Annotated in this window: 38 protein-coding genes (1 of these 38 only partly in view); 16 read left to right on the top strand and 22 right to left on the bottom strand. The window is 69.5% G+C overall.

What is annotated here, in order from left to right:
• Nucleotides 1-377: 377 nt before the first annotated feature.
• The gene (locus KOI35_RS08685; protein ID WP_215785489.1) at nucleotides 378-1,445 is read left to right on the top strand and encodes a phosphotransferase; all 1,068 of its coding nucleotides are present in this window, start codon (nucleotides 378-380) and stop codon (nucleotides 1,443-1,445) included.
• A gap of 639 nt (nucleotides 1,446-2,084) precedes the next feature.
• Here KOI35_RS08685 and KOI35_RS08680 read toward each other — a convergent pair.
• A complete protein-coding gene (locus KOI35_RS08680) occupies nucleotides 2,085-3,047 on the bottom strand; it encodes a D-alanine--D-alanine ligase family protein (protein WP_246612654.1) in 963 nt (320 codons plus the stop codon).
• Nucleotides 3,048-3,055: 8 nt separating this feature from the next.
• Complete coding sequence (locus tag KOI35_RS08675) at nucleotides 3,056-4,360, bottom strand: aminotransferase-like domain-containing protein (RefSeq protein ID WP_215785487.1); 1,305 nt, start codon at nucleotides 4,358-4,360, stop codon at nucleotides 3,056-3,058.
• 164 nt (nucleotides 4,361-4,524) lie between these two features.
• Here KOI35_RS08675 and KOI35_RS08670 point away from each other — a divergent pair, with 164 nt between their 5' ends.
• Nucleotides 4,525-5,193 carry a GNAT family N-acetyltransferase gene (locus tag KOI35_RS08670; RefSeq protein ID WP_215785486.1) on the top strand — a complete coding sequence of 223 codons (669 nt, stop codon included), beginning with the start codon at nucleotides 4,525-4,527 and terminating at the stop codon, nucleotides 5,191-5,193.
• Here the strand turns inward: KOI35_RS08670 and KOI35_RS08665 are convergent.
• From KOI35_RS08665 to KOI35_RS08630, 8 genes are all read right to left on the bottom strand, one after another.
• Nucleotides 5,190-6,338 carry an N-acetylmuramoyl-L-alanine amidase gene (locus KOI35_RS08665; protein WP_215785485.1) on the bottom strand — a complete coding sequence of 383 codons (1,149 nt, stop codon included), beginning with the start codon at nucleotides 6,336-6,338 and terminating at the stop codon, nucleotides 5,190-5,192. The genes KOI35_RS08670 and KOI35_RS08665 overlap by 4 nt on opposite strands.
• A gap of 100 nt (nucleotides 6,339-6,438) precedes the next feature.
• A complete protein-coding gene (gene trxA, locus KOI35_RS08660; RefSeq protein ID WP_215785484.1) occupies nucleotides 6,439-6,762 on the bottom strand; it encodes a thioredoxin in 324 nt (107 codons plus the stop codon).
• A gap of 25 nt (nucleotides 6,763-6,787) precedes the next feature.
• On the bottom strand, nucleotides 6,788-7,747 hold the full coding sequence (trxB, locus tag KOI35_RS08655; RefSeq protein ID WP_215785483.1) for a thioredoxin-disulfide reductase: 960 nt from the start codon (nucleotides 7,745-7,747) through the stop codon (nucleotides 6,788-6,790).
• A 138-nt stretch (nucleotides 7,748-7,885) separates the two neighbouring features.
• Entirely contained in the window at nucleotides 7,886-8,725 is an 840-nt protein-coding gene (locus tag KOI35_RS08650) for an RsmA family anti-sigma factor (protein WP_215785482.1), read from the bottom strand.
• Nucleotides 8,722-9,411 carry an RNA polymerase sigma factor SigM gene (sigM, locus tag KOI35_RS08645; protein WP_308120861.1) on the bottom strand — a complete coding sequence of 230 codons (690 nt, stop codon included), beginning with the start codon at nucleotides 9,409-9,411 and terminating at the stop codon, nucleotides 8,722-8,724. Before sigM ends, KOI35_RS08650 begins: the two co-directional genes overlap by 4 nt.
• A gap of 45 nt (nucleotides 9,412-9,456) precedes the next feature.
• Nucleotides 9,457-10,989, bottom strand: a complete 1,533-nt coding sequence (locus KOI35_RS08640) for a protein kinase family protein (RefSeq protein ID WP_308120860.1) — start codon at nucleotides 10,987-10,989, stop codon at nucleotides 9,457-9,459.
• 200 nt (nucleotides 10,990-11,189) lie between these two features.
• Nucleotides 11,190-12,953, bottom strand: a complete 1,764-nt coding sequence (gene murJ, locus KOI35_RS08635; protein WP_215785481.1) for a murein biosynthesis integral membrane protein MurJ — start codon at nucleotides 12,951-12,953, stop codon at nucleotides 11,190-11,192.
• A 36-nt stretch (nucleotides 12,954-12,989) separates the two neighbouring features.
• Entirely contained in the window at nucleotides 12,990-13,874 is an 885-nt protein-coding gene (locus tag KOI35_RS08630; protein WP_215785480.1) for a hypothetical protein, read from the bottom strand.
• Nucleotides 13,875-13,931: 57 nt separating this feature from the next.
• Here KOI35_RS08630 and KOI35_RS08625 point away from each other — a divergent pair, with 57 nt between their 5' ends.
• Nucleotides 13,932-15,365 carry a CCA tRNA nucleotidyltransferase gene (locus tag KOI35_RS08625; RefSeq protein WP_215785479.1) on the top strand — a complete coding sequence of 478 codons (1,434 nt, stop codon included), beginning with the start codon at nucleotides 13,932-13,934 and terminating at the stop codon, nucleotides 15,363-15,365.
• Here the strand turns inward: KOI35_RS08625 and KOI35_RS08620 are convergent.
• Together KOI35_RS08620 and KOI35_RS08615 are read right to left on the bottom strand one after the other, a co-directional pair.
• Entirely contained in the window at nucleotides 15,362-16,450 is a 1,089-nt protein-coding gene (locus KOI35_RS08620; protein ID WP_215785478.1) for a TolB family protein, read from the bottom strand. The two genes, KOI35_RS08625 and KOI35_RS08620, sit on opposite strands and share 4 nt — an antisense overlap.
• Entirely contained in the window at nucleotides 16,447-16,941 is a 495-nt protein-coding gene (locus KOI35_RS08615) for a SigE family RNA polymerase sigma factor (protein ID WP_215785477.1), read from the bottom strand. The genes KOI35_RS08620 and KOI35_RS08615 overlap by 4 nt, the downstream gene beginning before the upstream one ends.
• A gap of 333 nt (nucleotides 16,942-17,274) precedes the next feature.
• On the opposite strand from KOI35_RS08615, the gene KOI35_RS08610 reads away from it, so the two are divergent.
• From KOI35_RS08610 to KOI35_RS08600, 3 genes are read left to right on the top strand one after another with little or no spacing between them, the layout of a single operon-like run.
• On the top strand, nucleotides 17,275-17,730 hold the full coding sequence (locus KOI35_RS08610; protein WP_215785567.1) for a methylated-DNA--[protein]-cysteine S-methyltransferase: 456 nt from the start codon (nucleotides 17,275-17,277) through the stop codon (nucleotides 17,728-17,730).
• Between the two features lie 47 nt (nucleotides 17,731-17,777).
• Entirely contained in the window at nucleotides 17,778-17,957 is a 180-nt protein-coding gene (locus KOI35_RS08605) for a hypothetical protein (RefSeq protein ID WP_215785476.1), read from the top strand.
• A complete protein-coding gene (locus tag KOI35_RS08600; protein WP_215785475.1) occupies nucleotides 17,954-18,340 on the top strand; it encodes a hypothetical protein in 387 nt (128 codons plus the stop codon). Before KOI35_RS08605 ends, KOI35_RS08600 begins: the two co-directional genes overlap by 4 nt.
• 61 nt (nucleotides 18,341-18,401) lie before the next feature.
• Here the strand turns inward: KOI35_RS08600 and KOI35_RS08595 are convergent, their stop codons facing one another.
• Both KOI35_RS08595 and KOI35_RS08590 read right to left on the bottom strand, forming a co-directional pair.
• Nucleotides 18,402-19,481 (bottom strand): inositol-3-phosphate synthase, encoded by a 1,080-nt coding sequence (locus tag KOI35_RS08595; RefSeq protein WP_215785474.1) that lies wholly within the window; start codon nucleotides 19,479-19,481, stop codon nucleotides 18,402-18,404.
• 20 nt (nucleotides 19,482-19,501) lie between these two features.
• Nucleotides 19,502-20,134: a PadR family transcriptional regulator gene (locus KOI35_RS08590; protein WP_215785473.1), complete on the bottom strand. Its 633-nt coding sequence runs from the start codon at nucleotides 20,132-20,134 to the stop codon at nucleotides 19,502-19,504.
• A gap of 160 nt (nucleotides 20,135-20,294) precedes the next feature.
• Between KOI35_RS08590 and KOI35_RS08585 the strand changes: the two genes are divergently transcribed.
• The 3 genes from KOI35_RS08585 to KOI35_RS08575 all read left to right on the top strand — a co-directional run bounded on the left by KOI35_RS08585 (nucleotide 20,295) and on the right by KOI35_RS08575 (nucleotide 25,365).
• The gene (locus KOI35_RS08585; RefSeq protein WP_215785472.1) at nucleotides 20,295-20,765 is read left to right on the top strand and encodes a DUF5318 domain-containing protein; all 471 of its coding nucleotides are present in this window, start codon (nucleotides 20,295-20,297) and stop codon (nucleotides 20,763-20,765) included.
• 375 nt (nucleotides 20,766-21,140) lie between these two features.
• The gene (locus KOI35_RS08580; protein ID WP_308120858.1) at nucleotides 21,141-23,720 is read left to right on the top strand and encodes a transglycosylase domain-containing protein; all 2,580 of its coding nucleotides are present in this window, start codon (nucleotides 21,141-21,143) and stop codon (nucleotides 23,718-23,720) included.
• A gap of 136 nt (nucleotides 23,721-23,856) precedes the next feature.
• Nucleotides 23,857-25,365 (top strand): glycosyltransferase family 87 protein, encoded by a 1,509-nt coding sequence (locus tag KOI35_RS08575; protein ID WP_215785470.1) that lies wholly within the window; start codon nucleotides 23,857-23,859, stop codon nucleotides 25,363-25,365.
• Between the two features lie 46 nt (nucleotides 25,366-25,411).
• Here the strand turns inward: KOI35_RS08575 and KOI35_RS08570 are convergent, their stop codons facing one another.
• Complete coding sequence (locus KOI35_RS08570; RefSeq protein ID WP_246612652.1) at nucleotides 25,412-27,370, bottom strand: hypothetical protein; 1,959 nt, start codon at nucleotides 27,368-27,370, stop codon at nucleotides 25,412-25,414.
• Nucleotides 27,371-27,392: 22 nt separating this feature from the next.
• Complete coding sequence (locus KOI35_RS08565; RefSeq protein ID WP_215785469.1) at nucleotides 27,393-28,169, bottom strand: deoxyribonuclease IV; 777 nt, start codon at nucleotides 28,167-28,169, stop codon at nucleotides 27,393-27,395.
• Nucleotides 28,170-28,297: 128 nt separating this feature from the next.
• Here KOI35_RS08565 and KOI35_RS08560 point away from each other — a divergent pair, with 128 nt between their 5' ends.
• From KOI35_RS08560 to rplI, 5 genes are all read left to right on the top strand, one after another.
• Complete coding sequence (locus KOI35_RS08560) at nucleotides 28,298-29,275, top strand: hypothetical protein (protein WP_215785468.1); 978 nt, start codon at nucleotides 28,298-28,300, stop codon at nucleotides 29,273-29,275.
• A 291-nt stretch (nucleotides 29,276-29,566) separates the two neighbouring features.
• Nucleotides 29,567-29,857, top strand: coding sequence for a 30S ribosomal protein S6 (gene rpsF, locus KOI35_RS08555; RefSeq protein WP_133873827.1), 291 nt, complete (start codon nucleotides 29,567-29,569; stop codon nucleotides 29,855-29,857).
• A 65-nt stretch (nucleotides 29,858-29,922) separates the two neighbouring features.
• Nucleotides 29,923-30,492, top strand: a complete 570-nt coding sequence (locus KOI35_RS08550; protein WP_215785467.1) for a single-stranded DNA-binding protein — start codon at nucleotides 29,923-29,925, stop codon at nucleotides 30,490-30,492.
• A 36-nt stretch (nucleotides 30,493-30,528) separates the two neighbouring features.
• Nucleotides 30,529-30,768: a 30S ribosomal protein S18 gene (rpsR, locus tag KOI35_RS08545; protein ID WP_007073789.1), complete on the top strand. Its 240-nt coding sequence runs from the start codon at nucleotides 30,529-30,531 to the stop codon at nucleotides 30,766-30,768.
• 14 nt (nucleotides 30,769-30,782) lie between these two features.
• Nucleotides 30,783-31,232 (top strand): 50S ribosomal protein L9, encoded by a 450-nt coding sequence (gene rplI, locus KOI35_RS08540; RefSeq protein WP_215785466.1) that lies wholly within the window; start codon nucleotides 30,783-30,785, stop codon nucleotides 31,230-31,232.
• A 923-nt stretch (nucleotides 31,233-32,155) separates the two neighbouring features.
• On the opposite strand, the gene KOI35_RS08535 is transcribed toward rplI, so the two are convergent.
• Entirely contained in the window at nucleotides 32,156-36,484 is a 4,329-nt protein-coding gene (locus KOI35_RS08535) for a hypothetical protein (RefSeq protein ID WP_215785465.1), read from the bottom strand.
• 398 nt (nucleotides 36,485-36,882) lie between these two features.
• Here KOI35_RS08535 and dnaB point away from each other — a divergent pair, with 398 nt between their 5' ends.
• On the top strand, nucleotides 36,883-38,310 hold the full coding sequence (dnaB, locus tag KOI35_RS08530) for a replicative DNA helicase (RefSeq protein ID WP_215785464.1): 1,428 nt from the start codon (nucleotides 36,883-36,885) through the stop codon (nucleotides 38,308-38,310).
• 63 nt (nucleotides 38,311-38,373) lie between these two features.
• On the opposite strand, the gene KOI35_RS08525 is transcribed toward dnaB, so the two are convergent.
• The 4 genes from KOI35_RS08525 to KOI35_RS08510 are packed head-to-tail and all read right to left on the bottom strand — an operon-like array spanning nucleotide 38,374 to nucleotide 43,220.
• A complete protein-coding gene (locus tag KOI35_RS08525) occupies nucleotides 38,374-38,703 on the bottom strand; it encodes a hypothetical protein (protein ID WP_215785463.1) in 330 nt (109 codons plus the stop codon).
• Entirely contained in the window at nucleotides 38,700-42,488 is a 3,789-nt protein-coding gene (locus tag KOI35_RS08520) for a toxin glutamine deamidase domain-containing protein (protein ID WP_215785462.1), read from the bottom strand. Before KOI35_RS08520 ends, KOI35_RS08525 begins: the two co-directional genes overlap by 4 nt.
• Nucleotides 42,485-42,802, bottom strand: coding sequence for a hypothetical protein (locus KOI35_RS08515; RefSeq protein ID WP_215785461.1), 318 nt, complete (start codon nucleotides 42,800-42,802; stop codon nucleotides 42,485-42,487). Before KOI35_RS08515 ends, KOI35_RS08520 begins: the two co-directional genes overlap by 4 nt.
• A complete protein-coding gene (locus tag KOI35_RS08510; RefSeq protein WP_215785460.1) occupies nucleotides 42,792-43,220 on the bottom strand; it encodes a YbaB/EbfC family nucleoid-associated protein in 429 nt (142 codons plus the stop codon). Before KOI35_RS08510 ends, KOI35_RS08515 begins: the two co-directional genes overlap by 11 nt.
• 106 nt (nucleotides 43,221-43,326) lie before the next feature.
• On the opposite strand from KOI35_RS08510, the gene KOI35_RS08505 reads away from it, so the two are divergent.
• Nucleotides 43,327-44,529 (top strand): SUKH-3 domain-containing protein, encoded by a 1,203-nt coding sequence (locus tag KOI35_RS08505; protein WP_215785459.1) that lies wholly within the window; start codon nucleotides 43,327-43,329, stop codon nucleotides 44,527-44,529.
• A 463-nt stretch (nucleotides 44,530-44,992) separates the two neighbouring features.
• Here KOI35_RS08505 and KOI35_RS08500 read toward each other — a convergent pair whose 3' ends face one another.
• Nucleotides 44,993-45,178, bottom strand: the 3' end of a protein-coding gene (locus KOI35_RS08500; RefSeq protein ID WP_438870587.1) for a TFIIB-type zinc ribbon-containing protein. The gene runs 231 nt beyond the window's last position; only the last 186 of its 417 coding nucleotides appear in the window; its start codon lies off the right edge, out of view; the stop codon is at nucleotides 44,993-44,995.

Genomic DNA, 45,178 nt, shown 5'->3' with positions numbered 1-45,178 from the left:
TGGATTGTGTGGGGTGGAAGAAGACGAGGGCATAAGAGTTAATGAGGAGTGAGGGGAGGTGAGGGGTGGGCACGTGCGAGTATAGGTATGTGCGAGCAGAGGGGGGCGTACGAGGACGTGACCGGCGGCGGGGTGATCGGGCGGGGTGATCGGGCGGGGTGATCGGGCGGGGTGATCGGGCGGGGCGATTCCGAACGCTGGACGTCAACAAAGGCACACGGGGTTGGCCAGGTGGCTAGGGGCGATTGAGGAAAGTGAACGAGAACGAGTCGTGGAGTGGGAGCGGGGATCTAGCGATGGTGATCGGGCGGGTGGTGGGCGGGTCGGTCAGGCGTCGAGGGTCGATTGAGGAAGAGGACTGAAAGCGGCGGGAGGCGATGGTGATCGGGCGGGTGGTGGAGCGGTTCGGGCTGGGGCGGCTGTCGGGGAAACCGGTCGCGGTCTCGGGCGGGCTGTCCAATGAGCTGTGGCGGGTCCGTACGGAGAATGGCGAGTTCGCGGTCAAGCGGATGATCGTCAACGCTCGGGAGCCGCGATTCGTGGCTAACGTCGAAGCCGCGTTTCTGATCGAGCAGCGCGCATGGAACGCCGGGGTGCCCATGCCGGAACCGATCGCGGAGCCCGGAAGCGGCCGGGCGCTCATCCGAGCCGAGGGCGATTCCGAGCATGATTCCGCGGGCGATTCCGAGGATGTGGTCAAGGGTGGGCTCTTCCGGGTGCATCGGTGGGTCGATGGCCGGGCGGGCGCCGGCGACCCTGATCAGGCGGCCGAGTTGCTAGCGACCATCCATGCCGCCGGCCGGCCACGATGGGAGGCCACCCGGGCAGACGTCACCCGGGCAGACGTCACCCGAGCAGACATCACCCGGGCAGACGTGACCGGAGCCGATGTGCAGGCGCCGCTGACGAAGGCCCACCTCGACGGCGACGGCCCGATCACCTTGCACCTGGTCCACACCACCCGCGCAGACGCCACCCGACAAGACGAGGCGACGCCCCGAGACCCGGATCTGGTCGATCTGGTTCGACGGGTCAGCCGAGGGCCCGACCGAATGCTCGTCGTCGACAGCCACCAAGACCTTGATCGCAAGAACACTCTGTTGCGCTCGGACGGGACGCTGCTCGCGCTGGACTGGGATGCCGCCGGGCCGATCGGTGCGGTTCCGGAGGCCGTGGGGCTCGCACTCGACTGGGCCGACGGCGATCGTGACGCGTTCGTGCGGGCGGTCACGGCTTACCGAAGGCGCAGCAGGATCCGAGTCGAGGCGCAACCCTGGATCTTCGGCGCGTGGGTGGACGCGGCAGTGGGATGGCTCGACTACAACACTCTCCACCGCGCTGGCGAAGACCTGGGCCGGGCCGAGATCGCCGCCACCACGACCCGGCTGAACGCCTTGGCCCGCGATCTCGACAGTTGGCTGGACGCTCTGGCAGGCAGCGCCTAGACATCCCACGTGCGTAAGAAGTCAAGCAGCGTTGGCCAGCGGTTGTTTCTCGGTGGCTGGCCAGGCGGTGGCTTTGTCGTAGGTGGTGTGGTCCCGTAGGCAGCCATGTAGGAGGCCCACGAGGCGGTTGGCCAGGCCGCGCAGGGCTTGGTGGTGGGTGTGGCCTCGGTCGCGGTGGGTGTCGTAGTAGGCGCGGGCGCCCGGGTGAGCGTGAGAGGGTAGCGAAGGCTTGCAGGTAGAGGGCGTCGCGCAACAAGCGCGCCGCGCAACACGCGCTCAGCGCAACAAGCGCTCAGCGCAACAAGCGCCGCGCAACAAGCGCCGCGCAGCAAAGCGCGCCGCGCAACAAGCGCCGCGCAACAAAGCGCGCCGCGCAACACGCGCTCAGCGCAACACGCGCTCAGCGCAACAAGCGCTCAGAAGCAAGTACCCGACGAACCGCCCGAAACGACGTGACGGCCCGGGCGACGCCGACAAGGAACAGCGGCAACGCCGGCAATGGACCAGCGGCGACGCCGGCAATGGAACGGCCGCGAAGGGGAGAGCGGACCAACGGCGACGCCGGCAAAGGAACAGCCCGCGAAGGCGAGAGCGGACCAGCGGCGAAGCCGAGAGCACTCGACGACGCGTACGGCGAAATCAGGAACTTGATCTGGCGACAGCCCGCTCGACCAGCGTCTGCAGAATGCGGCCCAGGTCTTCCCCCGCCGCCTGCACCGCGAGCGGCAACAACGACGTCTCAGTCATGCCGGGCGACACGTTGATGCCCAGCACCTGGGGCGAACCGTCGTCGGCGACGATCAGGTCGACACGGGAAAGGTCGCGCAGGCCCAGCGCCTTGTGCGCGGCCAGCGCCGTCTCGGCCACCTGCGCGGCGACCGACGGGGACAGCCGGGCCGGCGTGTGCCAGGTCGTGAGGCCGGCCGTGTAGCGGGCCGCATAGTCGTAGACGCCGTCGCGGGGGACGATCTCGACGATCGGCAGGGCTTGCGGGCCCGAACCGAGGTCGACGATCGAGACCGCCACGTCCATGCCGGGCACGAACTTTTCGACGAGGGCGGTCGAGTCGTAGGCGAAGCAGCCGACCATCGCCGGCGGCAGCGCGCTCTCTTCCCGTACGACCGCCGCGCCCAGACCGGAACCGCCCTGGGCCGGCTTGACCATCAGCGGCAGGCCCAGGCGGTCGACGATGCGGTCGAGCACCGCCACCGCGCCCAGCTCGGAGAACCGGTCGTGCGGCAGCGCCACCCAGTCGGGCGTCGGGATGCCGGCCTCGCGCAGCATCGACTTGGCCGATGGCTTGTCCCAGGCCAGGCGGGCGGCCCGCGCGTCGCAGCCGACGTAGGGGACGCCGCACAGGTCGAGGACGCCGCGGAGCGAACCGTCCTCCCCCGTCGCGCCGTGCAGGGCGATCACCACGGCGTCGGGCGGGTCTTCCTGCAGCGAGGGCAGCAGCGATACGTCGGCGTCGCGCATCTCGGCGTTCAGACCGGCGGCGCGCAGCGCGTCGAGCACCCGGCGGCCCGAGCGCAGCGACACGTCTCGCTCGTAGGAGAGGCCACCGGCCAGGACCATCACGCGCACATCGTCACCCGCAACCATGGAGGAGATCATGCCAAGTCGGGGCCGGGGGCGTCCGCGGCGGCCGTGCCCCGGCGCCGGGACGGAGCCGACGCACCGCCGAAGACCGCCCGCATCGCCAGTTCCTGCTCCATCACGCCGGACAGTCGGCGGATGCCTTCGCGGATGCGATCGGGCGACGAGAACGAGAAGTTGAGCCGCATGTTCGACCGGCCGGTGCCGTCGGCATAAAACCCTGTTCCCGGTACGTAGGCCACGCGCGCGGCGATCGCACGGGGCATCATTGCCTTGGAGTCGAGGCCCTCGGGCAGGGTCGCCCACACGAACAGCCCACCGGTCGGGTGGGTCCACGACGAGCCGGGCGGCATCAGGTCGCGCAGCGCGCCGAGCATGGCGTCGCGCCGTTCGCGGTAGATCTCGCGATAGACCTTGATCTGCTCCTGCCACGGCATGGTGGCCAGATATTGCGTGACCGCACCCTGCGCGAACGCACTCGGGCACAACACGTTCGCCTCGCTCATCATCACGAGCTTTTCCCGTACGGCGTGGGGCGCGAGGATCCACCCGACGCGCAACCCGGGGGCGAACGTCTTGGAGAAGGTGCTCACGTAGAACACGCCCTCGCGACGACGGGCCCGCAGCGGGCGCGGCGCCTCACCTTCGAACGACAACATGCCGTACGGGTCGTCCTCCACCACCAGCAGGCCGGCGCGCTCGCAGATGTCGAGCACCTGTTCGCGCCGCTCGTCGGTCAGGGTGACGCCGGCCGGGTTTTGGAACGTCGGGATCGTGTAGAGGAACTTGGCCCGGCGGCCGGATCGCGCGACGGCGGCGATCGCCTCTTCGAGGGCGGCCGGGATGAGCCCCTCATCGTCCATCGGTACGTGCTGCACCTGGGCCTGCGCCGCCTGGAAGACGCCGAGCGCGCCGACATAGCTGGGGCCTTCGGCCAGCACCACGTCGCCCGGGTCGAGGAACAGCCGGGCGAGCAGGTCGATGGCCTGCTGGCCGCCGACGGTGACCACCACGTCGTCGGGGGACGCGCCGTGGATGCCGGACAGCGCCATCACCTCGCAGATGCGCTCGCGCAGGTCGACCGTGCCCTGGCCGATGCCGTACTGCAGGGAGCTGGCGCCCTGCTCGGCGGCGAGCTGGTTGAGCATCTCGCCGACCGCGTCGAGCGGCAGGGCGGCGATGTAGGGAGAGCCGCCGGCCAGCGACACGACCTCGGGACGACTTGCCACTGCGAACAGTGCGCGGATCTCGGAGGTGGTCATGCCACGCACCCGGCGCGCGTACCGGTCGGTGTAATCGTCCTGGGTTGTGCCGGTCATGCGGCTTCACCTCACGAGGTGGGAGACAGTCCAGAGAATCGTAGCCGCGCCCTGCGACAGAAGCCCTCGGTTAACCGGGCACTGTGCCCGAGCTGGTCCCGTTCATGAGTATTGCGGCGTAGGATCCCACCGGGAGCGGGCCGGGAAACACGCTGGGGGGAAGAGTGTCACGACGGCTGGTCAACCTCACGCTGGACACCCTCGAGGACCTTCCGAGGCCCTGCCGCCAGTGCGTTTACTGGGAGCTGGACCCGGTTGCGGCCGAGCGGGCCTGCGCCTCGGGTGATCCCGGCCTGGAAAAGGAGGCGTGGGTCTCGCAGACCCTGCTCGAGTGGGGTTCGTGCGGCAAGCTGGCCTACGTCGACGGCATGCCGGCCGGTTTTGTGATGTACGCCCCGCCCGCCTATGTCCCCCGTTCGATGGCCTTCCCGACCTCGCCCGTGAGCGCCGACGCCGCCCTGCTGATGACCGCGCACGTGGTCGCGTCGTTCGCCGGTGGTGGGCTCGGCCGCATGCTGGTGCAGGGCGTCGCCCGCGATCTGACCAAGCGGGGCGTCAAGGCGATCGAGGCGTTCGGCGACGCGAAGTTCGGCGAGGCCGACGAGGAGAAGCAGCCGGGCTGTGTCGCGCCGGTCGACTTCTTCCTTTCCGTGGGGTTCAAGACGGTTCGCCCGCACCCGCGCTTCCCGCGGTTGCGGCTCGAGCTGCGCACGGCCCTGTCGTGGAAGTCCGACGTGGAATACGCGCTGGAAAAGCTGCTCGGTTCGATGAGCCCCGAGACGTTGCTGCGACCGGTACGCCCGGCCACAGCAACGCGCAACGCGGAGAACTAGGTCCGGTTGGCGAGCGCCATCCGCAGCTGGCGCACGTCGATCGAGCCGGTGGGCACATCGGCCTCGACCGGGTAGTACATGCGCTGCACGGCGGCCAGGATCGCCTCGACGATCTGCTCGCGGAACAGCGGGTTGACCAGGCGATCACGGTCGGTGGCCGAGGTGAGATAACCCAGATCGACCCGTACGGCGGGCATGCGCGTCAAACGCAGCAACTCCCACGTCTTGGCGTGGATGCGGCAGTCGCGCATGCCGGTCCGGACGACGATCTCGCGCTGCACGAGGTTGGCCAGCCGCTCCCCCACTGTCGAGCTCAGGCCGCTGCCCGTGCCGTAGTGGTAGGTCGCCACCCCGTCGGCCGCCTCGTTGTCGTGGCCGTCGAGGTGCAGCGAGATCAGCAGGTCGGCGCCGAGGCTGTTGGCCAGCGCGGCCCGGTCGGCGCCGTTCATCGGCTCGGCCGGGTGCGGCCCGCGGGTCAGGTGCACCCGCATGCCGGCCGCGGCCAGCCGGCCCTCGAGCCGGGAGGACAGGTCGTAGACCAGGTCGGCCTCGTTCCAGCGCAGCGGCCCGTCGGGCACCACCACGCCGGTGTCGTCGCCGCCACCGTGGCCCGGGTCGATCACGATCGTCTTGCCGACCAGGTTGGTGCCGGCCTGCCGGAACGCCTCGGCCTCGCGCAACCACTGCGGCCGGCCGCCGACCACCTTGCGACCGAGGCCGCGCAGCGCCTTCATGGTCTGGGGGCCGCACGATCCGTCGGGCGTGAGGCCGACTTCGCGCTGGAACTGGGCGACCGCGCGGGCCGTGCGGGGGCCGTAGATCGAGTCGGTGCGGCCGGCGTCGAAGCCCATCTCGAGCAGACGCTCCTGCAGGGTGCGCACATCTTCGCCGACCAGCGCGTCGGGGACCGAGTGGAACAGGGTGCGCGCGCCGAGGCGCCAGCGGGACGCGTCGAGCGCACCCCACGTCTCGTCGCCGACCAGGCCGTCCACGCCGAGCCCGCGACTCTGCTGAAAGGCCCGCACCGCGGTGTCCGTGGCATCGTCGAAGGAGTCTCCGGCTGTCTCCAGCAGTTCCAGACCGACCAGGATCGATCGAATCTCGGCAACGGCCGGGCCGCTGTCTCCACGTCGGATGGAACGCACGCGCGACTCCCTTGAACGAAGAACAACTCCGGGCAGCGTACTCCGTGCGACGAAAGACGCCCCGCACCCTGACGGGGACGGGGCGTGGATCGCGAGCGACCTAGAGGGACGACTCGATGAAGTTGACGAGAGCACTCTTGGGCTTGGCGCCGGTCACCGAATTGACCGGCTCGCCGCCCTTGAAGATGGTCAGCGTCGGCACCGACATGACCCGGTAGGCGCGCGTGGTCTCCGGGTTCTCGTCGATGTTGAGCGCGACGATCTCGACCTTGTCGCCCATCTCCTTGGCGATCTCGTTCAGCAGCGGGTCGACCTTTTTACAGGGCGCGCACCACTCCGCCCAGAAGTCGACGAGCACGACCTTTTCCGACTGCAGTACGTCGGTCACGAACGTGGCGTCGGTGACCGTCTTGCCTGCTCCCACTGGGACCCTCCTGGCCTTGAGACTTCTACAGCTCGACGAATGAGGCGATGAAGCGCTCGGCGTCCAGGGCCGCGGAACACCCCGTGCCGGAGGCCGTGATGGCCTGGCGGTAGGTGTGGTCGACCAGGTCGCCGGCGGCGAACACGCCGGGAATGTTGGTGCGGGTGCTCGGCGAGTCGACCTTCACGTAGCCCTCGTCGTCGAGTTCGATCTGGCCCTTGAACAGCTCGCTGCGCGGGTCGTGACCGATCGCCACGAACACGCCGGTCACGTCGAGGACCTTCTCCTCGCCGGTCTGGGTGTTCGAGATGCGTACGCCCGAGACTGTGCCGTCGTGGCCCAGGATCTCTTCGACCTTGGAGTTCCACTCGACCTTGATCTTCTCGTTGTTCAGCGCCCGCAGCTGCATCACCTTGCTGGCCCGGAACGAGTCGCGCCGGTGCACGATGGTGACCGTCTCGGCGAACCGGGTGAGGAAGGTCGCCTCCTCCATCGCGGAGTCGCCGCCGCCGACCACCACGATGTGGTGGTTGCGGAAGAAGAAGCCGTCACAGGTGGCACAGGACGAGACGCCGTGGCCGAGCAGTTCCTGCTCGCCGGGGACGCCGAGCGGGCGCCAGGCGGAGCCGGTGGAGAGGATGACGGCGCGCGCGAAGTACTGCTTGTCGCCGACCCACACCGTCTTGAGGCCCTCGGTGCCGGCCTCGGTCGGCTTGTCACCCAGCTCGACGCGGGTGGCGTCGTCGGTGATGAACTCGGCGCCGAACCGCTCGGCCTGGGCGCGCATGTTGTCCATCAGCTCGGGGCCCATGATGCCCTCGCGGAAGCCGGGGAAGTTTTCCACCTCGGTGGTGGTCATCAGGGCGCCGCCGGACTGGACGCCCTCGATCACGAGCGGCTTCAGATTCGCCCGGGCGGCATACAGCGCCGCAGTGTATCCGGACGGTCCCGAACCGATGATGATCAGATTGCGGACCTCGTCCACTGCCGACTCCTCAAGTCTGCTCTTCGCCGGGAGATCCCCTCGGCGACACTGCACGCTAGAACGCCATGCTAGGCACCCAACATTCCCGCGTACGCAGTCGTGGCCGACCTCACGCGGGACGATGCTCCGGGGTGTCGTTCAGCCTACCGGCACCTGGGTGATGGTGTCGGCGTCGCCGGCGGGCGTGCCGCAGAGCGGGCCGACGGCCCACGCCCAGGAACCAGCGCTGCCGCTGAACCGGACAATCAGCGCTGGAGCGCCGTCGAAGCGGGCGTAGTCGACGGACCGCACGGTGATCGAGCCGCCCTGCTCCTGCTGGATGGCGGCCAGGCAGTCGTCGAGCGCCGCCGGGTCGAGCAGACGGGACAGCGCGGACCCGGAGGCCATCGAGCGCTGCGGCTCCGACTGGTCGACGCCGAGGCTGCTCTTGGGCGCGTTCATCGGTTCGACCGGCTCTTGGGCGAGGGTCGCCCGCGTGTAGTCGGTGCCGGTGGTCTTGGTAATGATGCCGGCGTCGAGAGCCGTGCTGTTCTCGGCGGAACCCCCGGCCGAGCTGGCGGTGTCGGCCGCCGAGTCGTCCGAGCCGCGGCCGATCAGATAGTCGGCCCCGAAGCCGACAAAGGCGATGAAACCGGCGGCGATGGCAATCGGGGTGGCCCAGCGCATGCGTCGGTTGCGCTTCTTTTCCCGTACGCCGTCAGGCGCTTCCCCTCGCACGACGGTGAGCTGCGGGACGGGCGCGAACATCGCGTCGACGCGGGCCGCCACATCGTCGGGCATCTCGACCGGTCCGAAGCTCGCGAGCTCGGCCCGGACCACCTCGATCCCGCCGCTGAGTTGCTCGTACGCCTCTCGCCAGGCCGGGTCGTCGGCGATCAGCGTGGCCACCGCGGACTCGTCGGGGGTGCCCTCGAGCGCACCACCGATGTAATCCGCCAGCAGGTCGATGTCGACCCCGCCGAACTCGGCCCCGGTCACCTCTGGTCCCTCCGATCGCGCCCGCCGGGCGGTGGCTGCACCGCACCCGGTCCGGATGGGACGGTCTGGGTGGCGTCCTGGTTCCCACCCGGCGCGTGATCGGCGTCTCGCCCTCGCAACTCACCGAGGGCCAGCGCCATCCGGGCCCGGCCGCGCGCGCACCGGCTCTTGATCGTGCCGACCGCGACGTCGAGCATCTCGGCCGCCTCGGCGACCGGATAGCCCTGCACGTCGACCAGCACGATGGCGGCCCGCTGATCGGCCGGCAGATCGGCCAGGGCCTGGCGCACCAGCAGCGCGGTCTCGTGATCGGTGGCCGGCGCGGCAGGCTCCACACCGGACGGCCGGTCGTCCGAGCGGTTGCCGTCGGGCAGCGGCACGGTCGGGTGGGCCTGGCGCTTACGAATCCGGTCAAGACACGCATTTACCACAATGCGGTGCAACCAGGTGGTGACCGCGGCATCGCCCCGGAACCGGGCGGCGTTGCGGTGGGCCGAGAGCAGCGCATCTTGCACCGCGTCGGCTGCCTCCTCACGGTCGCCGATGGTGCGCAGCGCCACCGCCCAGAGCCGGTCACGATGACGGCGGACCAGCTCGCCGAACGCCTGTTTGTCGCCCTCGACGTGGGCACGCAGCAGCTCGGCGTCGCTGGGCGCGACACCCTGCTCGGCGTCCCCGGAAGTCACGCCAGCAATCTAACCGGATGGGTCGGGTGAACGGGTACCCGACGCTCAGTACCCGAAGACCGAGATCTCCTGGACGCTGACCTTGAAGCCGCCGCCCTCGTCGGCCGCGGGCAGCTTGGTCAGGAAGACCAGCACGTAGCGGTAGGTCTGGTCGGGGTCGAAGACCGAGAACACCTTGCGGTTGCCGTCGGTCACCGTCTCGGTGTCGCCCAGCCGCTTGTAGGTGTCCATGATCTTCTGGTCGCCGGCCGAGGTGTCGCCGAAGTCGTCGGTGCCGGTGCGGATGTCCATCGTCACGCCCGGCTGCGACATCTCGACCTGCACCTCGGACAACTTGCGGGCCGTGCCGAGGTCGATCAGCACGCCCATGCCCGGCTTGAAGTTGCCGAAGTTGGCCTGCTTGAACCGCTGGGTCTCCCACGCGGTCTCGTCGTCGCCGTCGACTGTGTACTTCGCCTCACCGGTGTCGTCGCGGCCGCCGTCCGGCGGGTCGACGATGCGCACCATGTCGGCCGTCAGCGGGATCTTCTTCGGCTCGGGCGCCGGGGCCTGGGTGTCGTCGGTCGAGCCGCCGGTGTTGCTGCCGGCACCGGCCTCGGTGGTGGTCGACGGGCTGGAGTTGCCCGAGTCGCTGATCGCCTGGATGCCGAAGACCAGCCCGATGACGGCGATGACGACGAGCGCCGCCACACCAAGGATGATCTTGCGGGTGCTGCGGACCGGCTCGGTCGTCGCGCTCTGCGTGAACCGCAGCGGACCGGCGTCTTCATAGTCTTCCTCGGCCGAGGCGTCGAGACGCGCCAGCTCGGCGGTCAGCGAATCGGCCTCGGGCACGGCGACCCGGGTGTCGAGCAGGTCCATCGTCAGGTCGTCGAGATAGGCCGGGACGCCGGCGCGGATCTGGCGGGGCGCGGCCGGGCTGCCGTTCGCATCGCGGTTGGCGTCGGGCAGCGCCGAGTTGCCGACCTCGGAGTGCGGCCAGTGACCGGTCAGCGCGAAGTAGAGGATGCCGCCGATCGCGCGGATGTCGCCCTCGACGTTGTCGGCCGAGTCGGCGCGCGCGTCGGCCAGCACGACCCGGCCGTCGTCGCCGATCAGCGTCGTGCCGGGGTGCACGTTGCCGTGCACCATGCCGGTGGCGTGCACGGCGGCCAGGGCGTCGGCGATGGAGTGCGCGATCGCGGTGGCGCGGGCCGGGTCGAGCGGGCCGTCGGTGCTGACCAGCTCGCGCAGCGACTCGCCCTCGACCCACTCGCGCACCACGTAGGCCCGGCTGCCCTCGTCGATCGCGTCGTAGACGCCGACCAGGTTGGGGTGGATCACGCGGCTCGCGTCGACCGCGGCCTGAAGCATCTCGGCGGCGGAATCCCCGCCCGGATAACGCAGAACGACGGCGACCGGGCGGCGCAGGATGACATCGATGCCGCGCCAGACCTGACGGCCGGCGCTGTCATCGTTGACGTGCTGCTCGAGCTGGTAGCGCTCGGCCAGGATCTCGCCGACGGTGGGCGAACCGAAGGTCATGACCGGTCCGTCCGCATCGGCCGCGGTCTCGTGGCCTTCGCCGACCTGGGTCACCAGTCCTCCTCGGTGCGCCTCGTGAGCATCGGGCACGCATCACGGTGCTCGGTGCAGATGACTATGTGCGAAGAGCACATGCCGACACCGACCATACCCGCCCGGGGCCATCCGGCGGCAGGTCGTCCCCCCGGCGCGGCAACCTCGCCCGCGGCCCCGCCTGGAGCCCGAGTGACCCCTGGGACAGCTGAAACGGCTGGTCAGCGGCCGAGTTTGCGACGCACCATCCCGATCACCTGGCTGACCTCCTGAACCCGCAGCACGGTGGCCGCGCCCAGGTAGGCCACCAGAATCACCGCGCCGCCGGCGAGCAGTTGCAGAATCGCCTCGCCGCGGCCGCTCGGCGCGCCCGCGCCGGGCAGGAAGTGCACGACCAGGAGGCCGAGCGCGGCGGCGATCGCGGCGGCGATCACCACCTTGATCAACGCCACCGCGACCGAGCCGAGATTGAGCCGGCCGATCTTGCGGCGCAGTACGGCCAGCGAGATCAGCGCCGAGACCGCGTACGAGATGGCGTTGGCCGCCGTCATGCCGGCCGCCGAGAGCGACGCCTCGAGCACCTCGGCCAGAACGAAATAGGCCGCGATGCGGACCGCCACCACCGGCAGGTTGATCAGAGCGGCGGTCTTGTTCCCCTGCAGTGAATAGAAGGTGTAGGTGCAGAGGTAGCTGATCGACAGCGGGATCACCGCGAACGCGGCCACCACGAGCACGGTGCCGGTGGCCAGGGCGTCGGCGTTCTTGAAGGCGCCGCCCTGGAACAACATGACCGACAACGGAACACCGAGCACGGCGTAGACCACCGAGATCGGGGCCAGCGCGACGGTCACCAGCCGGATGGCCCGGCTCAGGTCGGCGCTCACCTCGGCGTAGCGACCCTCGGCGGCGGCCGCGCTCATCTTCGGCAGCATCGCCGTCATCACCGAGACGCCGATGATGCCGTGCGCCATCGTGACCAGCAGGAAGACGTTGTTGAAAGCCAGCGTGCTCGCGCTGTCCTGACCGGCGACCCGGTTGAGGATGCGGACGACGACGAAGACCGCGACCTGGTTGGCGGCCACGTAGCAGAGCATCCAGCCGGCCAACTGGCCGATCTCGCGCAGGCCGAGCGAGCGCGGATCCCAGCGCCACTTCCAGCTGAAGCCGACCGTGCGCAGCGCCGGGAGCAGACCCGCGGCCTGCGCGATCATGCCAAGCAGCATGCCGCCGCCCATGACCGCGACCTGGGCGGGCGTCACGTCGGCGGGGCGCAGGTCTCCGGCCGTACCGAAGGAAACGATGAAGACGCCGCACGCCGCGATCACCACGAGGCTGTTCAGGATCGGCGCCCAGGTCGGCGCGGCGAAGTGGCCACGCGTGTTGAGCACCGCGCCGATCAGGCCGGACAGGCCGGTGAAGAAGATGATCGGCAGGATCCAGTAGGCGAAGTGGGTGACCAGGCCGGGATAGGCCGGGTCGGTCGAGTCGCCCGCCTGGATCCAGGTGATGAGCGGCGCCGCGATCACGACCAGCGCGGTCGCGATGCCGAGGGACACCACGGCGAAGGTCAGCAGCTTGCGGGTGAACTCGAGGCCGCCGTCCGGGTCGGCCTTGCGCCGGCGGACCAGCAACGGCACCAGGACGCTGGTCAGGATGCCGCCGAGCAGCAGTTCGTAGATCTGGCCGGGCAGGAACTGGGCGCTGGTGAACGCCGAGCCGATCCAGTTGCCGAGGGTGATGCCGATCAGCGCGTTGCGGACGAAGCCGATGATCCGGCTGACGAAACTCGCGACGGCCATCATCGCGCTGGCGCCGACCGTGCTTCCACCCTCGGGGGGCGGAACCTCCTCGGGCGGCAACGCCTGGCTCTCGGCGGCCGCGGCCCCGGGGAACTGCTCGTCGACCGAGATCACCGTGACGCCGTCCTCGGGCCTCAGCGGTTCACCGTCGGAAGCGTGCGCGCTGCGGTAGATACCGCTGTTCACCGATCCTCCCGAGCCTCGTACGGAACCCTTGTCACCTTAAAGGGCCACGGCTCGCAGCATCGTGCCCGGCTCGGCACCGGCCAGGGTCTCCACCATCCAGCACGCCTCGGCCGTGACCAGGGGCTCACTCAGCGCGTCGAGCACGGTCGGATGGTCGCAGCCCGCCTCGGTCAGGGCACCCAGCAGCTCCGGAACCGGGCGGAGATCGCCGTTGTCGAGGATGCGCCGGGCGATCGGGTGCGTGTCGGCGTACCACTGCTGAGCCGGCACTGCTCGCAGGTGGGCGTCGGCCCGGCGGATCAGATCGGCCAGGTCTTCCCGGGGGAAGCGCGACCCGGTGCGTACGTCGCGAACCGCTCTTTCCGGACGACTGAGCTCGGCGATCGAAGCCTCGTCGAGCACCTGCGGCGACATCGGGGCCGGGGCGGGCCACCAGGCCTCGCTGGTGAACAGGGGAAGAGGAGCCTGCTCGGGCCCGGTCGGCTCGGCCGGCGGCACCTCACGGCGCAGCGACCGGTACGCCGCCTCGCGGGTCGCCGCGATCTCGGCTTCGTCGTCGTCGGCGGTGGCCGGCGCGAACGGGGCCAGCAACGCGACGACCAGGCCCGGATGCGGCAGAGTCGGATCTTCCCAGGCGATCACCCGGGCGCACAGGTCGAGCTCCCACCAGCGCAGCGCGGCCGGGCCGGGCTCACCCGGAAGTGCGTAACCCAGCTGAACGGGCTCGCTCGACGCCGGGACGCGCAGGCCGAGGGCACGCTCGCCGGTACGCCGATCGAGGTCGAGGACGAGCGCGTAGCCGCCGGTGACCGGGAAGCTCGTGCGTAGGCCGCCGGGCTCGTCGTCGCTGGTCACGTCGCTTTCGCCGGCCCAGAACGCCGGATCTTCGGCGAGGCGGAGCAGCGTGTCGGATACGGGCACCCGCCCATCCTGCCCGCTCGCAGACGGCGTTACCAATGCAGATAGGCTGGCCACCCCATGTCTGTGTTGAATGCCGCCCAGAAGAACGCGGTCGCCGAGTTGCTGCGGGTCTCCCCTCTCGCCGACGAGCTGGGGCGCCTGTTCGGCGCCGCCGGCCATGAGTTGCACCTGGTCGGCGGTTCGGTGCGCGACGCGCTGCTGGGCCGGCTCGGCGACGATCTCGACTTCTGCACCGATGCGCGCCCCGAGCAGACCCTCGACATCGTGCGCGACTGGGCCGACGCGATCTGGGAGACCGGCCGCGAGTTCGGCACCATCGGCATCCAGAAGAACGGTCTGCGGATCGAGATCACCACCTTCCGGGCCGAGGCGTACGACGGTGTCACGCGCAACCCCGTGGTCGAGTACGGCGATTCCCTGCTCGACGACCTCGAGCGGCGCGACTTCACGATCAACGCGATGGCCGTCTCGCTGCCCGGGCACGAGTTCACCGACCCGTACGGTGGCCTCGATGATCTTGCCGCCCAGGTGATCCGCACCCCGGCCGCACCGTCGCAGTCGTTCGGCGATGATCCACTTCGGATGCTGCGGGCCGCCCGATTCGCGGCGAAACTCCAGTTCACTGTGGATAAGCCGGTCATCGCGGCGATGCGGGACATGGCCGCCGATCTCGACCGGATCACCGCGGAACGGATCCGCGACGAGTTCACCAAGCTCATGTGCGGCGCCGACCCGATCGCCGGCCTGCGACTCCTGGTCGACACCGGCCTGGCCGACCGCTTCATCCCCGAGATCTCCGGGCTCAAGCTCGAGATCGACGAGCACGCCCAGCACAAGGACGTCTACGAGCACACGCTGATCGTGGTGCAGAATGCGATGCGCCTCGAGGGCGACGAGGCACCCGACTTCACGCTGCGGATGGCCGCGCTGATGCACGACATCGGCAAGCCGGCCACCAAGGCGGTCGGCCGCGACGGGCGGGTCAGCTTCCACCACCACGAGGTGGTCGGCGCGCGGATGACCAAGCAGCGCATGAAGGCCATGAAATACCCCAAGGACGTCACCTCCGAGGTGGTCGAGCTGGTCGGGCTGCACCTGCGGTTCTACGGGTACGGGCGGGGTGAGTGGACCGATTCGGCCGTACGCCGGTACGTGACCGACGCCGGCCCCCTGCTCGCCCGCCTGCACAAGCTGACCCGCTCGGACGTCACGACCCGCAACCGGCGCAAGGCGGCCAACCTGGCCGCCGACTACGACGCGCTCGAGGAACGGATCTCACGGCTGGCCGAGGAGGAGGATCTCGCACGGGTCCGTCCCGACCTCGACGGCAACGCGATCATGGAGCTGCTCGGGGTGGCCCCGGGCCCGGTCGTCGGCCAGGCCTGGCGTCATCTCAAGGAGCTGCGCCTCGACCGGGGACCGCTGACCCGCGACGAGGCCGAGGCCGAGCTGTTCAAATGGGCCCGCGACAACGGGCACCTCTCCTCCTAGGGCAGCCCCGCACTGATGGTCCGGCCACTGAAATCGGCCGGAAGCAGCATCTCCTCGTAGAGCTTGCCGTCGGCGTCGTAGAGCCGGGCGAACTCGTCGCCGATACCCAGCACCCCGCCGCCGGGCGTGAAGCGCGCGTTCCGCTCGGGGATGTTCCTGACCACCTTGCCGGTGGCGGTGTCCATGATCGCGGCGCCGTCCGTGGTCTGCACCAGAACCCGCCGGAGGTTGGGTGACCAGGGGCTTCCGCTGACCGGCACGCCGGGCACGTCTACCGTGGCGAGCGGCCGCCCGTTGCCGGCGTTGTAGACCAGAACGTTCTTGATCGTGTCGGCCTTCTCCTCGGACTGGGCCACGCTCAGGTCGCGCTGGGCGATCGCGATCGTCCGGCCGTCCGGCTGCCAGGTGAAGAAGCAGTCGTCGGGGCAGGCGGCGATCGCCTCGGGGGTCTCGTGCCGGGTCACGCGACCGGTCGCCGCCTCGACCACGGCGTAGCCCTTCAGCGTCGACAGCAGCAGGCGGGTGCCGTCGGGCGACCACTGCGGATCGAGCTTGTAGCCGACCTTGATCCACTTGATGCTGTTGTCGCCGCGGATGATGCCCAGCCCGTTGGCGCCGTCGCTGACCACTCCGGTGTTCTTCTCGGTCGCTCCCCACACCGTGTAGTAGTCGCCGCGTAGCGCGACGTAGCGGTTGGTGGTGCGGTCGAACACGACATTGCCGGTCGCCAGGGTGCGGCCGGCTGGGGCGTCCACGCCCACGTCGTTACGGCTGAGGGCGGTGACGATCATGTCACCGGGGAGCCGCACCGAGACATTTCCCCATGCGGTCGGGGCGGCTGTCGTGCGTACGGGGGAAGGGGTTGTCGCAGTTGGCTGTGGAGAATCGCGCTTCTGCTCCCGCATGACCACAAAAGGAACAACAGCCGTGGTGGCGAGGACGAGAACCGTCACCCCGGTCGTCGCCTGACGACGACGTCGGATGCGGCGGCCACGATGGCGCGCGACGTCGGCCAGATCGTTCGGATTCGGGGCGCGGTCGGCCAGGTCGTGCACAACGATTCGCACCTTCTGTTCCAGGTTCATCGCGACTCCTCCATCGACCGGGCGTGCTCCCGCAACTTGGCCAGCGCGCGCGACGCCTGGCTGGCCACCGTGCCCGGGCTGCACCCCAGCACCTGGGCCGTCTCCTCGACCGAGCGATCCTCGAGATAACGGAGCACCACCACCGCACGCTGGCGGTCGGGCAACGTCAGCAGGGCCTGCCGCAGCGCGAGCCGTTCCGCGACGTCCGGCTGGTGCTGCGGCATCTCGGGCATCTCGGCCATCGAGACCTCGCGCCGCCGGCTCGCCCGGCGCCAGCCCGAGATCCGGTCGTTGTAGAGGATCCGGCGGACGTACGCCTCGGCGTCGTCGGCATGGATGCGGGGCCATTTCGCGTACGCCTTGGCCAGCGCGCCCTGCACCAGGTCTTCCGCGGCCCGCGCGTCACCGGTGAGGGCATGCGCGATCCGGAGCAGCGACTGCCCCCGTTCCGCGACGAACGCGGTGAACTCCGCCTCGAGCGAATCCTTCACCCGTCACCTCCGCCCGGTAAGACGCCCGCCGACCGGAAACGCTTGCACGGATCGTCAATCTTTTACGGAGTGACCTGGCTCCTGTTCTTCCTACTTCCCGCGGCGGTCGTGGCGACGTGGGTCGCGTTGTGGTCGCGGGGCACCCGGCAGGCCCGGTTGTGGTTCGCCGCGCTCTCGGTCATCGGCACGATCCTGTTCTGCGGTTTCGCCCTCTACGCGTGGTCGGCGTGGAAGGAGCCGATGCCGCCGGGTGATGAGGGTGCCTACTGGGCGCGGAGCATGTCGACCACGGGCACCTCTGACTTGTCATACCCGGCAGGCAGAATCGGGGGCATGTTCGTCATCGACTCCCCCATCGGTCCGCTCGGTGTCTCCGTGTCGGGCGAGACCGTCGTGGGGGTTCACTTCGGTGCCCGCCCCGGTGCCGCCGGCTCACATCCGGCTGTCGCGCAGCTCGAGTCCTACTTCGCCGGCGAGCTCACCGACTTCTCGGTGCCGTTCGAGATGCGCGGGGGGTCCGAGTTCGAGCGCGCGGTGTGGGGCGAGATCGCCAAGATTCCGTACGGGGAAATGATCACGTATGGCGCGATTGCCACGGCTCTCGGCGATCCGGGGGCGGCGCGCGCGGTCGGCACGGCCTGCAACCACAACCCGATCCCGGTCATCGTGCCGTGTCATCGGGTGGTCGGGGCGGGCGGCAAGATGGTCGGTTTCGGTGGTGGGCTCGACCGGAAGCGCAAGTTGCTCGAGCTTGAGGCGAGGGTCGCGCTGGCCCGGGCCTGGGGTTGACTCATGCATATAGGCACTAGTACAACTGTCGCATGACAATACAAGGCATGCGGCCCGAGGTCGCACAGAGACTTCAAGAACTGACGACGAAGCCACGAGACGCTCCGACGATCGACCAGCTGATCGCCGCCTTCATGGCCGGCGCCGAAGAAACCGAGACCAGGCAATTGGCTCGTAAGGTCCTGGCCGAGCATCGCGATTTCTTCGAGCTGAACGGAGATCGATGAACGAGTCGGGCTGGCCGGATGCGATCGACTTGCTGCACCTGCTCGCCGAGTCGACCGGGCACGACTCGGGCGTGCGAGATGCCGGGATTCTGGTGGCCGTCGCCACCCGGCCGCATGTCGAGATGCTCGGCACTGTCGTCTATGCCACCCCGTTGAAGCGGTCGGCGGCGCTGCTGCACGGAACAGTGGCGTGGCGTCCGCTTCATCTTTGGAACAGTGGTCTGGGGTGGGGAGCGACCTTCATGACGCTTGCTCGCCAGGGTTTTGATCTTGACATCACGCCGTGGCAACAGATGACGATCACCGACGAGATCATGCAGGGCGAGCTGGACGACATCGACGCCGTCGCTGACAGGCTGGCGCCCTTCCTGCGCATCCGTTAGCGGGCGCGCAAAAGGCCGACCCGGAGTGCCCGGGCCGGCCTTTAAATGCTTTTGGTGCTGGTCAGCGCTCGATGTCGCCGCGGATGAACGCCTCGACGCTCTCCTTGGCGTCGTGGTCGTTGTACTGCACCGGCGGCGACTTCATGAAGTAGGACGAGGCCGAGAGGATCGGGCCGCCGACGCCGCGGTCCTTGGCGATCTTCGCGGCGCGGACGGCGTCGATGATCACGCCGGCCGAGTTCGGGGAGTCCCACACCTCGAGCTTGAGCTCGGCGTTGAGCGGGGTGTCGCCGAACGACCGGCCCTCGAGCCGGATGTAGGCCCACTTGCGGTCGTCGAGCCACGGCACGTGGTCGGACGGGCCGATGTGCACGTCGCTCTTCTGCATCTCGTGCGGGATCTGGGAGGTCACCGACTGGGTCTTCGAGATCTTCTTGGAGACCAGACGGTTGCGCTCCAGCATGTTCATGAAGTCCATGTTGCCGCCGAAGTTGAGCTGGTAGGTGCGCAGCAGCTCGACGCCACGGTCTTCGAACAGCTTGGCCAGAGCGCGGTGCACGATCGTGGCACCGACCTGGCTCTTGATGTCGTCGCCGACGATCGGGAGGCCCGCGTCGGTGAACTTCTGGGCCCACGCCGGGTCGGACGCGATGAAGACGGGCAGCGCGTTGACGAAGGCGCAGCCTGCGTCGATCGCGGCCTGGGCGTAGAACTTGTCGGCCTGCTCGGAGCCCACCGGCAGGTAGGAGACGACGACGTCGACCTCGGCGTCACGCAGAGCCTGCACGACGTCGACGGCCTCGACCGACGACTCCTCGATGATCTCGCGGTAGTACGTGCCCAGACCGTCGAAGGTCGGTCCACGCTGGACGGTGATGCCGGTCGGCGGCACGTCGGTCAGCGTGATCGTGTTGTTCTCGCTGGCGACGATCGCCTCGCTCAGGTCCATGCCGACCTTCTTGGCGTCCACATCGAACGCCGCGACGAACTTCACGTCGGATACGTGGTAGTCGCCGAAGGTCACGTGCATGAGACCCGGGACGCGGTCGTTGGGGTCGGCGTTCTTGTAGTACTCCACGCCCTGCACGAGGGACGAGGCGCAGTTACCTACACCGACGATGGCGACGCGGACGGAGCCCATCGCGTTTGCCTCCTTGTTCATCACGGCCGGTCCTGATGCGGACGCGGGGGTTCGGGGGGTGATTCCCCAGGCTCGGTGGCCGGGATATCGAGTTCCCCGGCGGATCCCGCCGGGGCTCGGCCGGAGCGCTCGTTGGTGATGAGCTCCTCCAACCAGCGGACCTCACGCTCGGCGGCGTCGAGTCCGTGGCGTTGCAGTTCCAGCGTGTACGCGTCGAGCCGGCCGGCGGCCCGGGACAGCACGTCGCGCAGCCCCTCCCGCCGCTCCTCGACCCGCCGGCGGCGGCCCTCCAGGATGCGCAGCCGGGTGGCGCGGTCGGTCCGGGAGAAGAACGCGAAGTGAACGCCGAAACCGGCGTCGTCATACGTCTCGGGGCCGGCCTGGGCCAGGAGGTCGGCGAACCGCTCCTTGCCGTCGGCAGTGATCTTGTAAACAACGCGGCCCCGTTTGCTGGTCATCGGGGGGATCATCGTCGGGTCGGACGCGGATTCGGTGATCCAGCCCGCCGTCTGAAGGCGCTTGAGGGTCGGATAGAGGGTGCCGTAGCTGATCGCGGCCCGGATCGTGCCGAGCTTGGTGGCGAGTTCCTTGCGGAGCTCGTACCCGTGCATCGGGGTCTCCTGGAGGAGCCCGAGAATCGCCAGTTCCAGCATTCGCGTACTCCCTCCCTATGCCCCGATGTATCGGCCCGATACATCGCTACCGTAGATCCGGTCGCCACAAGTCCGCAAGGTATTCATGATTGCGCTACATGCGCGCCACGCTGTGTGATGGCTGTCGCCGCTCGCCGTTGGACCGCGTACTCTCTTCGCCATGCGCACGCAGCGGCAGATAGTCGACTACTCGCTACAGAAGCGGGCAGTGCTGCGTGACGTGCACAACGGCAAGATCGGGACGCTCGAGGTCTGCGATGCCTCGCCATACCTCAAAAGCGCTGCTCGATTCCATGGCGAGCCGACCGACGAGCGGTGCCCGATCTGCCGGCGAGACAACCTGACGCTCGTGCACTACATCTATGGCGACGAGCTCAAGCAGACCGCTGGGCAGGCCCGCAAGCTCACCGAGCTGCCCGTCCTGGCCATGACGCTGCGTGAGTTCCAGGTCTTCGTCGTCGAGGTATGCCAATCCTGCGCGTGGAATCACCTGATCCAGCAGTACCTCCTGGGCCGGGACGCGCTCACCGCCGACGAACTCGATCGGGTCGAGGCCGTTGCCGCCTCGTCCGCCGCGGGCCGCCACCGCGAAACCGGGTTGTCGTCAGCTCGCTGGGACGGTCGCGGATGACGCTGATCGCTCTGGCTACCGTTGACACGACCCCGACCGGCACGCGCATCCAGCGCTCCAGCCGGTCATTTCCGACATCAGTCAGGGCGGCTGCCGGTATGCAGCCCGAATCGTCCGCCTGTGGCGTCGCTGGTGAGGGCCCCTCCAGGGCTGTCCTCGCGTGCGCTCTCGCGACCGAGGTGTGACCGCATGAACCCGTACGGCGAACCGCAGTCCTCGCGTGCCCGGGCCCGAGTGCCCGGGACCCCGCCTGACGACGATCAGCCACGTACTTACTCCGCCTCGGCGCGCCCGGCGGCTTCCGGTTCGGCTCGCCCGGCCCCTGACGCTTACCGCCGTGGGGCCGGTGGCCGCGCCTCTGTAGGCAGCGCCTCCGTGGGCAGCGCCTCTGTCGGCTCCGGCACCAGCGGGCGCGCTTCAGTCGGCTCGGCTTCGGTCGGCTCGGCCCGGGTCGGGGCGCGTGCCTCGGTCGGTGCGGCCGCCCCGCCCGGACGTGCTTCGGTCGCGCGTGCCGCCGTACGGCCGGGAGGGTCTGGCTTTGGTCCTCCGGACGGGCCGGACGATGTCGGCAGCCTCGGTGGCGGACGGTCGGGCCAGGGCAAGGACAAGTCGAAGGCGGCCAAGCGCCGCCGGCGGACGAACATCCTGACCGCCGCGGCGGCCGTGGTCGTGATCCTGCTCGGTGCCGGTGTGGTCGGCGGCACCTATTTCTTCGACGACGTCGACCTGCCGCCGGTGGCGAGCGAGGACCAGTCGAATGTGATCCTCGACTCCAAGGGCACGGTGCTGGCCAAGCTCGGCGAGCAGAACCGCACCGTCGTCCCCGAGGCGAAGATCAACAAGGTGGTCGAGCACGCCGTCGCCGCCGCCGAGGACAAGAACTTCTACAAGCACCACGGCATCGACATGAAGGGCATCGTCCGCGCCGCGTGGAACAACTTCACCGGTGGCGACACGCAGGGCGCGTCGACGATCACCCAGCAGTACGCGCGGCACGCGGCCGTGCTGAAGGACATCAGCATCAACCGCAAGCTGCGCGAGGCGGTGATCGCCCGCAAGCTCGAGTCGAAGTACGACAAGAACCAGATCATGGGGATGTACCTCAACTACATCTACCTGGGTAAGGGCCGTTACGGCATCGAGGCCGCGGCGCAGGGCTACTTCGGTAAGTCGGTGACCACGCCGGCCGGGCAGAAGAACGCGATCACGCCGTACGAGGCCGCGGTGCTGGCCGGGATCATCAAGCAGCCCGAGCCGAGCGCCACCCACAAGGGCTACGACCCCACCATCAACCCCACCGACGCCAAAGACCGGTGGGAGTACACGATGGCCAACATGCTCGAGATGGGCTGGATCAGCAAGGACGTCTACGACAAGCGGAAGTTCCCGACGCCGATCAAGCAGCCGAGCAGCACGGCGAGCAAGAGCACGGCCAATAAGCCGGTCGGCATGGTCATGCGGCACGTCCGGGCCGAGCTGGCCGAGATGGGCATCAGCTCGACCGAGTTCGACAAGGGTGGCCTGACCGTCACCACCACGATCGACCCCGACGTGCAGAAGGCGGCCGAGGAGGCCGGCTCCCGCAAGAGCGAGAGCTCGCCGATGAACGACAAGCCGGCGACCTACCAGGCCGCGGTGATCGGCATCGACCCGAAAACCGGGCGGGTGCTCGGCTATTACGGCGGTGACGATCCCAACGGTCTCGACTACGGCGGCTACATGTCGTCCAACGGCGAAGAGATCATCGGTGGCCAGTCCCCCGGCTCGACGATGAAGATCTACACGCTGGCCGCGGCGTTGAAGGAGGACATCTCCTTCAAGACGACCTGGGACGGCACGAAGCTGCGCCCGAACGGCACGAAGATCAGCAACGCCGGCGCCGACCCGGGAACCGTCTGTAAAGGCAAGATCAAGTACTGCGACCTCGAGACGGCGACGATCAAGTCGTACAACTTCCCGTTCTACTGGATCGCCGACGGAATCGGCCGGGACAAGGTCATCGAGGCCGCCCGCGACGCCGGCATCCGCCACATGTACACCGACGACGGCAAGCTGGTCGACCTCACCAAGACCGACAAGTCGACGTGGGAGAAGACCGGCTACTTCGACAACGAGGTCGCCTTCGGTCAATATCGCGTGCCCCCGCTCGAGCACGCGGCCGGCGTCGCCACCATCGTCGGCAACGGCGTGCGCCACGAGGCCCACTTCATCAAGTCGGTGACCCGGGTCGACCCCGAGACCGGCAAGAAGTCGATCGTGGGCAGCGAGAAGCTGGACGGCAAGCCGGTCTTCAACGCCGACCAGATGTCCAACCTGCAGTCGGTCATGAAGGAGATCGTCCAGGTCGACAACCGCGATCTGCGCAACGGCCAGCAGGGCATCGGCAAGTCCGGCACCTGGGAGTTCAAGGAGGGCAGCGGTGACACCTGGTTCGTCGGTGGCATGCCGCAGCTGGCCGCGACGGTCTGGGTCGGCGGCGCCAAGAACAAGGTCGAGCTGAAGGAGTCCAACGGCCGCGACATGTTCGGCGCCGGCACACCGTCGAAGATCTGGAAGAAGTTCCTCGACGCCGTGATCAAGGCAAAGGACCTCAAGCAGGAGGACTTCCCCAACCGGGTCGAGACCGGTAATCCGGACAGCCCGTTCGCCAACGGCCAGGAGCCGCCCAAGGTCGAGACGCCGGCCAACAACGGCAACTGTGTGCTCGGCATCATCGGGCCCGGCTGCGGCCAGGACAACAACAACGGCGGCAACGGCAACAACGGCGGTAACGGTAACGGCAACGGCAACGGCAATGGGAACGGCGACGGGAACGGGACCGGCAACGGGGACAACAACGGTGGCAACGGGGACGGTAACGCCACCCCGTCCCCGGGAGACGGCAACGGGAACGCGCCGCAGACCCAGCAGCCGACGACCACACCGACGTTCGCGCCGGACGAAGGAAACGGCTAGCGGCCGAGCCCGGCTGACTTGAGAACGGCGCACGTCCCTCGCGGGCGTGTGCCGTTCTCGTTTTGGACGCACGTTTTGTCCCGCGCCGCAGGGCGTTGACGGACCGCGGGAACGAAGTACGGCATGATGCCATGTCATGAGCACGCAACCGTCCGAGGACATCGACCGCCCTGAAACGCCGAGCGCGCCGGCGACGTCGGACGGTTTCGTGCGCGGCATCTCGCAGGCGATCGGCGGCCCGCTCGGGTCACACGCCGTGCGGTCCGACGCCAAGCGCGGACGGTTCTGGACGGCAACCCGGATCATCCTGGCCCTGACCTGCCTGACCCTCGCCTTCTCGTGGGTGCAGAAGTCGCCCTGCCAGAGCGGCGACTGGCAGCAGAACGTGCAGTACACCCGCTTCTGCTACACCGACGTGCTGGCGCTCTACTACGCCGAGCACCTCAACGAGGGTGCGGTTCCGTACAAGGACTGGCCGGTGGAATACCCGGTCGTGACCGGCTACTTCATGGGTGCGCTCGGGTTGCCTGTGCACGCGTACGGGCAAAGCCACCCCGAGATCAACCAGGGCACGTGGTTCTACAACGCCAACGCGATCGTGCTGTCGGCGCTGGCGGTGGCGACTGCGGCCATCATCCTGGCGTTGCGCCGGCGACGGCCCTGGGATGCGGCGATCTTCGCGGTCTCGCCGATCATCTTCTTCACCGCGACCGTCAACTGGGACTTCCTGGCCATCGGGCTGGCCGCGATCGGGCTCTACCTGTGGGTGAAGAAGCATCCGGCCTGGGCCGGGCTGTTCCTGGGGCTCGGCGGGGCGGCCAAACTGTGGCCGCTCTTCATCCTCGGACCGCTGCTGGTGCTCGCCTTGCGGTCGCGCGCCCTCCGCTCGTGGACGGCCGCGATGGCGACGGCGGTCCTGGCCTGGGCGGTGGCCAACTTCCCGGTCTTCTTCTGGTATCACGAGAGCTGGCTGCGGTTCTTCCGGCTCAACAGCGAACGGCCGATCGACTGGGGCACGCTCTGGTACGTCGGTCGCTACTTCGACGGCAAGTGGAACTCGGGAGCCGCGGGCGATCAGGGTCCCTTCCAGTGGCTCAGCAACAACATTCCTTCGCTCAACCTTCTCTCGTACGCGTTGTTCGGGCTCGCCTGCGTGGGCATCGGTCTGCTCGCGTGGCTGGCACCGCGCCGTCCCCGGGTCGCTCAACTGTCGTTCCTCGTGGTGGCGGCCTTCCTGATCACCAGCAAGGTCTGGTCCCAGCAGTACGTGTTGTGGCTGCTCCCGCTGATCGTCCTGGCCCGGCCCCGCTGGGGGGCGATCATCGCCTGGACGGTGGCCGAGTTCGCCTACTTCACCGCGTTCTACGCCGAGCTGATGGGTGCGGGTGGCAAGCCGGTCATCCCGGAGGGAACGTTCGTGCTGGCCTCGGGTCTGCGCCTGATCACCGTAGCGGTGCTGTGCGGGCTGGTGATCCGCGAGATCTGGAAGCCGGAGCTCGACGCGGTTCGCCAGAACTACGCCGATGACCCGGACGGCGGGCCGCTCAACGGGCCGGACGCTCCGTGGATCGGGCGACTGCGCCGGTCGTTCGGCCTGGACCGCTCCCCCGCGCCGGCTCCGGCCCTTTCGGAAGCGGCCTCCTAGCGCACGTGTCGTCTCAGCGCACGTGTCGTCTCAGCGCAGGTGTCGCTCAGCGCAGGTGGAAGACGACCGCGTCGTCGATGTCCTCGCGGCGGATTCCCAGGGCGTCGACCGGGATGTCGCCGGCGCGTTCCCATGAGGTGCCGGCCGACTGACTGCGGAGCAGCAGTACGCGGTCGACGTTGAGCGACCGCAGATATTCGATGCTGGCCGCGTCGGGGAACGTCGCGACCTTGCCGCGCAGCTCGGCCTGACGGGCGGCACCGAAACCGCCGGAACCGTTGACCATCGGCTGGAAGCGGGTCGTCGACCACAGCATCACCGTCTGGTCGGTGAGGGCGGCCGAGGGCAGCACCAGCATCGGGCCGCTGACCGTGCGCATCGCGGTCGGCTGGGCCGGCACGACCGGGTGGGCGGTCGCGTTCCAGCCCTCGACCAGCACCAGCGCCATCGGCACGAACGTGGCCAGCCGCAGCCACGGGCCGGGCCAGGGCGGGATGCGCTGCTCGGACAGGTGCTCGGCGCGCCGGACGAATTCGGCCACCGCGCCGGCCGCCAGGATGGCCAGCAGCAGGGTGGCCCAGACCATCAGCCGGCCGGGGATGCGCAGCCCGAGCGAACCGGGCAGGTGACCGAAGAGCGGCAGATAGGTCCAGCGGCCCTCGTAGAAGTTGGTGCCCAGGGTCAGGACGATCGTCCCGGCCAGCGCGACCAGCAGGAGCAGACGCTGGCGGAGGGTCCAGATCGAGAACGCCAGACCGGCGAACGCGAGTGCATAAAGGACGAAGCCCGGCAACAGGCCCATCTCGGCCGGCCAGTTGAGCGACGAGCGTGGCACCTCGTGCGGGGCTCCCCAGATGCGCGACTCGGCCGGGCCGATCAGCAGGCTGCGGAGCGGGGGCGAGAAGAAGGCGATCTCGGTGGCGGCCGGGCCGGTGGCCGGAGCGCGGAGATAGGGGATCGCGATCAGATAGCTGACGCCGGCCAGGACGAGCGGGCCGAACAGGTCGGCCAGCAGCAGGCGCCACCCGAGGACGGGTCGCTCGGCCGGGCGGCGCAGGCGGCGGATCGGCACCCCGACCAGGAGCACGACGAGGACCAGGCCGAGCACGAGCAGGAACGGCCCGCCGAGCGAGAAGCCGAGGCTGACCTGCCAGGTCGCGACCAGCCAGCCGGCCAGGGCCCAGCCGGCACTGCGGCGCGCCGGGCGCAGGCCGCGGCGCAGCGACCAGCCGTGGCCGCGGGCGAGCATGGCCAGGGCGAGCGGGATGCCACCGGCCGAGATGATGTCGAGGTGGCCCTCCTGCGCGAGGCGCCACGGGGCGTACGCGAAAGCGACGGCGGCCACGGCGGCCCCGGTGCGCCCGGCGCCCAGCTGGCGGACCAGGGCGTAGCCGCCGATCGCGAGCAGCGCGTGGGCCAGCACGAAGAGGATGTTGTAGCGCAGGACGGCCGGCAGCGGACCCTCGCCGATCATGCCGAACGGGGCATAACCGAGCAGGCTGTTGCCGTACGCGAAACTGTCGGTCAGCGGGAAGAACGCGTTGGACTGCCAGAGGCGGGCCGGGTCGGTCAGCAGGATGTGCCCGGCCCAGGCGATCTGCCAGGCCTGGCGGGACGGGTCCCAGACGTCTTGCGGCAACGTGTGCAGCGGGTAGCGCAGCGTGGGCCAGGTGAGGGCGACCGCCAGCAGCAGTGCGGCGTAGATGACGATCGCGTATTCGCCGACCAGCGATCGGAAGAACCGGCCCAGGCCGCGGCGGACCCGGCCCGGCGGTCGCTCACCCGATGCGGCGAACGCCTTCCACGGGTCGGGTGGGGTGCCGGGTGGGCGCTCGGTCGGGAGCGGCTCTTTCGCCTTCGTCTTTTGTGGAGCGTCGGGCACCGCCGGCAGGTCGACCTTCGTCGCCACCTTCTCTTGTGCCGGTGGGCCGGCCTGCGGCGGGATGGCGGGCGTGGCCGGGCGCAACGTCTCGGTGCTGGGGTGTTTCGGCTGCTCGGCGGTCATGAGCCTCTCCCCGTGCGGCGCGTCAACGTCCCGTTCGCTCCCGCAGGAGGGCGATGTCGGCGGTCTGTCCTTCGGTGCCGCCCGGCGTCTCGACGACGGCCGGCGCACCCGCGGCCCGGATCGCGGCCACGATCAGGTCCGGGTCGATCTTGCCATTTCCGAGGTTGTCGTGCCTGTCCTGCCCGGAGTCGAATCCGCCCTTGGAGTCGTTGGCGTGCACCAGGTCGATGCGGCCGGTGATCGCCTTGACCCGGTCGACGATGCCCACCAGGTCTTCCCCACCGGCGAAGGCGTGGCAGGTGTCGAGGCAGAAGCCCGCGCCGAACGAGCCCACCGCGTCCCACAGCCGGGCCAGGTCGTCGAAGCGCCGGGCGCAGGCGTTGTCACCGCCGGCCGTGTTCTCGATCAGCACCGGCAGCGGCAGGCCGCCGTCCTTCTCGGCGTATTCGAAGGCCTTGCGCCAATTCTCGAAGCCGGCCGCGAGGTCGGCGTCCTTTCCCACGTGACCGCCGTGCACGATCAGGCCCTTGGCCCCCAGCTCGGCCGCGGCCCGGGCGTGCGCCATCAGCAGCTTGCGGCTCGGGATGCGGATGCGGTTGTTGGGCGACGCGACATTCACGATGTAGGGAGCGTGGATGTAGACGTCCACCTCGGACGCCCGCAGCGCCTCCGCGTCATCACGCGGTTTGGGCGTCTTGTAACCCTGCGGGTCGGTGAGGAAGAACTGCACCGCGTCGGCACCGCGGGCGGTGGCCTCCTCGAGCGGGGAGGCGGGGTCGACATGGGCTCCGATGCGCATGGATTGAGACTACGACGACCGTCCGACAGTTTCGCCGGGGCGTCACCGGCGCTCGGGAGGTCTCGTTAGTTCCATTGATCACGTTTGACCGATACCGGCGGATGCCGGGGCGAAGTGGGAGATGGTGCATGTCTCGGCAGGTCCGACAGCGAGTGACGGCGATCGTGCTGGGCGGTTTCATCTTCGGGGCGCCGATGCTGGCGAACGGGACGGCCAGCGCCGAACCGATTCCCGAGGGCACCCGCGCGGTGTCGTTCACCAGTGACGGGATGTTCGGCATCTCGTGCAGCTCGGAACCGGACGTCGAGTCGATGACCGTGCCCGCGCAGAGCACCGTCCGCGTGGTCAACCAGACCGGGTACGCCGCGAAGCTGCTGCTCGGTGGCGCCTCGAAGGGCACTCTGGCCGACAACGCCTCGACCGAGGTGGTCTTCCGGCGCGGCACCACGGCGGTGACGCTCAAGCCGAACTGTGCGCTCGGCGACGACGCGACGCCGATGATGGTCACCGCTTCGCCCTCGGTGGTGGCGCCCACCGAGCCCGACCCGTCCCCCACGGCGGCCGCGGTTCCCATGTCGGTCCCGCCGGCTGATTCCCCAGCGTCACGGACCCCCGCGGGTGCCCGTGCCGTGCCGGACGAGCGGCCCGATCCCGCTACCGCCCGCCCGGACACTCGTCGGTCGCCCCAACTGCGGTCGGATGCCGCGTCCCGGGCCGCCACGGCCGCCGCTCAGGCCCTGCCCCACGGTGGCACCGCTCTGCGACCCAAGGTCAAGAGCCTTCCCCGTACGGCGCTGAGCCCGGCCCCCGCGTTCGCCGGCATGCCACCCGGTGACAAGCCGACGATCCTCCCCGGCACGCCGAGCCTGGACATCGAGCCGGTAACGGTCGGTGAGGTGCCGGCCGTGCCCGCCGCTCCCGCCGCACCCGTGCCGCCGGTCACCGAGGTCGCCGCGGCCGAGCGGGTCGCGACGCTGCAGCCGATGAACGAGGGCGGGCCGCTGGGCCTGCTCGCGCTGACCGCGGCCGTGTGTGTGGTCGGCGTAACAGTTGCCGCGATTCGGGCAATCGTGTCGCAACGTGCAAATCGGGCGCGAATCGCTTAATCTCTGAGGTACAGGCTCCGCGGGGCGGCCGCGTCCAACCTCATCGGTGTGGTCGTTCCTCCCCAGGTCCCACCCAGCGAATGCGGATCGGGCGCCCCGCGGCTCCACCAAGAAGGACCCCGTCGACCGGCGGGGTCCTTCTTTTGGGTCGTACGGCGGTCACGGGTATGCTTGCTCGGTTCGCGATGTGACCGCCGTGGGTCCAGTCCCACGGCTTTCTCATGCGATCGACACAAGACCTCCTGCCACGGAAATCCCGTGGCCGTTCAGCCCACAGGAGGTGAGAACGTCTTGCGTCATTACGAACTCATGGTGATCCTCGACCCCTCGCTCGAGGAGCGCCTGGTCGGCCCGTCGCTCGATCAGTACCTGAATGTCATCAGGACCGCGGGTGGCTCGGTGGAGAAGCTCGACGTCTGGGGCCGTCGCCGGCTCTCGTTCGAGATCAACAAGAAGGCCGAAGGCATCTACGCCGTCGTCGATCTGCAGGCGACGCCCGAGGCCGTGGCCGAGCTGGACCGTCAGCTCCGGCTCAACGAGTCCATCCTGCGTACCAAGGTCATCCGGCCCGAGACCCGCTGAGCCTCGTTTTTGTCAGGGGGTTCTGAGAACCTCCTTCGAACGAGCGAAGCGGCGAGGAGAAGATCATGGCAGGAGAAACCGTCATCACGATCGTCGGGAACTTGACCGACGATCCAGAGCTGCGCTTTACCCCGTCGGGTGCTGCGGTCGCGAAATTCCGCATCGCCTCGACGCCGCGGACCATGGACCGGGAGTCGGGCCAGTGGAAAGACGGCGAGCCACTCTTCCTTGCGTGCAACATCTGGCGTGACGCCGCCGAGCACGTCGCCGAGTCGCTTCAGCGCGGCTCACGGGTGATCGTGCAGGGCCGGCTGCGCCAGCGGTCTTACGAGACGCGCGAGGGCGAGAAGCGCACCGTCTACGAGCTCGAGGTCGACGAGATCGGTCCGTCGCTGCGGTATGCGACGGCGAAGGTGCAGCGGATGAACCGCTCCGGCGGTGGCGGAGGTGGCGGCTTCGGCGCCTCCGGTGGTGGCAACGGTGGCAACCGGCCCAGCAACAGCGGTGGCGGCGGAGGAAGCAACAGCAACTTCGACGACCCGTGGGCGACGGCGGCTCCGGCCTCCTCCAGCGGCGGCCGCTCCGGCGGCAGCGGCGGTGGCAACTCCTCGTTCGACGACGAGCCTCCCTTCTAAGCCCACGCGGGCTTTTTGACATCAGGAGTAAGAGCAATGGCTAAGGCTGCGGCGCTTCGCAAGCCGAAGAAGAAGGTGAACCCGCTCGACAAGGACGGGATCACCTACATCGACTACAAGGACACCGCGCTGCTGCGGAAGTTCATCTCCGACCGGGGCAAGATCCGTGCCCGCCGGGTCACCGGGGTGACCTCGCAGCAGCAGCGGCAGATCGCCCGCGCGGTCAAGAACGCCCGCGAGATGGCGCTTCTGCCGTACACGGCGACGGCGCGCTGAGGAGGATCACCAATATGAAGATCATCCTCACCCAGGAGGTGTCGGGTCTCGGCACCCCCGGCGACGTCGTCGAGGTCAAGAACGGCTACGGCCGTAACTACCTGCTCCCCCAGGGTTTCGCGATCCTGTGGACCAAGGGTGCCGAGAAGCAGGTCGCGGTCATCAAGCGGGCGCGTGACGCCCGCGAGATCCGTGACCTGGGCCAGGCCAACGAGGTCAAGGGCCAGCTCTCCGGTCTCAAGGTGACGCTGACCGCCCGCTCCGGCAACGGTGGCCGGCTGTTCGGCTCGATCACCCCGGCCGAGATCGTCGACGCGGTCAAGGCCGCCGGCGGTCCGTCGCTCGACCGGCGTCGTCTCGAGATGCCCGGGCACATCAAGACCACGGGCGCTTACAACGTCCAGGTCAAGCTCCACCCCGAGGTGACCGCGACGTTCCCGGTGAACGTCGTCGCCGCCAAGTAAGACCCGCACCACCCAGCACGACACGAACGGCGCGCCCGGATCCACGATCCCGGCGCGCCGTTTGCTGTTCCGGGCCACGGCGTTGCGTCCGGCGGCCCTATGCTGTCGCCGTGTCGAAGACAGTCAAGGTCGTCTACGTGTGGTTCGCGCTGGTCATAGCCTCGCTACTGGCACCGGCCGGTGCGTCCCTGGACCGGGACGATCTGGGCGCCGGCCCCACCCTCGACGACGCCCAGGCGGTCGTCGCGGTGATGACGGGTGCCGACAAGTCGTCCGTGAACTTCTCGATGTCGGAGGAGGGCTCCCTCTTCGCTCAGGGGACCGCGGTCGCCTGGCTCGGCAACACGCCACCGCCGTGGGGCCGCAACGGTGTCCAGGCCTACTATCCCCTGCCCAGCCGCGACTTCCCGGCCATGGCGGACCGGCTCGAAGCCGACGGGTGGCGGATCGGCGACACCACCGCCGACGGGTTCGGCGCCGCCCGGGGAGTCGTCCGGATGCGGGTCCTCACCGGCGTGGTCAGCAAATTCTCGGTGCCGGGTCAGTCGCCGGACGAGGCGAGCGTCCCCGACATGGCGACCGTCCAGATGAAACACACGATCTCCGAACCGGCGTTGCGGCTGTCCTGGGTGCTCTGGCTCGTCGGCGCGCTGGCCGGCGCGGGCATCGCCAGGCTGGTCCGCGGCCGGCCCGGCATCTGGGGGACGCTCGGGTTCTCGCTGCTCAGCGTCTACGCGGTGTGGTCGACTGCCCTGCTGATCGTCGACACCGTCGAACATCTCGGTGGCGGGCTGGCCGACGTGTCGGAGTTCTTCTGGATCCCCAAGCTCATCGCGTGGCTCGGCATACCCGTCACGGTGATCTGGCTGGTCGCCGTGCTGGCGCGGCGCGCCCGGTCAGCGCAGCCGGCCGCTGGTGACGGGTCAGCTGAGGCTGTTGCCGGTGATGGCCGAGGTCAGCACGGTGGCCAGACCGCCGCCGACCACGGCCGCGGCCAGGCCGACGCTGATCGCCTTCCACGAGTGGCTGACGAAGCGCAGACCGATAGCGACCACGACGCTCAGCACCAGTGAGATGAGGAACTGGGGGGCGGCCTTGGCCAGTGTGGACAGTGCGTGGCCCTGGGCGCCGGTGCCGACGACGAGCATGTAGGCGACGAACAGGACGACCGGAACGCCGTACCAGATGACGGTGTAACCGACCGCGGCGAGCGGGCCGCCGGACTCCTGTTCGCCCTCCTCGTCGTCCGGGTCGAGCAGATCGCTCTTCCGGCTGGTCGGATAGCCGCCGGTGACCGGGCGACGCTCGTACGCGCCGGAGGGACCGTTCCAGCTCGCGCCGCCGCGCTGCGGGTAGGCCGAGGCGTCCCGCCCGACCGGTGAGATCAGCGACGTCGACGTGGTGGATAAGTTCGATTGTCCCGAGACCGCGGCTGAGCCGCTGGAGCGAAAGGGCATGTAGTCCGAGGTGCCGAATCTTCGGGACTCGCCCTCGGCCAGTTCGGCCTGATCGGACAGGTCGCGGCGCCAGTCGGCGTTGCCGCCCTCGCGATAGACGGCGCTGCCCCGGGCGCGTTCCCGGCGTTCCTCGAGAGCCCAGGAACCGGAGTCGGGCTCGTCGGTCTCCCCCGCCGGCTCCTCCCGCAACCATGCCGGGACGTCGTCGGGGCGGGCGCTGCGACCCGGGCCGGGTTGCCAGGCCTCGGGGCTCAAGGGCGCTTGCCCGTACGGTTCGAGCTCGCCGCGCCGGTCGGCCCGCGAGTCGTATTGCGGCACGCCGCTGGCCGGCACCGAGGCGGAGCCCGCGAAACCGGGGCTGCGGGGGGCGCTGACCGGGGCGGACGCCGAATAGCCGGCCGACGCGGCGGGGTAGACCGTCGTCGCGTCGTCGCCGTAGCCGGGGGCACTGCGCGGGGCGCTCGGAAGCGCCGGGCGGCCGCCGTAGGGCTCGCTGCGCGGGGCGCTCGGGAGGGCGGGGCGTCCACCGTACGGCGGGGCCGACGCGCTGCCGTAAGCGGAGCCACTGCGCGGGGCGTTGCCGGGTTCGTCCTGGTAGCCGCGGCCGGTGGGCTCCCGATAGCCGCGGCCGCCCGAACCGATGCCTCCGCCGCCCGAACCGATGCCTCCGCCGCCGGGCGGGTCGTAGCGGTCGTCGTCGCGGTAGGACGGGATCGCGCTGGAGGGCGCGGAGCCGTAGCCACCACCACGGGGCGGGTCGTAGCGGTCGTCGTCGTCGCGGCGGGCCGGGATCGCGCTCGACGGGGCCGAACCGTAGCCCGCGCCACGGGGTGAGCCGTAGGGATCTTCGTCGCGGCGGGCGGGAATCGAACTCGAGGGGGCGGAGCCGTAGCCGCCGCCGCGGGGCGGGTCGTAGTCGTCGCGGCGGCCGGGGACCGAACTCGACGGCGCGGAACCGTAGCCGCGCGGGGACTCGTAGGGGTCGTCGTCGTCCTGATAGCCGCGTCTAGCCGAGCCGTAGCCGCCGTCACGAGGATCGGCCGGTGGTGTGCCGTAGCCGCGGCCGCTCGTGGGCGCGGCGCCGGGGGTTGTCGTTCCGTAGCCGCGGCCGCTCGTGGGCGCGGCGCCGGGGGTTGTCGTTCCGTAACCCTGTCCACTTGTGGGCGGGGCGCCGTAGGTGTCGTCGCGGCCGGCAAAGCCGGTCGGTGCGTCGTAGCCGCCTCGTCCGGGGATCGAGCTGCTCGGCGTGGTGCCGAAGCCAGCGTCGCGGCTGGGCGGTGTCGCGTCGTAGCCGTTGCTGCGGGCCGAGCCGTAGGTGTCGTCGCGGCCGGCGAAGCCGGTCGGTGCGTCGTAGCCACTGCGTCCGGGGGTGTCGTAGCCGCGGGCCGGACCGCTCGGTGCGTCGTAGCCGCCTCGCTCGGGGATCGAGCTGCTCGGCGCGGTGCCGTAGCCACCGTCACGACCGGGGCTGTCTGGGGAGCCGAAGCTGCCGTCGCGACCGCCCGCGGAGCTCGGAGGCGTCGGGGCGCCGCCGTAAACGCCGGGGGCGGCGCCGTAGCCGTTGTCGGCATAGGGGGCGGCGCTGCGCGGGGTGGGACCCGGAGGCAGGGGCGGCGGAGGTGTGTTGCGCCAGGTACCGGTCGACGTCTCTGGGCGGGACTCGACCTCGGCGGCGGCCGCGGGTGGCGGCGGGAGGGCTCGCGGTCCCTCACCCATCGCCTCGCGGCGGGCTGCTTCGCGGCGCCAGGCCAGGATGCGCGGGTCGTCCTCGGAGCGACTCCACTGGCCGGTGTCGGGGTCGCGGACCCAGCTGCTGGTGTCGGGCTCGGCTTCCCAGGAACCGGTCTGGTCACGCCAGTCGTCGCCGCCACCGTTGTACTTCGCCCGGCCCGCGGCACCGGCCGGGCCGCTGCGGGGCGCGGACGCGGGAGCGCTGCGCGGGGCGGACGGCGGTGCGCTGCGGGGAGCGGACGGCTGGGCCGTGGGAGGAACGTTGCGCGTGGCGGGCGGCGGGGCCGGCATCGGGACGGCGCTGAACGTGGCCGTCTCGTCCCCTTGGGCCGGGCGGCCGCGTCGTGGGGCCCGCGGCTCGGGCGGCGAGTAGGCACCCGTCGGGGCCTCTCGGGACGGGTAGCCCGGCTCGTCAGCAGTGCCGCGGGCGGCATAACCGGGCTGGTCGCTCGCGCCACGAGACGAATAGCCCTGCAGTCCCCCAGCGCCGCGCGACCCGTAGCCGGGCTCGTCGACAGCGTCGCGCGACGGGTAGCCGGGCTGGCCCCCCGTGCTTCGCGACCCGTAGCCGGGCTCGTCGCCGGTGCCGCGTGCGGGATAGCCCGGCTGGTCGCTGGTGCCGCGCGACGGGTAGCCGGACTGGTCGCCGGTGCTGCGTGCGGGATAGCCCGGCTGGTCAGTGAAGGCGCGCGACCCGTAGCCGGGCTCCTCGCGTGACGTGTAGCTGTCGCCGCGGGTGGGGTAACCGACGTCGGTCGGGCGGGTGGTCTGGCCGGGCTCGTCGTCGGTGTAGCGATGGGCGCGCTGACTGCGTGCGCCGGGCTGCTCGTCCTCGGGGGCGAAGCGGGGGCGCGGCGTCTCGTCGTAGGCCGACGGGACGGAGCGGGCCGCGGACGTGTCGTCGCGGCGGGACGCGCGGGACGGGGACTCGTACGGCGTCGCGGGGGGAATCTGGTAGCCGGGGCCATCCTCGTACGAGGGAAGGGGTGTCTGTTGCCGACTGCCCTCGTCGCGCCGGTTGACGTTGCGGGAGCCGAAGCCGGTGCCCGTGCCCCAGGTCGACGGTGCGGACGGCGGGGCGGGCGTATCGCCGTACAGCTGAATGCTGCCCGTGTCGGTGTGACCGGCCCAGTTGTCGGTGTTTTCCCAGTTGTCGGCATCGGACCGGGCGCCGGACCAGCCCGTACCACCGGCCGGAGCGGAACCCGGCTCAGGAGCGCGACGTCGCCCGACCGAGGGTGACCCGGCGCCGGGATCGCGTCGCCAGGCCGCGCGATCGTCCTCGCGCACCAGGTGACGACCGTCGTCGGCGCGGGACCAGGCGTTACCCGTGTCTTCGGACGCGTCGGTCCAGGTCGCCGAGCCCTCGATGGAGTCGCGCTGCCAGGGCTGACGGGAGTTCCACGACGGCTGCTGCTGGGCGGGGTCGACCAGTTGCTGCCAGGACGGGGAGCTTTCCGCGGGCGTACGGGGGGAAGGCTGTTGCCAACTCGGCGTGGCGCTCTCGGCCGGCTGCTCACCCGGCGAATCGGTGAACTGCTGCCAGGCGGGGCGCGTGTCGGCGCTCGTGTCGTCCGACCAGGCCGTGCTCGAGAGCGCGGGCTGGGCCATCGGCGTCTCGGCGGCCGGCGGATAGGCGTCGTTGTCGCCGCTCTGCCAGGCCTCGGTGGTCGAGCGCCAGCCGTGCGAGCCGGTCGTCGAGCGCCACTCGGTGGTCTGCCGCCAGCGCGCGCCGGTGGCACGCCACTCGGCCGTCTCGGTGCGCCAGCCGACGCCGTCGGCCGGGAACGTCGGGCGACCGGTCGCGGCCACGTCGGACCAGCGGTTCGCCGGCTCGACGGCCTGGTGCGGGTCGGCCTCGGCCTGTTGGGCCCACGCGTCGGCGCGGCGCTGCCAGTCGAGAGCCTCGGCGCTGGGCTGAAGGCTGCCCGTGTCGGTGAGGGACGACCATTTCGCATCAGGGTCGGCTAAATCGGGCGATTCCGATCCGCGGGAGGGTCGCGACTCGGCCGCGCGTCGCTCACGCGACATGCGGGCGCCGTAGTCCCACTCCCGTTGGTCCACCTGAAAAGCGTGCCTTCCGCGCGTCGGAACCGCAACGTCTCCGCGCGACGGCTTGCTCACGCCGGGCACCTTTTCGCGGTTGTGCAGGTATTTTTCCCCCTCCACAGGTGGGGACTAAGAAATGCCTGCTCGGAAAGGCAGAACCCAGATCGTCCCCAGGAGTTGTACACAGGCTGTGCACAGGCCTGCCCACAGGATCGGGCGGGATGTCCACAGGTTGTCCCGAGGCTCATCCACCGGTGCAGTTGGGCAGGTCGAGGGCATGTTCGTAGAGTGGGTCGGCCGCACTCGCGGGGCTTGATCGGGAGTTTTTCCTGATCATGGTGGGGATCAGCCGAAAGTGTCATACCCAGGCTGTTTGATCTGGGTGTCACGGACGGCGAGCGGAGGAGGTCCGGGTGTCGATCACCGATGAGACGCGGCCACCGGCCCAACCCTCCGGCGGTGGCGGTGGCAGTGGCGGTGGCGGTGGCGGGCCATCGGGTGGTGGCGGTTCGTTCGACAAGACGCCGCCGCAGGACGTGGCGGCCGAGCAGGGCGTGCTCGGCGGCATGCTGCTGTCCAAGGATGCGATCGCCGACGTGGTCGAGATCCTCAAGACCCACGACTTCTATCGCCCGGCCCACAGCACGATCTTCGACGTCATCCTCGACCTGTACGGCCGGGCCGAGCCGGCCGATGCCCTGACGGTCGCCGCCGCCCTGGCCGACTCGGGTGACCTGCAGCGCATCGGCGGCGTGCCCTACCTGCACACGCTGATCGAGAGCGTGCCCACCGCGGCCAACGCTTCTTATTACGCGCGCATCGTCAGCGAGCGCGCGATCCTGCGCCGCGTCGTCGAGGCGGGCACCAAGATCGTGCAGCTGGGCTACGGCGCCGGCGGCAACGGCGGGCGTGATGTCGACGACATCGTCGACCTGGCCCAGCAGGCGATCTACGACGTCACCGAAAACCGGGTCAGCGAAGACTTCGCGGCCCTGGGCGACATGCTCCAGCCCACGCTCGACGAGATCGAGGCGGTCGGCGCCTCGGGCGGCGTTATGAGCGGCGTACCGACCGGGTTCAGCGACCTCGACCGCCTGCTCAACGGACTGCATCCCGGCCAGCTGATCATCGTGGCCGGCCGCCCCGGTCTCGGTAAGTCGACCGCGAGCATGGACTTCGCCCGCAACGCGGCGATCCGGCACAACTGCGCCAGCGCCATCTTCTCCCTCGAAATGAGCAAGATCGAGATGGTCATGCGACTGCTCTCGGCCGAGGCCCGGGTCCCACTGCATGTCCTGCGCTCGGGCCAGCTCACCGACGACGACTGGAGCAAGCTGGCCCGCCGCATGGGCGAGATCAGCGAGGCCCCGATCTTCGTCGACGACACCCCGAACATGAACCTCATGGAGATCCGGGCTAAGGCGCGCCGGCTCAAACAGCGCAACAACCTCAAGATGCTGGTCATCGACTATCTGCAGCTGATGAGCTCGCCGAAACGCACCGAGAGCCGCCAGCAAGAGGTCTCCGAGCTGTCCCGTGGTCTCAAGCTGCTGGCCAAAGAGATCGAGTGTCCGGTGATCGCCGTGTCCCAGCTCAACCGTGGCCCCGAGCAGCGAACCGACAAGCGCCCACAGCTGTCCGACTTGCGTGAGTCAGGCTCCATCGAGCAGGACGCCGACGTCGTGATCCTGCTCCACCGCGACGACTACTACGACAAGGAGAGCCCGCGAGCGGGCGAGGCCGACTTCATCGTGGCCAAGCACCGAAACGGCCCCACCGACACCGTCACCGTGGCCGCGCAGCTGCACTTGTCCCGCTTCGTCGACATGGCCATCACCTGACGCGGCCACTCGGGCTGCTTATCGGGCGCGATTCGACGTGGTGCCTGGTCAAACGCGAGCCGTTCACGGGCGTGGTGGGCCGTAGTTCCAGCCGTTGCGCTCGCCCTCGTCGGACATCTCGGTCAAAGTCGTCTCGCTGGGGAGTTCGGTGTGCAGTACGTCCCGAGAGATCTGCTCGGCTGTCAGCCGATCAACCGCGCGACCGCGATCCTGCTCCATGTCGTCATAGAGGACGGGCGCAGCAATGTTGGGCGCGTAGATCCACTGGTGTCGTGGCACGCTCCAGATCACGGCGCGGAGGCTCTGATCCCCCGGCTGATAGGCCACCAGGCTGGTAACTGTCGACCGATCGTCGCTCTTCAGGATGACCTTGTAGGCGAAGTCCTCTGTCATTCCAGCAAGCCCATCCCCTCTGTGCCGGGTACGTCCTGAGCGTCGAGTCCGTGCTGCCGAAGGTCGCTTTCGAATGATATGCCGCGGCGACGAAGGTCCTTCTTGTACTGCGCGAGTGTGCCCGGCTCAGACGCGAACCAGGAGGCCAAGGTGGTTACCTTCTTCTTGAGGGCACCGATCGACGGCAGTTCCGCCGGGCGACGTGCGTAGACGTCGTAGCGCTTGTTGATCGCGAGTATGTCGAGGAAGGCGTTGACTCGGCGGTATGCGGGAGCGTGACCAAGGCGGACGATCTCATAGCTTTCGTGAGTCTCCTTCCCCAATGCGCGCGAGAGCGGGGTGGGGAACTGGATCTCAACCTTGAAACCCTCCGGTGTTGTGAGCCAGACGTTCAATCCGTTGTGCCGGCCGTGATCGGCCCAGAAATCGGCAGCGCTCGTCGTTCGATAGCCGAGTTCGCGTAGCCCGGCGAGCACCTGGGTCACGGTTGACGCGTAGCTCTCCTCGGGTGTCTCGACGGAGAACCGGACGCGGTCCTTGGCACGGTCGACAAACTCGTCGAGGCCCACGCCCTCGAGTTCGGATGCCTCCAGGAACTTTCGGCTCAGACTCTCGGCTGACTTGACCCGATGCTCTTCGTCCACGACTCGGGCTTGGCTGTGATCGAGCGCTCGTGCCGGATTGTGATCGAGCGAGCGCACAACGGCATGAAGATCGCGCGAGCTACTCAGCGCGATGCGGCGAGCATCCGAAGTGGACGCCAGAATTCTGGCCTGCTGGTCGGGTGTCAGCGACGTGAATGCCGGCGAAGCGCCGTGATCTGTCCCGGTGGGTGGGGTGGCGGACCAGGCGCCTGGTCCGTGGTTGGGGAGAGGGGCGGGGGTGGCGTTGGCGTCTACTACCAAGGCCTCCACGGACGTGATGTTCACCGGGGTGGCCACGCCGTGGTGGGTGTACATGGGGTGGTGCTCGGAGATTCTGCCTATCTGGGGGTCCAGGTAGAGGACGGTTCCGTGTTGGTTTACGGCCGCCCAGGAATGTGAGCCGCCGCCTTCCAGGTCGGTGACTATGAAGGCGAACGCGCCGTGGCCGGTGTTCAGCAAGTGGTTTGTCAGGTTTGTTATGGCCTGGTCGATGGCTGGCTTGGCCTGGGCGGGGGCGGCGTCTCCTACGTACGGGGAAAGGCTCTGGAAGTCGCCGCCGGTGGCCTGGCGGATTCTGTTTATGCCGTTTGTCTCGCCGCCCAGGGGGCGATCGGGGTTGCCGTTGGCGTAGACGTCGAAGGTTCTCGGGGCGGATACGCGTGGGCGGGCGTGGGTGTAGGTGTCGAAGAGCGACAGGACGCCGTCTACGCAGTTCAGGCCCCGGGTGGGGTCGGCGGCCGGTCCGCCGTCGTTGGCCAGGCGGAACCAACCGCCCTCGCGTGGGTCGGCCAGGCGGGAGACGTTGCCCTGGGCGTCGCGGGGCATGGCGTTCTCGAGGTCCACCTGGTGAACGGCCAGCGGTGGGCGTAGGCCGCCGGTGACGTTGTAGTGGCGGGTTCGGTCGATCGACGGGCGGCCGGCCAGACCGTCCAGCGCAGACAGGTCGCCGGTGCGTACGCCGCCGGGGGCCAGGTTGCCTACGTCCTGGTTGACGCGGGCCCAGTCCGGGGGGTCGATCTCGACGCGGTCAGGGGCCAGGTCGCCGGAGTGGATCTGGGCTATCTGGGTGTCCAGCTCGGTGTTGATCTCGCTCAGCTCGAACGCCTGGCGGCGGTGGTGGCGGGCCTCGAGGGTGGCGCCGTTGCGGTCGGCGATGTCGGCCTGGCGGCCCAGGTCGAGGATCCGGGCGCGGTTGTCCTCGGTGATCCTGTCGAGATAGGCGGTGTATTCGTCGCGGCGGTTGCGCTCGAGGGTCTGGCGGGAGTGATCGACGTAGCCGAAGTAGGCCTGCTCGTCGCGGATCTCGGGAGCGACGGGAGCGGGCCGGTGGTGCGGCGGTGACGGGTTACGCCAGGAGGGGTTTGGCGGGGACGGGTTACGCGAGGACCGGTCTTGGCGAGGGAACGGGTCGCGGTGGGGGGACGGCCGTGAGGTGGCTCCGTCCAGTGAGGGTGGCAAGGCCGCGTCCAAGGGGCGGCGCCGGCTGGGGGCCGGGCGTGGCCCCAAGGCCTCGGCGATGCGGTCCAGGTCGGACACCGGGATGCGCTTGGCGGTGGGAGTCGGGGAACCCGGAGCGCCCCGATTCAACAGACCGGCCGGCGGAGGGAGGAACGAGCCGAACACGGGGCTGCTGGGGGAAGGGGAAGGGGATGGAGGGGAGACGGTCGGTGCGGACGTGGGGGAAGGCGTGGTCAGGGGATCCGCGAATCCGAGGGTCGCGGTGGAGGCTAGGACGTTCGAGCCGTCGGGCAGGGAGGGCGTCGGTGTGGAAAGGGGTGGCGCGGCGAGAGCAGACACCGAGGGGGACGGAGCAGCGGGAGACGGCGGCGTGGTGGGGGACGGCGTGGTGGGGGACGGCGTGGTGGGGGACGGGGGCGGGGTCTGTGGAGAAGTGGACGAGGAAGTAGAAGGAGTAGGAGAAGAAGGCGAGGGGGACGAGACCGGGGACAGCGTCGGCGACGAGGGAGTCTGCTGCGGAGAAGAAGGCGCGTCGAGGGACGGGGAAGGGGGCGGAGGCGACGTGGGGGATGAGGGGTCGGTGACTCGTTCCAGGTTTGGCTGAGAAGGGGTCGGAGACACGTCAAGCGACGCGAGATCGGGGGACATCGTGGTCGGCGGGCCGGCACCCTCCGGCGTACGGGAAGAAAGGTCGGGGAACTGGGGAAGGGCATCCAGGTGACCGATATCGATCGGTGCGTGCATGCCGTGCATGGCCGAACCGGTGGCGCCCGAAGTGGCTGATTTGGCAAGACCCGCGGCATCGGGCAGTTGGCCGAACGTGGCGGCGGCACTGAACTCGGCCAGCACCTCGCCGCCGGCACCACGCGCGATGCCGCCGTGCCCGTGCGATCCCGCGTGTGCTCCGGACGCGGCCGCACCACCGGCGAAACCGGCCAGTGCCGAACGTCCGAGATTGTCCAGGTCGAAGCCGTCCGAGCGGCCGGTCGACTGCTGGTAGAGCTGGATGCCGCCGTTGGTGGCGAACTCCTCACGGGCCTCGTCGAAACCCTCTTTCGCCGCCTCATGGCCCAGGTGGCGTAACCCCTCGCGGGTGGTGAGCTGTTTGACCGCGCGGCCGGCGGTCTGCTTGAGCGCCTTCTTGCCGAGCTGCTCGGCCAGGCGCTTGAAGATCTGCTGGATGGCGAGACGGGTCGCGGCGATCAGGCCACCGGCGGCGGGAGACGCGGCGCCGAGCGTGAGCGCGACCGTGACCGCCATGCCGACGAGCTCGATGAGGAAGATGCCGATCTCGATCCAGGCCTCGAGTTTCGCCGCCTCGATGTCGGCCCCACAGCCCTCGACCAGCTTGCCGAGCTGGTCCGACGCACGGATCAGGCCGTGCAGAGGGGCGTCCTCGTCGCCGGCGACCAGATGCCACGCGTTCTCGAAGCCCTCAGCGGTGATGCCCTCGCCGCCGAAGCCGGCCAGGAACTTGTTCGCGCCCGCCATCGCCGCTTCGCTCGGCGCGGTCAGCGTGGTGACCAGCGAATACCAGCGGTCGGCGACGTCCCAGGTGGTGACCTCGTTGCCGGCCGGCCAGTCGAAGCCGACGACCCACTCGAGCGCCTCGTAGGCCCAGGACGGAACGTCGAACGGGCTGAACTCGAGCGGATGGGGGACGGGGCTGGGCAGCACGCTCATGATCGGAACCGCCGAGCCGCCCGGGCGTCCGCGTGGACGTTGTCGTGCACCGATTGCGCGGCGGCGTCACCCAGCCCGGCAACGTAGTCGGCGAGCTGCTGCCACGCCTCGAGAACCTGCTCCTCGAACGGCCGGTAATGCTGCTCGAAAGACCTTCCGTACTGGTCACGGCCCCACGGCGTGGCGGCGCTGGCGGTGGCGATCTCGGCCCCGGTCCGGTTCCGACGCGCGTGGAGATCCTCGCCGGCCGCGCTCAGGGCGCGTGATCCGGCGAGCGCCTCGTCGGCGTCGAGCCGCAGCCGGTTACTGGTCATCGCGGCCGGCCAGATCCTGGACGATCTCGTCCGACCGTCCGAGCAGCGAACCGAACTGGTGGTCGCGCAGATAGCGAAGAGATCCGGAATTGTCCGGAAGATAGTCGCCCATCAAAGTCTGAACCTGTTCCGCGGCGCGCTCGGAAGCACTGTGGACAGTCGAGACGATCGTCCGGGAAACGTATTCGTTGTCCATATTGCGAGTCGCCCGGCGGATCAATCGCAAATCGATCAACTCGCCGCGCGGGCCGACCGTCACCCGGACGAGTCCGTCGGTCGAAACAACCGTCACCCGAATCGCGTCCAGACGCCTCTGCAGATCGTCCAGATCGGACCGTAAACGCGTATACCGCTCGTGCACCTCCGCGAGCCGGTTCCGCAGTTCCTGATTCGCCGCGCGATTCGCTGTCGCCGTCACCGGGCCACACCCCTCGTCCGTACCGAGACTTTGCGTGTTCGGTTAACTTCAATCTGCGAACGTCGGGACCGGCGATCGGGTTCAGTTCCCTTCAGGAGGCGGCCGGGTGATCACGCGAGCGGAAGCCGAGGCGATCGCCGCGCGCTGGGCGAGCAACGAGTCCGAGCAGCGCGGATACGGATGCGAGCCGATGCTCGCCGAGTTCGATCTGGGTTACGTGATCTGGACAAAACAGCCTTCCGCCGTACGCTCCGTGCCCGGCGACGGCGCACGTACGGTGATCGATCGGGAGACCGGGGTGCTCTCCACCTGGCCCAGCGTGCCGCCCGAGGAGATTGCCGCGATCTATCGGGAACGCCGTCCGGCCTCGCCCGGAACGGTCGATCCGGCCGTGTCGCTGCTGCGGCTGACGCACCGCCGGCCCACGCCGACGACGGTCGCGCATCTAACGGCGGGTGATCGGCACTTCCGGTCTCAGGGCGCGAAGGGTGACCAGGCGATCCGGCACCATCCGGTGGTGCTCGACCGGCTCGAGACGCTCGGTGCGACCGCCCGGGTGCGCGGCGCCGAGCGGCACGCCGAGTTGATCGCCGTGTCCGACGCGCTGCATTCGGCGTCCCGCGGCCAAGAGCGCGAGCTGACGCTCGAAGACGCGCGGGCTTGGCTGAGTGATTCCGCTTTCGCTTCTTCCCTCGTACGCGACCAGGGCGATCCCGCCGGTGGCCAAGTGAACCGCCCGTGCGAGACATGCATCAGCGTGCTCGTCGATCTGACCGTGCTGCCCTGGGCGGAACTCGCGTTCACCACCGAATGGCGGCACGGTTCGGATCGCATTCCGGTGACCGGGCGCTTCCCGCACGATGTGGCGCGCACGCTGGCCGGGGGCGGGTGGATCGGACCGTCGCCGTCGACCGGCGATGCCATGATCGAGCGGGCCGTGCAGGCGGCGGGGGGCCGGTTGGAACCGTTCGACGCGGCGCGGGCGGCGGTGGGCGACTTTCCCGGGGTGCGATGCGCGCGACGGGGGCCCGGGCTGCGCCGAGCCATTCGGCTGCTGCTGCTCGACCCGGTGCCGGGGGCGTATTCGGCTGTCACGCTGGAGGAGTTTGCCCAGGTCATCGGGGTGCCGCTGTTTCCGATCGGCATCGAGGGTGGCGACGCGGTGGTGGCGATCGACGAGCTCGGCCGGGTCTTCGTGCTCGACCAGGGCGGCGAATGGTTCGTCGGGAGCACGCTCGATGAGGCACTGACGGGGTTGCTCACCGGGGATGGACCGGCGCGGCGGGTGCGCGATGACGGCAGTTGGTGACTGGGCCGCTCACGGGGATGGGCCGGCGCGGCGGGTGCACGATGACGGCCAGGCCGTTCATGGGAATGGCCCGGCGCGGCGGGTGCGCGATGACGGCAGTCGATGGCCAGGCCGCTCATGGGGATGAGCCGGCGCGGCGGGTGCGCGACGACCGCAGTCGATGGGCAGGCCGCTCATGGGAATGGCCCGGCGCGACGGGTGCGCGATGACGGCGGTTGGTGACCGGGCCGCTCACCGGCATGAGCCGGTGCGCGATGACGGCAGTTGGTGACCGGGCCGCTCACCGGGATGAGCCGGCGCGGCGGGTGCACGACGACGGCCAGGCCGCTCATGGGAATGGGCCGGCGCGGCTGGTGCACGACGACGGCCGTTGGTGACCGGGCTGCTCCCGACGGATGGGCGGCCGGACCGGTTTGTGGCTGGCCGGACCAGTTGTGGCTGGCCCGGCCTCCTGTGCCTTTGCTCAGTCGAACATGTCGTGCAGGAAGCTCTTGCGCCGGCGGTAGTGGCCGTGGTGGCCGCGACGGTAGTGGCCGTGGTGACCGTAGCCGGGCGCGGGAGCGTAGTGCCCCGGAACGGCGGCCGGCGGGTAACCGCCGTGGGTCGGCTGGCCGTAACCCGGCGCGGGCGGTGGAGGCGGAGGGGCGTA

It is taken from the genome of Paractinoplanes bogorensis (genome assembly GCF_018829635.1).
Lineage (GTDB): Bacteria > Actinomycetota > Actinomycetes > Mycobacteriales > Micromonosporaceae > Actinoplanes > Actinoplanes bogorensis.
This window is presented reverse-complemented; position numbering and strand designations above follow the sequence as displayed.

What these genes read in the sequence shown, in the direction of transcription:
- KOI35_RS08685 (WP_215785489.1), top strand. Translation starts at nt 378, where the DNA reads ATGGTGATCGGGCGGGTGGTGGAGCGGTTCGGGCTGGGGCGGCTGTCG.
- KOI35_RS08680 (WP_246612654.1), bottom strand. Translation starts at nt 3,047, where the DNA reads ATGGTTGCGGGTGACGATGTGCGCGTGATGGTCCTGGCCGGTGGCCTC.
- KOI35_RS08675 (WP_215785487.1), bottom strand. Translation starts at nt 4,360, where the DNA reads ATGACCGGCACAACCCAGGACGATTACACCGACCGGTACGCGCGCCGG.
- KOI35_RS08625 (WP_215785479.1), top strand. Translation starts at nt 13,932, where the DNA reads ATGTCTGTGTTGAATGCCGCCCAGAAGAACGCGGTCGCCGAGTTGCTG.
- KOI35_RS08620 (WP_215785478.1), bottom strand. Translation starts at nt 16,450, where the DNA reads ATGAACCTGGAACAGAAGGTGCGAATCGTTGTGCACGACCTGGCCGAC.
- KOI35_RS08610 (WP_215785567.1), top strand. Translation starts at nt 17,275, where the DNA reads ATGTTCGTCATCGACTCCCCCATCGGTCCGCTCGGTGTCTCCGTGTCG.
- KOI35_RS08605 (WP_215785476.1), top strand. Translation starts at nt 17,778, where the DNA reads ATGCGGCCCGAGGTCGCACAGAGACTTCAAGAACTGACGACGAAGCCA.
- KOI35_RS08600 (WP_215785475.1), top strand. Translation starts at nt 17,954, where the DNA reads ATGAACGAGTCGGGCTGGCCGGATGCGATCGACTTGCTGCACCTGCTC.
- KOI35_RS08595 (WP_215785474.1), bottom strand. Translation starts at nt 19,481, where the DNA reads ATGGGCTCCGTCCGCGTCGCCATCGTCGGTGTAGGTAACTGCGCCTCG.
- KOI35_RS08590 (WP_215785473.1), bottom strand. Translation starts at nt 20,134, where the DNA reads ATGCTGGAACTGGCGATTCTCGGGCTCCTCCAGGAGACCCCGATGCAC.
- KOI35_RS08585 (WP_215785472.1), top strand. Translation starts at nt 20,295, where the DNA reads ATGCGCACGCAGCGGCAGATAGTCGACTACTCGCTACAGAAGCGGGCA.
- KOI35_RS08575 (WP_215785470.1), top strand. Translation starts at nt 23,857, where the DNA reads ATGAGCACGCAACCGTCCGAGGACATCGACCGCCCTGAAACGCCGAGC.
- KOI35_RS08570 (WP_246612652.1), bottom strand. Translation starts at nt 27,370, where the DNA reads ATGACCGCCGAGCAGCCGAAACACCCCAGCACCGAGACGTTGCGCCCG.
- KOI35_RS08565 (WP_215785469.1), bottom strand. Translation starts at nt 28,169, where the DNA reads ATGCGCATCGGAGCCCATGTCGACCCCGCCTCCCCGCTCGAGGAGGCC.
- KOI35_RS08560 (WP_215785468.1), top strand. Translation starts at nt 28,298, where the DNA reads ATGTCTCGGCAGGTCCGACAGCGAGTGACGGCGATCGTGCTGGGCGGT.
- KOI35_RS08550 (WP_215785467.1), top strand. Translation starts at nt 29,923, where the DNA reads ATGGCAGGAGAAACCGTCATCACGATCGTCGGGAACTTGACCGACGAT.
- rpsR (WP_007073789.1), top strand. Translation starts at nt 30,529, where the DNA reads ATGGCTAAGGCTGCGGCGCTTCGCAAGCCGAAGAAGAAGGTGAACCCG.
- rplI (WP_215785466.1), top strand. Translation starts at nt 30,783, where the DNA reads ATGAAGATCATCCTCACCCAGGAGGTGTCGGGTCTCGGCACCCCCGGC.
- KOI35_RS08525 (WP_215785463.1), bottom strand. Translation starts at nt 38,703, where the DNA reads ATGACAGAGGACTTCGCCTACAAGGTCATCCTGAAGAGCGACGATCGG.
- KOI35_RS08520 (WP_215785462.1), bottom strand. Translation starts at nt 42,488, where the DNA reads ATGAGCGTGCTGCCCAGCCCCGTCCCCCATCCGCTCGAGTTCAGCCCG.
- KOI35_RS08515 (WP_215785461.1), bottom strand. Translation starts at nt 42,802, where the DNA reads ATGACCAGTAACCGGCTGCGGCTCGACGCCGACGAGGCGCTCGCCGGA.